General features: G+C 50.3%; 52 protein-coding genes and 1 riboswitch (1 of these 53 running past the window's edge). Of the genes, 38 read left to right on the forward strand and 14 right to left on the reverse strand.

Going from position 1 to position 57,671, the window contains the following annotated elements; all coding sequences use genetic code 11:
* Positions 1-127: 127 nt before the first annotated feature.
* The 11 genes from J0X21_RS03265 to J0X21_RS03315 all read left to right on the forward strand — a co-directional run bounded on the left by J0X21_RS03265 (position 128) and on the right by J0X21_RS03315 (position 13,175).
* A complete protein-coding gene (locus tag J0X21_RS03265) occupies positions 128-1,279 on the forward strand; it encodes an iron-containing alcohol dehydrogenase (protein ID WP_206810694.1) in 1,152 nt (383 codons plus the stop codon).
* A 129-nt stretch (positions 1,280-1,408) separates the two neighbouring features.
* Entirely contained in the window at positions 1,409-3,097 is a 1,689-nt protein-coding gene (locus tag J0X21_RS03270; protein WP_206810695.1) for an aldehyde ferredoxin oxidoreductase C-terminal domain-containing protein, read from the forward strand.
* 471 nt (positions 3,098-3,568) lie between these two features.
* A complete protein-coding gene (locus tag J0X21_RS03275; protein WP_206810699.1) occupies positions 3,569-4,246 on the forward strand; it encodes a PspA/IM30 family protein in 678 nt (225 codons plus the stop codon).
* A gap of 31 nt (positions 4,247-4,277) precedes the next feature.
* On the forward strand, positions 4,278-5,369 hold the full coding sequence (locus tag J0X21_RS03280) for a hypothetical protein (protein WP_206810701.1): 1,092 nt from the start codon (positions 4,278-4,280) through the stop codon (positions 5,367-5,369).
* Positions 5,370-5,619: 250 nt separating this feature from the next.
* Positions 5,620-6,336 carry an SGNH/GDSL hydrolase family protein gene (locus J0X21_RS03285; RefSeq protein WP_206810702.1) on the forward strand — a complete coding sequence of 239 codons (717 nt, stop codon included), beginning with the start codon at positions 5,620-5,622 and terminating at the stop codon, positions 6,334-6,336.
* Positions 6,333-7,799: a class I adenylate-forming enzyme family protein gene (locus J0X21_RS03290; protein WP_206810704.1), complete on the forward strand. Its 1,467-nt coding sequence runs from the start codon at positions 6,333-6,335 to the stop codon at positions 7,797-7,799. Before J0X21_RS03285 ends, J0X21_RS03290 begins: the two co-directional genes overlap by 4 nt.
* Positions 7,796-8,866, forward strand: a complete 1,071-nt coding sequence (locus J0X21_RS03295) for a glycosyltransferase family 4 protein (protein ID WP_206810705.1) — start codon at positions 7,796-7,798, stop codon at positions 8,864-8,866. The genes J0X21_RS03290 and J0X21_RS03295 overlap by 4 nt, the downstream gene beginning before the upstream one ends.
* Positions 8,867-8,873: 7 nt before the next feature.
* A complete protein-coding gene (locus J0X21_RS03300; protein ID WP_206810706.1) occupies positions 8,874-9,866 on the forward strand; it encodes a sugar transferase in 993 nt (330 codons plus the stop codon).
* 1 nt (position 9,867) lies between these two features.
* The gene (locus tag J0X21_RS03305) at positions 9,868-11,058 is read left to right on the forward strand and encodes a glycosyltransferase (RefSeq protein WP_206810707.1); all 1,191 of its coding nucleotides are present in this window, start codon (positions 9,868-9,870) and stop codon (positions 11,056-11,058) included.
* A gap of 2 nt (positions 11,059-11,060) precedes the next feature.
* Complete coding sequence (locus J0X21_RS03310) at positions 11,061-12,002, forward strand: NAD-dependent epimerase/dehydratase family protein (protein ID WP_206810708.1); 942 nt, start codon at positions 11,061-11,063, stop codon at positions 12,000-12,002.
* A 27-nt stretch (positions 12,003-12,029) separates the two neighbouring features.
* Complete coding sequence (locus tag J0X21_RS03315; protein WP_206810709.1) at positions 12,030-13,175, forward strand: aminotransferase class V-fold PLP-dependent enzyme; 1,146 nt, start codon at positions 12,030-12,032, stop codon at positions 13,173-13,175.
* A gap of 101 nt (positions 13,176-13,276) precedes the next feature.
* Here J0X21_RS03315 and J0X21_RS03320 read toward each other — a convergent pair whose 3' ends face one another.
* On the reverse strand, positions 13,277-13,798 hold the full coding sequence (locus J0X21_RS03320; RefSeq protein ID WP_206810710.1) for a DUF2680 domain-containing protein: 522 nt from the start codon (positions 13,796-13,798) through the stop codon (positions 13,277-13,279).
* A gap of 342 nt (positions 13,799-14,140) precedes the next feature.
* Here J0X21_RS03320 and J0X21_RS03325 point away from each other — a divergent pair, with 342 nt between their 5' ends.
* Complete coding sequence (locus J0X21_RS03325; protein ID WP_328812166.1) at positions 14,141-15,670, forward strand: sensor domain-containing diguanylate cyclase; 1,530 nt, start codon at positions 14,141-14,143, stop codon at positions 15,668-15,670.
* A 101-nt stretch (positions 15,671-15,771) separates the two neighbouring features.
* Here the strand turns inward: J0X21_RS03325 and cobS are convergent, their stop codons facing one another.
* The 4 genes from cobS to J0X21_RS03345 form a co-directional block, all read right to left on the reverse strand.
* Positions 15,772-16,503: an adenosylcobinamide-GDP ribazoletransferase gene (gene cobS, locus J0X21_RS03330; RefSeq protein ID WP_206810711.1), complete on the reverse strand. Its 732-nt coding sequence runs from the start codon at positions 16,501-16,503 to the stop codon at positions 15,772-15,774.
* 1 nt (position 16,504) lies between these two features.
* Complete coding sequence (gene cobU / locus J0X21_RS03335) at positions 16,505-17,149, reverse strand: bifunctional adenosylcobinamide kinase/adenosylcobinamide-phosphate guanylyltransferase (protein ID WP_206810713.1); 645 nt, start codon at positions 17,147-17,149, stop codon at positions 16,505-16,507.
* A gap of 21 nt (positions 17,150-17,170) precedes the next feature.
* Positions 17,171-18,244 (reverse strand): nicotinate-nucleotide--dimethylbenzimidazole phosphoribosyltransferase, encoded by a 1,074-nt coding sequence (cobT, locus tag J0X21_RS03340; RefSeq protein ID WP_206810715.1) that lies wholly within the window; start codon positions 18,242-18,244, stop codon positions 17,171-17,173.
* Positions 18,245-18,362: 118 nt separating this feature from the next.
* Positions 18,363-18,549: riboswitch (cobalamin riboswitch) on the reverse strand.
* A 52-nt stretch (positions 18,550-18,601) separates the two neighbouring features.
* Positions 18,602-19,882, reverse strand: a complete 1,281-nt coding sequence (locus J0X21_RS03345; protein WP_206810721.1) for an Nramp family divalent metal transporter — start codon at positions 19,880-19,882, stop codon at positions 18,602-18,604.
* Between the two features lie 294 nt (positions 19,883-20,176).
* On the opposite strand from J0X21_RS03345, the gene J0X21_RS03350 reads away from it, so the two are divergent.
* The 3 genes from J0X21_RS03350 to J0X21_RS03360 all read left to right on the forward strand — a co-directional run bounded on the left by J0X21_RS03350 (position 20,177) and on the right by J0X21_RS03360 (position 22,876).
* Positions 20,177-21,250: an HD-GYP domain-containing protein gene (locus J0X21_RS03350; RefSeq protein WP_209011277.1), complete on the forward strand. Its 1,074-nt coding sequence runs from the start codon at positions 20,177-20,179 to the stop codon at positions 21,248-21,250.
* 100 nt (positions 21,251-21,350) lie between these two features.
* Positions 21,351-22,460, forward strand: a complete 1,110-nt coding sequence (locus J0X21_RS03355) for a ParM/StbA family protein (protein ID WP_206810722.1) — start codon at positions 21,351-21,353, stop codon at positions 22,458-22,460.
* Entirely contained in the window at positions 22,457-22,876 is a 420-nt protein-coding gene (locus J0X21_RS03360) for a hypothetical protein (RefSeq protein WP_206810724.1), read from the forward strand. The genes J0X21_RS03355 and J0X21_RS03360 overlap by 4 nt, the downstream gene beginning before the upstream one ends.
* A gap of 87 nt (positions 22,877-22,963) precedes the next feature.
* Here J0X21_RS03360 and J0X21_RS03365 read toward each other — a convergent pair whose 3' ends face one another.
* Positions 22,964-23,347: a hypothetical protein gene (locus J0X21_RS03365; protein ID WP_206810725.1), complete on the reverse strand. Its 384-nt coding sequence runs from the start codon at positions 23,345-23,347 to the stop codon at positions 22,964-22,966.
* Positions 23,348-23,564: 217 nt separating this feature from the next.
* Between J0X21_RS03365 and J0X21_RS03370 the strand changes: the two genes are divergently transcribed.
* The 3 genes from J0X21_RS03370 (at position 23,565) to J0X21_RS03375 (ending at position 25,929) form a co-directional block, all read left to right on the forward strand.
* Positions 23,565-24,050 carry a rhodanese-like domain-containing protein gene (locus J0X21_RS03370; protein WP_206810726.1) on the forward strand — a complete coding sequence of 162 codons (486 nt, stop codon included), beginning with the start codon at positions 23,565-23,567 and terminating at the stop codon, positions 24,048-24,050.
* A gap of 228 nt (positions 24,051-24,278) precedes the next feature.
* Entirely contained in the window at positions 24,279-24,473 is a 195-nt protein-coding gene (locus J0X21_RS16035) for an ATP-binding cassette domain-containing protein (protein ID WP_328812171.1), read from the forward strand.
* A gap of 175 nt (positions 24,474-24,648) precedes the next feature.
* Positions 24,649-25,929 (forward strand): MFS transporter, encoded by a 1,281-nt coding sequence (locus J0X21_RS03375; protein ID WP_206810727.1) that lies wholly within the window; start codon positions 24,649-24,651, stop codon positions 25,927-25,929.
* 98 nt (positions 25,930-26,027) lie between these two features.
* Here the strand turns inward: J0X21_RS03375 and J0X21_RS03380 are convergent, their stop codons facing one another.
* From J0X21_RS03380 to J0X21_RS03395, 4 genes are all read right to left on the reverse strand, one after another.
* Positions 26,028-26,234 (reverse strand): alpha/beta-type small acid-soluble spore protein, encoded by a 207-nt coding sequence (locus J0X21_RS03380; RefSeq protein ID WP_206810728.1) that lies wholly within the window; start codon positions 26,232-26,234, stop codon positions 26,028-26,030.
* A gap of 143 nt (positions 26,235-26,377) precedes the next feature.
* Positions 26,378-26,842 (reverse strand): YbjN domain-containing protein, encoded by a 465-nt coding sequence (locus J0X21_RS03385; RefSeq protein WP_206810729.1) that lies wholly within the window; start codon positions 26,840-26,842, stop codon positions 26,378-26,380.
* Positions 26,843-27,202: 360 nt separating this feature from the next.
* The gene (locus J0X21_RS03390; protein WP_206810730.1) at positions 27,203-28,858 is read right to left on the reverse strand and encodes an HD domain-containing phosphohydrolase; all 1,656 of its coding nucleotides are present in this window, start codon (positions 28,856-28,858) and stop codon (positions 27,203-27,205) included.
* Between the two features lie 156 nt (positions 28,859-29,014).
* On the reverse strand, positions 29,015-30,868 hold the full coding sequence (locus J0X21_RS03395; protein WP_206810731.1) for a divergent polysaccharide deacetylase family protein: 1,854 nt from the start codon (positions 30,866-30,868) through the stop codon (positions 29,015-29,017).
* Positions 30,869-31,054: 186 nt separating this feature from the next.
* Between J0X21_RS03395 and J0X21_RS03400 the strand changes: the two genes are divergently transcribed.
* The gene (locus tag J0X21_RS03400; RefSeq protein ID WP_206810733.1) at positions 31,055-31,555 is read left to right on the forward strand and encodes a spore coat protein; all 501 of its coding nucleotides are present in this window, start codon (positions 31,055-31,057) and stop codon (positions 31,553-31,555) included.
* Between the two features lie 496 nt (positions 31,556-32,051).
* On the opposite strand, the gene J0X21_RS03405 is transcribed toward J0X21_RS03400, so the two are convergent.
* Positions 32,052-32,621 (reverse strand): hypothetical protein, encoded by a 570-nt coding sequence (locus tag J0X21_RS03405; RefSeq protein WP_206810735.1) that lies wholly within the window; start codon positions 32,619-32,621, stop codon positions 32,052-32,054.
* A gap of 202 nt (positions 32,622-32,823) precedes the next feature.
* Between J0X21_RS03405 and J0X21_RS03410 the strand changes: the two genes are divergently transcribed.
* Complete coding sequence (locus J0X21_RS03410; protein WP_206810737.1) at positions 32,824-33,399, forward strand: flavin reductase family protein; 576 nt, start codon at positions 32,824-32,826, stop codon at positions 33,397-33,399.
* 173 nt (positions 33,400-33,572) lie between these two features.
* Here the strand turns inward: J0X21_RS03410 and J0X21_RS03415 are convergent, their stop codons facing one another.
* Together J0X21_RS03415 and J0X21_RS03420 are read right to left on the reverse strand one after the other, a co-directional pair.
* On the reverse strand, positions 33,573-35,552 hold the full coding sequence (locus J0X21_RS03415) for a TRAP transporter permease (protein ID WP_206810739.1): 1,980 nt from the start codon (positions 35,550-35,552) through the stop codon (positions 33,573-33,575).
* A 12-nt stretch (positions 35,553-35,564) separates the two neighbouring features.
* A complete protein-coding gene (locus J0X21_RS03420) occupies positions 35,565-36,563 on the reverse strand; it encodes a TAXI family TRAP transporter solute-binding subunit (RefSeq protein ID WP_206810740.1) in 999 nt (332 codons plus the stop codon).
* Positions 36,564-36,943: 380 nt separating this feature from the next.
* Here J0X21_RS03420 and J0X21_RS03425 point away from each other — a divergent pair, with 380 nt between their 5' ends.
* The 5 genes from J0X21_RS03425 to J0X21_RS03445 are packed head-to-tail and all read left to right on the forward strand — an operon-like array spanning position 36,944 to position 39,910.
* Entirely contained in the window at positions 36,944-37,258 is a 315-nt protein-coding gene (locus tag J0X21_RS03425; protein ID WP_206810742.1) for a heavy metal-binding domain-containing protein, read from the forward strand.
* Between the two features lie 20 nt (positions 37,259-37,278).
* Positions 37,279-37,896: a LysE/ArgO family amino acid transporter gene (locus J0X21_RS03430; RefSeq protein ID WP_407947623.1), complete on the forward strand. Its 618-nt coding sequence runs from the start codon at positions 37,279-37,281 to the stop codon at positions 37,894-37,896.
* Positions 37,897-37,945: 49 nt separating this feature from the next.
* Entirely contained in the window at positions 37,946-38,839 is an 894-nt protein-coding gene (locus tag J0X21_RS03435) for an EamA family transporter (protein WP_206810748.1), read from the forward strand.
* Positions 38,836-39,681: a flavodoxin family protein gene (locus tag J0X21_RS03440; protein ID WP_206810750.1), complete on the forward strand. Its 846-nt coding sequence runs from the start codon at positions 38,836-38,838 to the stop codon at positions 39,679-39,681. Before J0X21_RS03435 ends, J0X21_RS03440 begins: the two co-directional genes overlap by 4 nt.
* A 55-nt stretch (positions 39,682-39,736) precedes the next feature.
* The gene (locus J0X21_RS03445; protein WP_206810752.1) at positions 39,737-39,910 is read left to right on the forward strand and encodes a DUF1540 domain-containing protein; all 174 of its coding nucleotides are present in this window, start codon (positions 39,737-39,739) and stop codon (positions 39,908-39,910) included.
* A 69-nt stretch (positions 39,911-39,979) separates the two neighbouring features.
* Here the strand turns inward: J0X21_RS03445 and J0X21_RS16040 are convergent, their stop codons facing one another.
* A complete protein-coding gene (locus J0X21_RS16040) occupies positions 39,980-40,345 on the reverse strand; it encodes a TM2 domain-containing protein (protein WP_206810753.1) in 366 nt (121 codons plus the stop codon).
* 170 nt (positions 40,346-40,515) lie between these two features.
* Between J0X21_RS16040 and cls the strand changes: the two genes are divergently transcribed.
* From cls to J0X21_RS03515, 13 genes are all read left to right on the forward strand, one after another.
* A complete protein-coding gene (gene cls / locus J0X21_RS03455) occupies positions 40,516-41,949 on the forward strand; it encodes a cardiolipin synthase (RefSeq protein ID WP_268939338.1) in 1,434 nt (477 codons plus the stop codon).
* Positions 41,950-42,016: 67 nt separating this feature from the next.
* Entirely contained in the window at positions 42,017-42,868 is an 852-nt protein-coding gene (locus J0X21_RS03460) for a YitT family protein (RefSeq protein ID WP_236006053.1), read from the forward strand.
* Positions 42,869-42,885: 17 nt separating this feature from the next.
* Positions 42,886-46,362, forward strand: coding sequence for a helicase-exonuclease AddAB subunit AddB (gene addB, locus J0X21_RS03465; protein WP_206810759.1), 3,477 nt, complete (start codon positions 42,886-42,888; stop codon positions 46,360-46,362).
* The gene (locus J0X21_RS03470; RefSeq protein ID WP_206810763.1) at positions 46,355-50,269 is read left to right on the forward strand and encodes a UvrD-helicase domain-containing protein; all 3,915 of its coding nucleotides are present in this window, start codon (positions 46,355-46,357) and stop codon (positions 50,267-50,269) included. Before addB ends, J0X21_RS03470 begins: the two co-directional genes overlap by 8 nt.
* The gene (gene rfbD / locus J0X21_RS03475) at positions 50,266-51,102 is read left to right on the forward strand and encodes a dTDP-4-dehydrorhamnose reductase (RefSeq protein WP_206810765.1); all 837 of its coding nucleotides are present in this window, start codon (positions 50,266-50,268) and stop codon (positions 51,100-51,102) included. The genes J0X21_RS03470 and rfbD overlap by 4 nt, the downstream gene beginning before the upstream one ends.
* A gap of 20 nt (positions 51,103-51,122) precedes the next feature.
* The gene (locus J0X21_RS03480) at positions 51,123-52,286 is read left to right on the forward strand and encodes a THUMP domain-containing class I SAM-dependent RNA methyltransferase (RefSeq protein WP_206810767.1); all 1,164 of its coding nucleotides are present in this window, start codon (positions 51,123-51,125) and stop codon (positions 52,284-52,286) included.
* A gap of 552 nt (positions 52,287-52,838) precedes the next feature.
* On the forward strand, positions 52,839-53,486 hold the full coding sequence (locus J0X21_RS03485; protein ID WP_206810770.1) for a TetR/AcrR family transcriptional regulator: 648 nt from the start codon (positions 52,839-52,841) through the stop codon (positions 53,484-53,486).
* A gap of 190 nt (positions 53,487-53,676) precedes the next feature.
* Positions 53,677-53,856, forward strand: coding sequence for a Flp family type IVb pilin (locus tag J0X21_RS03490; protein ID WP_206810771.1), 180 nt, complete (start codon positions 53,677-53,679; stop codon positions 53,854-53,856).
* 83 nt (positions 53,857-53,939) lie between these two features.
* Entirely contained in the window at positions 53,940-54,443 is a 504-nt protein-coding gene (locus J0X21_RS03495) for an A24 family peptidase (RefSeq protein ID WP_206810773.1), read from the forward strand.
* A 12-nt stretch (positions 54,444-54,455) separates the two neighbouring features.
* The gene (locus J0X21_RS03500; RefSeq protein WP_206810778.1) at positions 54,456-54,851 is read left to right on the forward strand and encodes a TadE/TadG family type IV pilus assembly protein; all 396 of its coding nucleotides are present in this window, start codon (positions 54,456-54,458) and stop codon (positions 54,849-54,851) included.
* Positions 54,852-54,882: 31 nt separating this feature from the next.
* Positions 54,883-55,869, forward strand: coding sequence for a Tad domain-containing protein (locus J0X21_RS03505; protein WP_206810780.1), 987 nt, complete (start codon positions 54,883-54,885; stop codon positions 55,867-55,869).
* Positions 55,870-55,912: 43 nt separating this feature from the next.
* On the forward strand, positions 55,913-56,659 hold the full coding sequence (cpaB, locus tag J0X21_RS03510) for a Flp pilus assembly protein CpaB (RefSeq protein WP_206810782.1): 747 nt from the start codon (positions 55,913-55,915) through the stop codon (positions 56,657-56,659).
* 11 nt (positions 56,660-56,670) lie between these two features.
* Positions 56,671-57,671, forward strand: partial view of a response regulator gene (locus J0X21_RS03515; RefSeq protein WP_206810784.1) — the 5' portion only. 244 nt of this gene lie beyond the right edge of the window; only the first 1,001 of its 1,245 coding nucleotides appear in the window; it begins with the start codon at positions 56,671-56,673; its stop codon lies beyond the right edge, outside the window.

Genomic DNA, 57,671 nt, shown 5'->3' on the forward strand with positions numbered 1-57,671 from the left:
TTATTCAGGAATTCCATGAATCCCGCAATATCTTATTTAGTTTTCAAAGAGCCAAAAACCTAAATGTACCAAGGGCTCACGCCCTGTTTTTAATCTAAAATCATTATAGTACGAGGAGGAATTTATCATGTCTTTTCAACCGTTTTCTTTTAAGATTCCAGGAGAAGTAATCTTCGGCGCCGGAAGTCTGGCAAAGCTGCCGGGTATTGTTCAAGAGAAAGGACTCGGAAAAGTCCTGCTGGTTTCAGACCGTGGTCTCGAAGCAGCAGGGTTTGTCGGCAAGGTTACGGCCATCTTAGAAGAGAATGGGATTGGCTGCGTGACTTACCTGGACGTTGAAGCCAATCCTTCCACGGAAACGGTGGACAAAGGCGTAAAGATGTATAAACAACATAACCTGGATGGAATTGTTTGCCTCGGAGGGGGCAGTCCCATGGATACGGCCAAAGCGATTGCCGTCTTGGTAGTAAACGGTGGTAAGATTCAGGAGTACGAAGGTGCGTATAAAGTCAAAGAAAATCCGGCCACTGTCATTGCCATTCCGACGACAGCGGGTACAGGGAGCGAAGTGACTCCCTTTGCGGTGATCACCGACCGCAGTAAAAATTATAAGCTCACGGTCTTTACGGATAAAGTCATTCCCGCCGTGGCTCTGCTTGACCCGGAGTTAATCACCACCCTTCCTCCGCTGGTTGCCGCTTCCACCGGCATGGATGCTTTAACCCATGCCATCGAAGCCTATATTTCACGCGCGGCCTCTCCCTTCTCCGATGATATGGCGGAGAAAGCGATGGAGCTTATCGGAAAAAATATCCGGTTATTTGTAGCCAACCGTGCAGACATTGACGCTGCCTCGGGTATGCTGCTTGGAAGTATGTTTGCCGGAATTGCTTTTGCCTGGGCACGCCTGGGTGATGTTCACGCCATGGCTCATCCTCTGGGTGGATTCTTCGGGATTGCCCACGGAATTGCCAACGCGGTGCTCTTGCCTACGGTCTTAGAGTTTAATGCTCTGGCTGATAAAGGGAAATACCGCAAGATCTTTAACTATATTAAAGATGGAAAAGTCATCGAAGGGTTTACACCGGCCACCTTGGTTGAGGAAATCCGGCAGCTTTCCAATGAGATCGGCATTCCCAAAAATCTGACCGCTGTGGGTGTAAAAGAAGAGCTGATCCACCATATGGCCGTCGATGCCATGAAGAGCGGGAATGTGCTCGTCAATCCGCGCCAGACCACCTTGAAAGACATCGAGGAGCTCTACCGGATCGCTATGTAGGGAATCTCTCAAACTTTCCTTAATATTGTTAACAATGAGAAGGAAGTTCGGACTTGCCGCAGAAATAATAACAAAGGACTAGGACCGCAATTCAACTCTGCTGGGTAAAGAAGGGAAGGGGAGAGACACATGCATTTTGTCCGAATCAATATGACGAGCCAGGAAGCGAAGATAGAACCGGTGCCATCAAATTATGCCGGCCTGGGAGGCCGGGGGCTTACTTCCATGTTTTTGGCTGCGGAAGTAAACCCGGGATGCTATGCTCTCGGTGAGGAAAATAAAGTAATTATTGCGCCCGGGCTGCTTACAGGAACCAGTGCCCCGTCCACCGGAAGAACGTCGATTGGAGCGAAGAGCCCGCTTACGGGCACTATTAAGGAAAGCAATGTCGGGGGCTTAGCCGGGCAATACCTGGCTGGCCATGGTATTAAGGCACTCGTAATTGAAGGATTGCCCCAGGAAAAACATGCCTGGGTATTGCACATTAATGGTACAGGCGTAAAATTCGAAACGAAAGACAATTTGGCGGGTCTAGGAAATTATGAGGCCGTAGAAAAGCTGAGAGCAGAATATGGAGACAAGATCGCTGTCATTTCAGTGGGCCCGGCGGGGGAAGCAGGAGCTGCCATTGCGACCGTAGCTGTGAGCGATATGGAAGGCCGGCCCGCCCGCCATGCCGGCAGGGGAGGCATGGGAGCAGTCCTGGCGAGTAAGGGAATTAAAGCCATCGTGCTTGAGCGGCCGGACAAGCTTATTGTGGAGGCGGTCCATAACGGTGAGTTCAAGGAAAAGGCCAAGGATTTCGCCAAAGCTTTAAGCGAGTCTAAGAAAGGGCTTACCACTTATGGCACCGCCATGCTGGTCAATGCTATCAATGCTGTCGGCGGCTTGCCCACCCGTAATTTTTCCAGTGGGCATAATGACCGGGCGGATGACATCGGAGGGGAGAAACTGCATCAGCTCTGTACGGAGCGGGGCGGTTCCACCGGCCATGCCTGTTCCAGGGGGTGTGCCATCCGCTGTTCCAATATCTTTCATGATGCCGAAGGGAACTATGTTACTTCCGGACTTGAATATGAAACCATCGCCCTTTTGGGTTCCAACTGCGGCTTAAATGACCTGGACGGGATCGCCCGCCTGGATCGGCTGTGTGATGATTTGGGGATCGATACCATGGAAATGGGAGTGGCCTTAGGAGTGGCGATGGAAGGTGGCGCTCTGCCCTTCGGCGATTTTGAACGCATGACCGCTGCGGTGACAGAGGTAGCGCATCATGGAAGCTTAGGCCGGATTCTTGGTCAGGGAGCGACTGTTACCGGCCGGGTTTTGGGCGTAGAACGGGTGCCGGCGGTGAAAGGGCAGTCGATGTCCGCATACGACCCGCGTGCTCTCAAAGGAACCGGCGTTACCTATGCCACCTCGACTATGGGGGCGGACCACACTGCCGGGAATGCACTTCCCGGCCGGGGCGGGCTAAAACCGGATCAGGTGGACGGACAGGTTGACTTGTCGCGCAATCTGCAAATTTGGACCATGGTCTGTGATATGCTGGGGGTATGTATCTTTGTGGGTCCGCTCCCGGACAATATGCCGGTATTTGCCTCATTGGCGAGTGCCTTTAGCGGGGAGAAGATCACGGAGGAGATGTTAATTGCCCAGGCCCGTGATATTTTGAAGGCAGAGCAGGCTTTCAATGCTGAAGCGGGAATAGGTGCAGCTTTTAATGATGTTCCCGGATATTTCCGGACAGAGGCACTGCCGAATAACGGCTTGGTGTTTGATATTCCGGCAGAGGAACTTAAAGATTTCCGGTATTAAGGGAACTTAAAGATTTCCGGTAATAAGGGAACTTAAAGATTTCCGGTATTAAGGAAAAATTTTTTTACCGAAAAAGTTTTTCTAATTCAGTTTTTCTAATTCGGACTTGACAAGCGACAACTTATTACCTAAAATAAAAGATGTTAGATAGTTCATTTCGGAATAAGGGGAGTAGCAAGCGGTAGCGATACCGTGGATAGTGTCGTCAAAACGGTTCCTTTAGGAATCCGGCCTATCCCAAGCGAAGCGGTTGCAAGACCTTGCCCATTGGAGGTGAGGTCTTTTTATATTTTTAAGCTGAAGGTGAAAGGAATTTTCAGGGAGGGGGGAGAATATGTAAAATGGGGTTTTAATTTTAAGCTGGATTTGGTTTTAAAAAGCAGGCATAACGATGATTGCATTAAGTGATAATTAACAGGGGTCTAAATTGACGGTTAATTCAATGAATGAAAATTAAGGGGGAAAGGTACCATGGGTTTATTTAGCAGAGTAAAAGATTTATTGCAGGCAAACATTATGGATATCGTGAATAAGAATGAGGATCCGGAGAAAATGCTTAACTTATACGTAGCGCGGGCTACGGAAGAAGTGCGCAACTTTCAGATCCAGGTAAACCGAGCGGTTGCAGATAAAATCCAACTGGAAGAACGGATCGAAATCTTGCGCAAAGACATCACCCAACGCACGGAACAAGCCAAGCTGGCTGTGGCCCAAGGAAAAGATGACTTGGCACGCACCGCGTTAACCCTAAAAAAAGACGCCGAGCAAAGCTTACAGGACTACGAACAGCAACTGGCGGATCAGGCACAGGCTGTGGCCGACCTGCAGGAGAACCTGCGCATTCTGACTGAGAAGCTGGAAAAAGCAAAGCTGGAGCGCAACAACCTGGTCATGCGCCAGCGCCGGGCCCAGACCATGAAGCGGGCTAATGAGGCGATTTCGGGCGTATCTACCCGTGACCCGCTGGCTGATATCGACCGCATGAAAGAACGGGTGGAGCGGGCGGAAGCGGAAGCCAAAGCTTCCAAAACCATGCTTTCCACCGGAAATTCGCTTGAAGATCAATTCGAGGAATTGGAAAAGAATAAAGCCAATGCCGAAGTGGAAGACGAGCTGGCTAAACTCAAAGCCGAACTAGGGAAAGAATAAGACAGAAATTGGCCGCAAGTAGGTGAAAGCAGTGGATAAGTGGAGAAAGGGATTCGGAATAACCTTAACAACATTAATTTTGCTTATTAGCCAAGCGACTTTAGTCTTGGCCCGAGCGGGCGGCGGCAAAGGGGGCAGCCTCGGCGGGAGCGCGGGCCGTTCATTCAGCGGCGGCTCTTTTTCCGGCGGCACCTTTTCAGGAGGAGGCTTCTCCGGAGGATTTTCCGGGCGCAGCTATACGGGGGGGTTCTTTCCGTTTCCGTTCCCATTTTTCATCGGCGGGACAGGGTATTCCGGGGGTTCGATTTTCGCCGGTTTATTCGGATTCCTGTTTATCATGGTCATCCTGTATTTAGTCTTTAAAGCCATGCGCGCCTCGCGCAAGTGGCGCGGGGGGGGCTACAGGGGCGAAGGCGGTTTCGGGAGAGGCGGCAGCCATTATGGGGGTTTCGGCGAGAACATGGTCTTTCCTCCGTTTGGCCGCAAACAGGATACATGGCAGAGCCCGAAATCTAGGGAGAATCCGAAATCTTGGGAGAATCCGAATACCTGGGAGAATCGGAATACCTTCTCAGACCCCGTGGATATAAACGGCCGTCCGATTTCCAATGCGGATAACATGCGGCGCTTTGCCCAGGCCATATCCTTCACCCGGGACAACATGCAGTATTTTGCCCAGACGTTTCCCCGCTGGGACCGCGCCTATCTAAACGGCCGCATCCGCCAGGTTTTCTTCTGGTTTCAGGATGCCTGGAGCAGACAGGATCTCAGTGAAGGGGCGGAGTACCTGGCCATTCCTTTGAGTGAGAAATACCGCGCCGATCTCGAACACATGCGTACGCGCGGGGAACGCAACCTGATTAAGGAACCGGTGCTGAACCCGGATGACATTGAGTTTATTGACAGCACGCTCAGTGAAAGCGGGGAAAAATTTGTGGCCATGCTCTCCGCCAGTTTAATTGACTATACTATTGATGCTTCCGGGCGCACAATAGCCGGAGACGAAGAGAAACGGCTCTACTTTACGGAGTTCTGGGAATTTATCTGGGAAGGAAATAAGTGGCTTCTAAACCGGATTTATCAGGAAGACGCGCTTGAGCTGGCTCAAATAACCCGGAGGTAAAGATATTAAGGGTAATAACCAAGGGTAATCGGGAATGGTCATCAGGAAGGGTAATAAGAATCTCTTACTAAAAAATAACGTTTTAGAATAGCCTAATCCTGCCTTTTGGCAGGATTTATTTTTGGTTTGTCGAAGTTAAAGATAGAGGAAGTCTATGTATTCACATATATTTTTGGACTGAACTAAGCTTTATTCTGAGTACTGAATTCTGACTACTGAGTACTTTAATTATGCAGTGATGGAGATGAGCATGAAAGTAGTATTTATCGGCGGCTGCCATCTTGTGGGCAAGCCCCATGGGGTGCAATACGGTTTTGTCCGCAGGCTTTGGAAACGCTGGCGCAAAGAATCGCGTGACGTGCATTTTGATTTAGTGCCGTATGCGGCGCGCTGGGATTCTTTGCTTGAAGCCTGCCGGGATGTTTTGGCTCGTTTTCCGGATGTGATTATTGTCAACATCCAGGCTGCTTTAGTCTTGCCTACCTGGGACCGGACCTTAAGACGTCTGGGCTTCAGCGGGGAAAACAAAGCAGAGGATCCGGCCTTAAACTGGTTCGCCCCCACGGCTTGGAAACCGGCGAATCAGGGCAGAGCTTACTGGATCGCCAAAAGGGCAGGAATCCTGCTGCTCGGGGGGCACCGGGAAAACTGGTCCCGCATTGAGGAAGTCTGGCAGGAAATCAGCCGGCTTTTAAAACAAAGCCCGGCCCGGGTGATTGTGCTTACCCCTACTCCGGCCAATGGGGAATTTTTTGTACGGGGGCAGGCTAATTTAGAGCGCGTGCGCGAGCTGGTCTTGCGATTTTCCGATTGTTATGAGGTGTGCGATATTTACCCTGACCTGCAGAAGATGGGCAATGAGGCGTTATGGCTAGATGGGCAGCATATCAGTGTCGCCGGCCATACGCTCATTGAAGAGAAGCTGTGGTCAACCCTTAAAAATGACAGGAAGGATGAAATCGTGTGAGTGCGGGGGCAGACACTGTCGGAGCTTTTATTGAGCGTATTTGTGATGAATTTCCCGAACATTTCTTGTTTCACGATTACAGCCGCCGCATGCGCTGTACCTATGGTGAGTGGGGGCAAGACGGAAAGGCATTAGCCCGTGAACTCAAGCATCAAGGGTTGGCTCCCGGGGATTTTGTCTTGCTGAGATTCGGCAATCATTACGGCTATTTGGCTGCTTATGGGGGGGTAGCCAGGGCGGACGGAGTTGCGGCTCCGGTGGCCCTCCGGCTTACCGGGCGTGAGCTGGTCAGAATTCTGGAGCTGGTAAAACCAAAATGGTTTCTGACGGATGTAGCGGCTTGGGAAGAAGCACGCATGGCGGTCGAGGGATCTTCAGTCGTTCATATCGGGCTCTGGACCGGCCATGCTTGGACGTGGCAAAGCAATACTCCGTCTGTACCCGCGCGGCGGCCCGAACCGGGTCTGGCCCACCTGCGCTTTACATCCGGGTCTCAAGGTGAACCAAAAGCGGTAACCTTAACCCATGCCAATATGTTGTGCCGGGTGGGGTGTCCGGGGCATTATGCCCAGGCGGGGGACGTTTTTTACCTGGGAATCCCGTTTGTGTTTCGGCCGGACCGGCTGATTCTGGCTTTAAGCGTGGGTGCAGAGATCGTGGTCGAAGAAAGTGTGCATCCGCGCCAGATGGTGCGCTGTTTTGAAGACACCGGGGTGACGTTTGCCTGGCTTGTGCCTACTCTGATCGGACTTTTAACTGAGCTGGAAGAACATGAGATTCCGGCTAAGCTGGCTTTAAGGGGAGTCAATACCGGAGGTGCTTACCTCTACCGTCACTGGGAAGAAAAATTTGAGCAGCTGTTTCAAGTGCCGGTGTATCAGCAATATGGTTTATCGGAAGGGTGTGTAGCCTTTGAAAATCCCCTGAACAAGAAAACGGGGTCGGTCGGGCAGCCCGCTCCTATGGTAGAAGCCAAGATTTGCGACCCTCAGGGCCGGGAACTGCCCCAGGGTCAAATCGGGGAGTTGTGGTACCGCGGAGCCAATGTGATGCGCGGGTACCTGGACCGGCCGGATCTAACGGCGGCCGCGCTCCGGGACGGATGGCTCAGAACCGGGGATTTAGCCCGCTTTGACCAGGATGGGTACCTCTTTATCGAAGGGCGGATCAAAGACCTGATTCACAGCGGGGGACTTAAATATTCCCCGCGGGAAGTGGAAGATGTCTTATTGTCCTATCCCGGGATAAAAGAGGCAGCCGTCGTGAGTGTGCCCCATCCGACCAAGGGAGAAATCGGGAAAGCGTATTTTGTGGCAGTGGGCGCCTTGCACCTGCCGGAACTGCGTGAGTTTTGCCGCCGGTACCTGGCAGATTATAAGATTCCGCGCGAGTGGGAGCAGGTCGAGAGTCTGCCCAAACTTTCCAGCGGGAAGATTGCCCGCCGTTCGGTGGGCCAGGGATGAACATTGCCCTGATCACGAGCCAGCTAAGTATTGGCGGGGCGGAAAAAATGGTTTGCCATTTGGCTCAGGGGCTGCAGCGGCGGGGACACCGGGTGACAGTGATCGCCGGCGGCGGAATCTTTGGCCCCAAACTCAGGGAAGCCGGTCTGGAAGTGATTGACCTTCCGCTCTCAGCCAAGTGGAAATGGCTGTTTCCGGTGGTCTGGCGCCAACTCTATTATCTTTTACGAAGCCAAAACTATGATATCGTGCACGTGCACACCGCTCCTTTGGCCTTTTTCTTAAGAGTCATCCAACGCCTGGGCGGGATTGAGGCCGGGACGGTGCTTACCCTTCACGGGAGCCCGGCCTGGAAGCTAAAGCTCACCCGGTTTTTGCTTAAATCCTTAAGACTCAAGCGCTGCGCGGTTTCGCCGGCACTGGCACAACTGACTAGTGCCTATTATATCCCGAATGCGGTGGAAATAGAGCCAACCCCTGCGAATATTCAGCATCCAGCCTTTAAGCGTGGCACCCAAACTGATTCGCAGTATCTTACGGTAGGGATTATTGCCCGCCTGGCGCCGGAAAAAGGGCTTGATCTCTGGCTTAAGGCTTTGGGGATGCTGGCTCAGGAAGGAGTAAGGGTTAAGACTTTAATCGCCGGAGACGGGCCCGAGCGTACTAAACTGGAACAAGAAGGCATAACCTGCGGGCAGGAGGTTGTTTTTTACGGCTTTCTCACTAATCCTTGGCAGGTGATGCACGAAATCGATTTGCTGGTGCTCCCTTCCCGGCGCGAAGGAGAACCGCTGACACTCTTGGAGGGAATGGCCCGGGGCAAACCGGTGCTGGCAGCAGAAGTCGGCGGAATCCCCCCCCTGCTTGCGGGTGGGGCCGGAATCCTAGCCGAGCCTTCAGCCGCCGGGTTGGCACGCGCGCTTAAAGAATTCCTGGCCTTAACTTCCCGGCAAAAAGAGGCGATGATAGCTTTAGGCCGGTCGAGAGTGGCCGCACGCACCTGGGATCATTGTCTGGACAGCTACGAACAGGTTTATTCAGAAGCCGGCAGCGGGCAGGGGGATTAACGGGGGCATGGAGAGCATGGTACAGGATGGCAAATTCAAACATGGAACGGTCAAAGACAAGGTAATCCTGCTCTATTCGCATATTCCCGATGAGGGGTTAAGGCACGGTCTGAGTGCCGCCTATGCTCCTGCTTCAGTGCTTGCGGTTTCTTCGGAAAAGGAATTGGAGCAGCTCCTTAAAGACCCAAGAATACTTGATGACCATGGAATATTGGGAGACCAAGCTGTCGAATGTAAGGGCTGGCACCTGAGCCTGCTGGTTTTGGGCGCGGATTTATCGCTGGAACAACGGGAAAAAGCCTTGCTTCTGGCCTTGAAACGCCAGATCCGGACCGCGGTTGTTCCCGGAGTGTATGAATCCCTGCTGGCTGCCCCGGTTCCGCTGGGGGACATTCCCTTAATCTTTTTTCCCATTCCCGGAACGGAGCGCCGGAACCGCTGGTTCTGGCTGCAAAGAGCGGCAGCTTTCCTCTTATTAATCCTGGCTTCTCCGCTGCTGCTGCTGGTGACCTTGGCTATTCGCCTTGATTCGCAAGGTCCGGTAATCTATAAACAGGAACGGGTCGGGTATAGAGGAAAACCATTTGTCCTCTGGAAATTCCGCACGATGGTGGTTGATGCGGAGGCAGAGAGCGGTCCGGTTTTTTGCCGCGAGCAGGACAGCCGGATCACGAGAGTAGGCCGCTTCCTCCGGCACACGCATTTGGATGAATTGCCCCAGCTGGTAAACATTGTACGCGGGGAAATGAATTGGGTCGGTCCGCGGCCCGAACGCCCTGATTTTGTTATAAAATTTATCAAGAAATTTCCGGGGTATGAATTACGTCATCTTATCCCACCCGGACTGACAGGGGAAGCGCAAATACAGGCCGGGTATGATGCCAGTCCTGAAGCCAAGCTCTCTTTTGACCTCCAGCATTTGCGCCGTCAGGGGCTGTGGGAGGAAACAAGGGTTCTTCTGGCCACGATTCCCTCGATTATATTGAGAAAGGGTCGTTAGCTTGAATATTCTCCATGTCATTACGCGTTCAGAATGGGGCGGGGCCCAGAAGGTCGTTTACCAACTGGCTCTGGCTCAGCGCAAGCTTGGGCGGACGGTGACGGTAATGTGCGGGGAAGACGGCAGGTTGGTCAGAGAGCTGGAACAGTCCGGGATCAAGGTAGTGAAGAACCGGTTCTTGCAGAGAGGTCTTGGACTAGATGATGTGCGGGCGGGCTTAGCGCTCCGGCACGAACTCATGCGGGGCTATGATCTCGTCCATGCTCATTCGAGCAAGGCCGGAGCGCTCGCCCGCCTGCTGGCCCCGCGGTATCAGGTGCCGGTATGTTTTAGCGTACATGGTTTTGGGGTCAGCCCGGACCACCCGCGCTGGAAAAGAATCTTATATCACGCGATCGAGAGCTATTTGGCCCGGCGAACCAGCGCCCTCGTTTTTGTCAATCCCGCAGATTATGATGCGGGCAAGGCTCAGGGATGGCTTAAGCACGGCTCGGGGGGAGTGAACCGGCGTCCCTGCTTGGTTAAAGTCATTCCAAACGGCGTCATGATGCGGGATGCACCGGAAAAAACCGCGGTTCAGAGAGAGAAGATGAGACAGTCCCTGGGTATACCGCCTCAGGCTTACGTCATTGGTAATCTGGCACGGGTGGCTTGGATTAAAAACCCTGAGTTTTGGCTGGAGACCGCCAAGGATTATCTGGGCAAGCATGCTCTAGGGACAGATACCTTTTTTGTGTGGTTTGGCGGGGGAGAACCGACCCGAATAAAAGAGCTGAATGCGGCTTGCCCGGGGCGGATTCTGTTCCAGGGAGAAACCGAAGATATTGAGTCAGCCCTCGCCGGTATCGATGTGTTATTTCTAAGCTCGCGTTCGGAAGGGATGCCTTTGGCTGTACTCGAAAGCCTGAGTCTGGGAGTCCCGGTCGTGGCTCCGGCCTTGCCGGGGCTGGTAAAAATGTTTAAGTCCACAGGGGGAGAAGAAGCATCTGTCTTATTCTATCAAACCGGGGAGCACAGGCAAGCGCAAGCCGCCCTGGAGAGCTTACGCAGCCCGGATGTGCGCAGGCGCCTGGGAGAACAGGGCGCTGCCATGTGCCGGAGGGAATACTCGCTGGAGAAGATGGTTCTGGCTTATGAAGAAGTTTATGCTTTGATTTCAGGACAAGATACGGAGTCGGAAAGGAAGGAATAAGTGTGCGCATCGCAGTGACAGGAGGGGCCGGGTTCATCGGCAGTCATACGGTCAATCACCTGGTGAATGCCGGGGATGAGGTTTTGGTAATTGATGATTTAAGCGCCGGTCACGTCCGGCCGCCTGCACCGGTACGCTGGTTGAAGGCGGATATTTTTTCGGAACAAGCGGCAGAGGTTTTGCACCGGTTCAAACCCCAGGCCGTCATCCACCTGGCGGCCCGCGTTGATGTTGAGGCTTCCTGGGAATGCCCGCAGGATGACCTGCGGGTGAATGTCGAAGGAACACTGCGGCTCTTAGAGTTATGCCGTTCCTTAGGACAGGTGCGCTTTGTGTTCGCGTCTTCGGCGTCCGTATATGGGGCCAATCCCGGGGTCGTGCGCGAGCACGAACCTCCGGCACCCTGTTCTCCGTATGGGCTGGGCAAGCTGACGGCTGAACGGTATTTGGAACTCTGGGGCAGCCGTTGGGAAATACCGTGGCTGGCCTTGCGCTACGCCAATGTCTATGGACCTTATCGCAAAGACAGCTATCCCAAAGGGGTATGCCGGGTTTTTGCCCGGCGTATTCAAAACCGCTTACCCCTGGTTATAAACGGCGATGGCAGCCAAAGCCGGGATTTTGTATCGGTATATGATGTGGCCAGGGCCAATTATTTGGCATGTCACAGTAAGCTCTCGGGAGAAATTATGAATATTTCCAGCGGCTGCGGGCATACGATTCTTGAAGTGGCTGAGCATCTGAAGCTAGCGAGTGCAAGACAGCCGGAAATCGTCTTTATCCCGGAGGGGGAAGTGGGAGTAGCCAAAAGCGCGCTTTCTCCGGACAAGGCCAAAGCGCTTCTGGGGTGGGAACCGGAGTGGAGCTTGCAGGAAGGGTTATTTGACCTGTGGACAAAGGTTGATCACGAGCCGCTGGCTGTGAGCGGGGTCTGCGCGGGGTAACTCAGCAAGCAGGAGGAGACCAGAATAATGATATATCTCGATAATGCGGCCACGACCTGGCCGAAACCGACTGGGGTCCAACAAGCCATGTTGGAGGCTTTGAATCTCGGTGGTAATGCCGGCCGGGGAGGGCACGCAGCCTCCCTGAAGGCGCAGCGTCTGGTGCATCAAGTCAGAGAAGATTTGTGCCGGTTTTTTGGGACGGATGATCCAACCCAGGTGATTTTCACTCATAATGCCACCCATGCCCTGAATCAGGCCCTTTTTGGCCTGCTCCAGCCGGGAGATCATGTGATCACTTCTTCCCTGGAACACAATGCGGTGACCCGGCCCCTGAAAGTGCTGGCTGATCAGGGGGTGGAAGTGACGGAGATAATGGTTCATCCTGATCAGGAATTCCCGTGGGCTGAATTAGACCAGGCGTTTCAAGGTAATACCAAGCTGGTGGTGACCGTACATGCGTCCAATGTCACCGGTACTCTGCTGCCGGTTGAACAGATTGGAAGAATTGCACACAGGCATGGAGCGTTGTACCTTTTGGATGCGTCCCAAACGGCAGGGGTCTTTCCCCTCGACCTGGGGCAGCTTCCGGTTGATCTCTTGGCTTTCCCCGGACACAAAGGCTTGCTTGGACCTCAGGGAACCGGCGGGCTGATCGTGAAATCCAAAGTAAAGCCGCTAAAACCGCTCCTTTATGGGGGAACCGGGAGCGTCTCCGAATCAGACGAGCAGCCGGATTTTTTGCCGGATGCACTTGAAAGCGGAACTTTAAACGTAGTTGGGATTGCAGGCCTGGGCGCGGCTATGTCTTACTTGAAAGCGCAGGGGCTAAAGCAAATTCAAGAGCGTGAACAGGCCCTGTGCCAGCGCCTCATTGACGGGTTAAAAGAAATCCCGCATTTAATTCTCTACGGTGGGTTCAGAGCTTCTTCCAAGGCATCGATCGTTTCTTTTAATATTGGTGATCTTGACTCAACCTTTGTCGCTTATACCCTTGAGCAAACGGCGGGAATTGTGGCCCGTGCCGGGCTGCACTGCGCTCCCCATGCCCATAAAACCCTGGGGACCCTGGAACAAGGAACTGTGCGCTTCAGTCCGTCCCATTTTACCACAGAAGCGGAAATCGACCGGACTCTGGAAGCGGTGAAAACGGTGGCTCGGGATTTGGTGTAAGAGCAAACGGGTTATAAATCAGGTTTTGAATATGGAGAAAGCCCCCTAGCATGTTGGTACAAGGGGGCTTTACTAGTGAATTAGGATTGACTTTAAATTCGTTAATTGCTGGAAGTGGAGCCGGCAACCGGCGGAACAGCAAACTGTCCTTGTCCGCCTAAGCGGCTGCCACGCATGCCACCCATTCCGTAACCGGGAGTAAATTGACCGGGGGTAATCGTCCCGTTTTTCACGGCTTCATTGTATTGCTCGAGGCGCTGTTGATGCAAGGCATTCATGGCATCAATCTGCTCCTGGGTCAACGGCTGGCCGCCGTTCATGCCCATCCCGATGCCCCCGCGCCCGCCGCGCAGTCCCATATTGGGCACAATTCCATTGTCAAGAGCCTGGCTATTGTACTGGGATTTCAGATCGATATTGTTCTTAATGTTGGTAGCTTGGTCAGCCGTAATCATCCCGGCTGCCGCTTCTTTGTCCGCGATTTCCTTCTGCAGATTGAACATTTGCTGATATAGTCCTTTGATTTCACTGAGTTTGTCAGGGTCTGTGGCTCCGAGGGCGGCCGTGGCTCCCCCGACCAGCAGGGCTGCTGTAAGTATGCCTGCAGCTAATCTTTTTTTCATATTGGTGAGACCTCCTTAAAATTTCTTCTCCGGATTGTTAATTTTCGTATCCGGGACAATTATAGAATACCCTGCAGTTATGACAAGAGTATGGCGAAAATTTGAAGAATTTATGAACTCTTCTGCCTTACTTTATCTTGGAAAGAACAGGGAAAAGCTATAAATAAAAAAATCTCTTACTTTGATCAAAAATATGCTAAAATAGTAGGGAGTAACTAGGCGCAAATCTTAGGATGGCGCATAGCCTGGTTTCAAAGAGAGTTGCTTGAGTTATATTTCACATCAGGGCTGCCAAATATCTTCTGGGCTCAATCAGTTCGAGGGCGAAAGGTGAGAAAGCCTGTGTCTATCCCTTCAAGCATAAGTGATAATAATAGACTGAATCCGGAAGAAATCTTGGGATTGCTCCAGGAAATGAATCATCAGAAAAACCTGGAAGAAGGCTTGAAAGTACTCACCCGCTACAGCCTGGATATTTTTCACTCAGCTATGGCCGGGATTTGGCTCTGGCGGGATGAGGAGTTTCAGTCTCTGGCCATTAGCGCCCGGCATCCTGAACAAGAACGCTTTTTAAAGGACACGGTGTTCCCAGCGGATTTTAAAATGTTTGACCAGGATGGTCCCGGAGCCCAGGAATGTTTGCGCCGGAAGATGATTTTACAGGATATCCAAGCCGGGGATGAATTCCCAGGACCTTTTTCCAGTTGGACCGGGCAACTGCTTGCCTTTGACCTAAAAAAGCTCCTTTGTGTTCCCCTTCTGCATTTTGGACAACTGTTAGGAGTGTTGACCCTTTTCAGTGCAGAAGAGGGGGCTTTTGACGAATTAAGCATCCACTGGCTGAACCAGCTCATGCCTCTCATTTCGTCCTTTGTATATGAACAACAGCTGCTCCTGGCGGCCTGGGATAAGGAGCAGGCTTTAACTTTGCTCCTACGGGGGACGGAGATCTTAGTCCAGGCGGACTCTGAAGAGCAGCTGCTGACAGAGGCCGGGGAAATGGCCATGGAGATTCTCTATCTTGAAGCCGGCTTTTTCCTGATTCAAGAGGGGGATGCATGGCTAGTGCGTGCTCCTTTTGGGCGCCTCAGGCATAATGAAACAAACTGGACGGCTGAAGTCTTAAGACTGGTCAACGCGTCCAGCAGTTATATTCCCCATCAAAATTCTACCTTGCGTTCATTTGGAGAAGACAGTGCCGGTGAAAGGCTTCCTTTTAAGTGGAAGAAGATCCTGATTGAACCTTTGCGCACGCATTCAGGAGTGGTGGGTGAGCTGTGGCTGATGGATTCGCGGGCCAAGGCCTTGGAGCAGCGCCAGGAAATCCTGGGAGCCTTTGTGCGCGTTTTAGGGGTTGCCTTGGAAACCATCCGGCAGCGTTGGGAGTTAGAGCGGCTGGCCTCAACGGACCGCTTGACCGGAATCCTTAACCGTCAGGGATTTGAGCAGCGCATTCACGAAGAAATGGCGGGAACAACCCGCCGCAACTCCAGTTTTATCTTTCTTATTCTTGACTTAGATGGGTTTAAGCAATTAAATGATACCAAAGGGCATCCGGTCGGGGATGCCGCCTTGCGTAAGCTGGCCCAGAACCTGCGCGCTTCCGTGAGGGAAGAAGATATTGTGGCCCGAACCGGTGGAGACGAATTCACCCTTGTTCTTACAGATCTGAAGAAAGGTCCGGAAACCATCGATATTATTGAAAGACTGAGGGAGAACATGAGCCTGGAAGAATACGGTTTAGGGGTAAGCATAGGGGTGGCTGAGTATCCAAGAGAGACCAATACTTATGAAGGATTGTACCGCTTAGCGGATCAACGGCTGTACGAAGGGAAAAACAGCGGCAAAGGGAAGATTATCATGGGGGAGTAACCATATAAGTAGTCAGTAGTCAGGAGACAGGAGCCAGAATAAGGGATACTTAGTACACGTATTCTCTATTCTGACTTCTGAGTACTGAATTCTGACTCCTACTAAAGATAAGCGACAATTACCAATAACACCACTACTTCCGTTATCTCGATGATGGCTCCGTAGATATCCCCGGTTAAACCACCCAAGAGGCGGGCGACCCGCCAGGAAAAGAGCGTGACCAAGGCAAGGGCGCTCAGAATGGCGCTGATTCCTGCCAGGCCATAGATCCAATAGACCAAAAGCGCAAGGATCATTCCTTCTGCCACAAAAAAAACCCAGCGCCCAGATTCATGGAAACCTTTGCCCAACCCTTCCTTGCGCGCATAAGGAAAGTGGATGACGGCGATCAGGAAAGCCCAGCGGGCAAGCATGGGCGGAAGCACCAAAAAATAGTAAGAGCGTGGATCAAAACTGGCGATTAGGGAAAATTTAAGGATTAAAAGGACAGCCAGGGTGATGGAGGCATGAGCCCCCACCCGGCTGTCTTTCATTATTGCCAACATGCGCTCGGGCGTGCGCGCGGACAAAAGGCCGTCCATGCTGTCCATAAAGCCATCCAGATGAAGTCCTCCGGTCAGAATGATTTCCAGAGCCAGTACGATGGCGGCAACCGCCAGCGGAGGGTAGAAGATTCCGGCAAGGGCCGCTGTGCTCCAAAGGATACCCCCCAGAAAGAGCCCGATCAGCGGGTAATAGCGCTGGGAGCGGGTAAACTCTTCTGTAGTGACATTTTGAGGCTGGGGAAAGGGGATGCGGGTTAAGAAGGTAAAGGCAATCAAAAGTGCTCGCATGTTAACGCTCCTGCAATCTATCCAGAATTAGTTGGCCCGGCCCTTTGACTTCCAGGGGGTAGCCCGCCACCACTAAATATACCTCGGCGGCGGCCTGGGCCAGAATTTGATTGCTGCGTCCGGCCAAGTCGCGATAAGCGCGGGCCAAGGGGTTGTCCGGTACAATGCCGGAGCCTACTTCATTGGTGACTAAAATAACCGTAGGATTGATTTCCAAGGCGGCAGCGGCAGCTTCCCGCACGAGAGCCAGGATTTTCTGCTCAATTTGCTGTTCGTAAAAAGGCTGGGTTTGCTCTGTAGAATAATGTTCTATTTGGTTTGTGCTTTTGGCGTAAGGGTCAGGCTCTATAGAATGGTATTTTAGGATTAAGTTTGAAAGCCAAAGAGTTACACAGTCCAGGAGAACTACACCAACATTTTCTTTCAGGCTGAACAGGACTTCCCTGATATTCAGCGGTTCTTCGATCAGATCCCATTCCGCCGGGCGTGATTGTCTGTGCTTTTGCACCCGGTACGCCATTTCTTCGTCCCAAATCTGGGCGGTGGCAATGTAGGTTACCTTCCGGCCGCTCGAAAGGGCCAACGCCTCAGCAAATGTACTCTTGCCGCTGCGGGCACCGCCGGTAACCAGAATCAGCTTGGACAATGTGCATCAACTCCCTTATATTTAAGCTTGTTCACTGACTCCGGCGGAGGCAAAGGTGGCCATCTCCTCCAGGATATGAATAGCCGCTTCCACCAGATAAATACTTAAAGCTGCGCCGGTTCCTTCTCCCAGGCGCATATTCAAAATGAGCACCGGGTCGAGGCCTAGAATTTTTAAGGCTTGGCGGTGGCCCGGTTCGACCGAAGAATGGGAGGGGAGCATGTAGCGGACCGCATTGGGACTGAGCTTCGCAGCAATCAGGGCACCAGCGGTGGAGATAAAGCCATCCACGATGATAGCCGCCCGGCTGGCAGCCGCTTGCAGGATGGAACCGGCAATGGCCGCAATTTCAAGTCCTCCGACCTTAGCCAGGACATCCAGCGGATCATCCGTGTCCGGCTTATTAAGAGAGATGGCCTTATGGATCACTTCAATCTTGCGGGCAAGGCCGCGGTCATCCACACCGGTACCCCGGCCGACTACTTGCTCAACCGGCAATCCGGTATAGAGAGCGGCAATGGCTGAACTGGGGGTCGTATTTCCGATGCCCATGTCCCCGGTTGCCAGAAGGTTGGCTCCTAAGTCTATTTGTTCCTTGGCCACAGCTGCTCCCACCAGGATGGCCTGAATCGCTTCGGCTCGGGTCATGGCCGGACCTTGGGCCATATTTGCGGTTCCGTTCTTAACCCGGCGCTTCATTAACTCTGCCGGTTCCAAAGGAAAAGCGACCCCGACATCGGTGCAGACGACATCTGCCCCTGCTTGCCTGGACAAGACATTAATGGCCGCCCCCCCATTAAGGAAATTATACAGCATTTGCGGGGTAACTTCCTGGGGAAAAGCGCTTACTCCTTCGGCCACGACTCCGTGATCTCCGGCCATCAGAAGCACGGCCTTTTTTCGGATGTGCGGGCTGGAAGTCCGTTGAATCCCGGCCAGTTGTTTGGCGATCTCTTCCAGCTGGCCCAGGCTTCCCTGGGGCTTGGTGAGTGAGTCCAGCCGCGCCTGGGTCTCAGCGATTGCTTCTTCATCCAGAGAAGTAATCCCTGCAAGTAGATTTTTTAATTCTTGTTCGAGTTCAGTTAATGTTTTCATCATTTCTCCTCCTTAAATTTAATTTTTGGCAAATTTAATTTATGGAAAAAATAAAAAGTCCTAACCACTTGTGTGGTCGGGACTTTGCCTTCATCACCGCTGCTCCCCCCTGCAGGGGAAGACTTATTCGCTTCAGGCAGGTCTTCTGGCTTTCGCTTCCTCGCTTCACCGCGCCTTCCCAGCATAGAGCCAGTGGCATCATGCGGCAGCTCAGCGTTTACAGTGGTGGGTCCGCGCCGGCTCATACTAACGTATTCCGGACTTCCCTATTCTCCCCGCAGGGCACCTGTAACAAAGTGCGTTATTTGATTTGTCCATAGCATAGCACAGACTGAATGACCTGGCAAGAGGTTTTTCTTATGTGGTAAAGGTCAAATACAGCAAGAGCGCATTCAAACTAAGGATCAAAGACACGATGACCGCACCGACGACATTGGTGAGCGGGCGGTTTGCCATCGCTCCCATAATATCTTTGCGGCCGGTAATGAGTAAAAGTGGAATAATGGCCGCCGGAAGCGCAAAGCTTAACGTCACTTGGCTAATGATTAAGATTTTCATGGGGTTAAACCCTAAGGCCAGCAAGACAAGGGCAGGAATTAAGGTTATAATCCGCCTTAGATTCACCGGGAGGTCAAGGCCGATAAAGCCTTTCATCATGCACTCCCCGGCCATGGCGCCCACCGTGGAAGAAGAGAGCCCGGATGCGAGCAGGGCCAGGCCGAAGGCGCCGCTTGAAAGATTTCCCAATAATGGGGTCAGGGAACGGTGTGCATCCTCAATGGAATCTACTGGGAGCCCTTGGGAGTAGAAGACAGAGGCAGCCACGACGACCATGGCAGCATTGACGAGGAAGGCAATATTCATCGCCAGGATGATATCGACTCTTTCCATGCGAAAATGCCTTTGTGCCTCCTCAAGATCATCGCTTTGACGGCGGACTTTTACTAATTCGGAATGAAGGAAAATCACGTGGGGCATCACGGTGGCTCCCAGCATGCCGGAAGCAACCAGGACACTGTTCGGCCCCAGGCTGGGTATGAGTGTGTGATAGGCGACTTGTGTCCAGTCCGGTTTGGCTAAAAACACTTCGATCAAATACGAGATTCCGATCACCGCAACCAAAGTAACAACGATCCGTTCCACCACGTGCTGGCCAAAGCGCTGCATGTACACAATAATAAATGTTACCCCTATGGTCAGAAGTCCTGAAAGGAGCAGGGGAATGTGAAATAAGAGGTAGAACCCTAAAGTAGCTCCCAAGAATTCGGCCATATAGGTCGCAATGGCTGCCAAGAGCATGACCGTCCACAGGAGGGTGTTTACCGGCTTGCTAAAGATACGCCCGCACTGAGTCGCCAGGTCTACTCCGGTCACAATTCCTAACTTGGCCGAAAGTGTCTGTAAAAAGATAGCCATCAAGTTGCTCCATAAAACAACCCAGATGAGGGTATAGTTGAAGTTTGAACCTCCGCTTATGTTCGTCGCGAAATTGCCGGGGTCAATGTACGCAACACTGACAATAAATGCGGGACCTAAGTAACGGGCCAAAGCTTTTAACTTAGTGATGGATTTTTCCCGTTTTAACTGAAGTGGCACTGCCACATTTTGTACTAAGAGGGGATTCATGCCGTCACTCATGCAGTTCCCTCCTTGTGGTCCAAGTTATCATGTAGAACCACCGCCTCTCTGTGCTCTTTACTAAATCTCTTATCTAACCTATGGAATTAGAGTCAAGGAGGTGTAGTCTTGGAGTATGGAAAGTTATGACAAGGCTTTTTTCATTTTCCTGCCGAAGTGCAGGATTTTGTGCTTAAAGAGAGAATAAGACAATAAAGTGTTAATAACAGTATGGGGCATTTTTACACTACTTTGAGTAAAATTGCACAAAATCAGGACTCAAACTATAGGACTAAGGAGTAGAGGGGGATTGGGATGAAGCTTATATTGAAGCCGATACCGGCAGGAAGCTTTAGAATTGGCGATCCTGCACCCCTTGATTTATTTGATGCTCAGGGCAAACTTCTCCTTGCCAGAGGCCAGATTGTAAAAGCATCGACCTTTGAACTCCTGTGCGCGCGTCAGATCTATGTTTTAGAATATGAATGCACCACCGCTACCAAGGTTCAAAGGTTTCCTACTGAAATTTACCGCAATATTCTCGGGTTCATGCAGCGTATTTTCTATGATGCCAGCCTGGTTAGTCCGGAACGCCTGGAGCAGACCATGCTGACGGTCGAGAACATCCTGAGGGAACTGGGACGCCAGGAACGGACGTATATCAGCTTTAACGAATTCCGTACCTATGACAACAATACCTATGTGCACTCGGTCAATGTATCTCTCTTGGCGACCTTAATCGGCCAGGAGATGAATTTTCGCGGGCATGAGCTTAAACTGATTGCCTGTTCCGGCTTGCTCCATGATCTGGGGAAATTAAGCGTTCCCCTGGAGATATTAAACAAGCCTTCAGAATTAACAAGCACTGAGTTTGCTTTAGTGCGTGAGCATACCCTAAAAGGGGTGGACTTATTAAGGCAGGCAAATGCTCCGCTTGAACTGGTGGGAGCCATCCGCAGCCATCATGAACGATGGGAAGGTCATGGATACCCGCAAGGGCTGCGCCAACGGGCGATTCCGGAAATTGCCCGCATCATTGCGGTGGCTGATGTCTTTGATGCCCTGACGGCAGACCGTCCCTACCGGGCCGGACTTCCGCCTTATCATGTGCTGGAAATGATCATGGCCGGAGCCGGGGTGGATTTTGATCCGGAAGTGGTAATGGCTCTTTGGCGTTGTCTGATTCTCTATCCGGAAAATTCCGTCGTTAAATTGAATACGGGAGAAATCGGAATGGTAATCGCCATCCCGAAAAACTTTCCGACTCGTCCCCTCATTCGCATCCTCTTTGACCGCTATGGCAATTACGTGTCCCGCGAGGAAACGGTAGATTTGCTGAAGGACCTGACCCGTTTTGTTATTTCCGTGGATTTTCAATGTGTTTCATAAATTCCCCCCTGTCAGTTTGTTGTATTTTAGTGTAAAATATGGTTTGATTAAAGATAAAATAAACGGATTGTCAATAATGCTGGATTGAGGGGGAAAAATTGTGTTCGAAAATGATATCCTGATCGCTGGGGGAGACCCTGGATTCGGAGCGATTAAACTGGATGCCGGGGATTCCAAGGTTTTATTTCCGGCAGTCATCTGCAAAGGGAATGAACGTATTTTCTCTACCTTAGGGAATGCTTCCGTGCATAAGGGATCTGATCTGGAAACACAAATCTCCTCGCTGGATGTAATCGTCAAAAATAATTCAACCGGAATTGAACGTCATTATTTCATGGGCAGTTTAGCGGAAAGTTTAAACCCGAATGAGGCCCATTATTGCTGGGATGAGGATAAATCCACGGATGAAGAGGCCACAGCCTTACTGGTCGTGGCGATTGCTTTGGCCCAGCAGGGCCCTAAATCCAATGTTTATCTGGGTACCGGAGTGCCGGTTAAATACTATGCCAGTCTGAAAGACCGTTATGAATCTGAGTTGAAAGGTTCTTTCTCGGTGACTTTCCGATCCGGGCCGCGGGCCGGGGAGACCCGTCACCTGAATATTCTTCGTTCCCGCGTCCTCCCTCAAAGCTACGGGGTGTTTATTAAGGAAACCTTAAATGAATATGGGATTCCTACCAGCCCCAAATTATTCGGAGGGTATGTCGTTGTGATTGACCCGGGTTTCCGTACCACTGATGTAGCGACTTTCTATGACGGAGTAATGCTCGATCCCCCGAATTCTTTCAGTCTTGAGAAAGGGTTAAGATGGGCTTATACCGGAGTGGCGGAAAAGCTGAAAGAAATGACGGCCAGCCATCTCAATCCCTTGGAGACGAATGACCAGGAGTTGGACAAGATCTTCCGCGTCAATGGAGGCCAATTTCCCTGGAACAACGGGGCCATTAATTTAAACCCTATCATGAAAATGATGCTCAAACAGTTAGGGACAGATATTGGACGGGAAGTGAAAAAGACTTTGAAACCCATGATGGGGAAAATCCATACCGTGCTTGTGGCCGGCAAAGTGGGAGAAATGATCTTTGAGCACCTGGAATTTGAAAACAAGGTTTTAATCAATGATCCCCAGTTTGGCAATGCCACCGGGTTTCGGATCATGGCCGCCAACATGGTCAATAACTTAACGAAGAAGGCGAACCCAGGCGCATGATGTCGGGAGAACCGTTTTTACCTTTATATTTTGAAGAAGAGGATCAAGACCTATGGCAGGTCTTGGCGTCAATCCCGCCGGAAAACCGGGCCGGGGTGGTTAAAACTGCCTTGCGTCAGGCCTTTAGTTTAAACCATGAGAATTTGAACCGCGATCATGTAAGTGACGAAAGAATAGGCCATAATCATGTTAGTGTAGATAGAGTAGAGCATGATGTGGAATTTACCTTGGAAGACTTGTTTGTACCTGCCGCTTCCGCTTCTGCTGAAAATCAGCAAGAAGCAGTTCGCTCCGATGCCGGGCCGGCCGCTGGACATATAGACAGTTTATCTCCGTGGGATAACCTGCTGTATAATATCATCGGCACCGAAGATGATGAAGCAGTTATTGCAGCCATACAAAAATCCGCCTTATAGCAAGCAAGGCGGATTTTGATTTTAGTCTTAAATTCGAATTAAGTGTTCCCATAAACAAGCACAAGAATTAAGGAATATTTTGGAGAATTAAAGCTCTGCCTGAACACGACTATACAATCTGAACAGCTCTTGTAATCCCCACTCTTGATATTTGGAACCGAGAATCATTACTTTTTGAGCGGCAGGCCATCCATTCACAAGTCCGAAATTCTGTTCCACATATTCAATTCCCAGCCTGGTCAATTTACAGAGACTTAGGATAACCCCCATGGGGACGGATTCATTCTCATCTCCCCAGATCAGGTGCACATCTCCGATCAGCTCCTCATCCTGAAGCTTTTTGAGGGCAAAATTAAAAGTTTCTACCTCCATTCCTAATGAAGCCGCGCTAATATGATTAAAGTTAGGTAAATCTCTCTGGTATTCAGTATAAAGCGCAAGCAGGACTTGCTGCTTGGTATCTGGTTTCAAGCGCAACACCCTCCGGGTTTCAGTATTATCTTAATATTTCGCCAACCAACTTTGAATTCCTTCTCTCTGATTCGACAAAATCCGTAGCAATACGCAAAATGAGTAGTATCAGGGAATATTCGCGAAGGTGGTTGCTCCATGGCAGAAGTTAGGATATACTAACCTGGAAAGAGTTCAATAGAATCTCTTTTTAGAACAATTATAAGAGGGGAAAGATATGGCGCGGAGACCCAAACGGGGGTACATATTAGCAGCCACGGTATTGCTTATCCTGGTGTCGGTAACGGGATGTGCCGGTTCTCCGCCTGTTTCTGCGCTTCAAAATCAGCCGGATCTCGCCAAAGAAACAACCTTAAAGGAAGCAGCCAAGGATTACTTTGCCAATATTCCCTCGAGTTACAATTTGATTGACGGCCCCGGACTTAAGGCCAAGATGGAGCACCCTGAAAGAATTTATCTTGTTGATATCCGTAAGCCTGAAGATTTTGCTGTTGGCCATATCCTGGGGGCGGTTAACATTCCGTTTAACGAGATGGGCCAACGGTTTGATTCTCTTCCTAAAGATAAAGAAATTATTGTTTACTGCTATTCCGGGCAAACATCCGGCCAGGCAATTGCCGTTCTGCAGATGAACGGGTTTAACGCGCTGTCCCTCCTGGGCGGTTTTCCGGAATGGTCAAAAAGTTTTCCGGTCACGAAATAAAAACGACTAAACAATCAACCGAACAAAGAAGATAATGGTATATTCAAAGCGCCTGAAATGAGGGCGCTTTTTAAGTGTGAGCATAGACGGGATTAGAGAAGTTCTTTCCTGACATACTCACTACGATACTAACAGTCCGAACTATCAAGAACATCAACGGTTCGCTGCGGTCAAAGTTTATCAAGATGCGGGGCATACATTGACAAAAGAGCCGGAAAAGTACCCAAGGTGCAAAAGTTAATCCTAGACATGGGGTTGGAGGAAGTACAGGACCACTTCCCTGGGCAGTTAAGCGGAGGCCAGCGCCAGCGGGTTGCCTTGGCCCGGGCTCTGAGCCTGGTGCAACTTTTAGGCTTTTCGGAGAGGGGCTGGCCGGCCACCTCTGGATCAGTACCTACCGGGTGGTGCAGAAGTATATTTTAACTCTGTTTATGTGTTCTTTTCTGCCCGCAAGCCGGGAATTTTGACCGTTAAGGGGAATATGCTGGCTTGGTAAGCACCAAGTTTATATAATAAAGGCAGGAATGGAGAGATTCACTGCGAATAATATATAGAAAATATTCTAAAGATAGAAAATATTAAGAATGGGGGGCTGATTATGGCGGAGGGGGCAAACCGCAGGGTTGACCATAATAGACGTTTAGAGAATACCCAGGTTTTATTAATACTGTTTACAGGGGTTCTGGTTGTTTTGGGGTCTCTGGGGTTTGGCCGTTTCAGTATGGCTTTGATTCTGCCCAGCATGCAGTCCGGTTTGGGCTTAAGCCACTCTGAGATGGGTATCGTGGTGACGGCAGCCTTTCTCGGCTATCTATCTTTCAGCTTAGGCTCCGGAATCGCCGCGTCGTCCTGGGGACCGCGCAAGGTTATTGCTATCTCTTTGCTGGTGGAGGGAGTATCCTTGCTGGCAACTGCTTGGGGAAATGGATTTTGGTGGCCGCTGTTATGGCTGGCATTAGCCGGGGTAGGAATGGCAGGGGCCAATGTGCCGGTAATGGGGATGGTGAGTGCCTGGGTACCCCCGCAGCGAAGGGGATTGGCTTCCGGACTATTAGTAAGCGGATCAGGGTTTGGGCTCTTAATCAATGGGTACATGATTCCCCGCTGGTTAAATCAAGCGGGGGGTGAAGGGTGGCGTTCTGCTTGGCTGGGGCTGGGTGTGATGGTTGTGATCATCGGGGTCTGGTCCGGCTTGATGTTGCGCGACCGCCCTGGAAATACCAATAATACTAATTCAGCGGAGGGTAAGGATAAAAAAGAAAGTATCTGGGTCCAAATCTATCGAATCTGGCAGTCAAAGCCTGTGTTGCGCAGGTTGGGGTTAATCTATTTTGCCTTTGGTTTTTCTTATGTGATTTTTACTACTTTCTTTGGCGCCTATCTAACGGAAACCCGGGGTTGGAGCACTGTTGCTGCCGGGCGCCTTTGGTCCTGGGTGGGAATATTTAGCCTGGGCAGCGGGTTTTTATGGGGCTGGGTTTCCGACCGCCTGGGCCGGCGCTGGGGTTTGTTTTTAGTTTATTTGTTGCACGGAACATGTTTGGTGAGTTTTGCCGTTCTGCCCTGGGATGCCGGGATTGCCATCGCAGCCCTAATTTACGGGCTAAGTATTTTTAGTATTCCGGCAATTATGAATGCAGCTTGTGGGGACGAAGTGGGACCAAAACTGGCTCCGAGTGCTTTCGGGGCAGTAACCGTAGCTTTCGGTCTGGGACAAATGGCTGCCCCCGCGGTGGCCGGAGTGATGTTGGATTGGGGCTGGGGCATGGTTGAAAATCTGTGGTTATCAGCGGCAGTGGCCTTTCTGGGAGCGTTGGGGGCACTCTTCCTCCATGTTCCATTTTTCAGCCGGGTCAAACAGCGGGCAGAGGCAAAATAATAAGGGTAAGGAAGCTAGACGCACTAATACGTACTGCGGTAAAGTGAGAGGGATATCCAAAATGGATATCCCTCTGCTTTTCAACGATAGGAAATGTGTTAGATGCGGGTACCCCTCTTCAGGTTCTCTTCAGCAAATTGGATCATGCGTTTGGTCATCATACCACCGACAGAACCATTTTCACGGCTTGTGCGGTCACCACCGAGTTGGACTCCAAGTTCGTTGGCAATTTCATATTTGAATTGATCCAACGACTGCTCAGCGCCTTGTGATGCCGGTTGGTTAGTGCTTCTTTCTCCTGCCATGATTGGGTCCCTCCTTTAGAGTTTTGGATGTATTGGAGACGTTCTTATTATTTGTTATTACGTTAAACTTACTCAGGTAATTGTTGTGACATAAGTATGGGATAACCAAATTTGGTTTTATTATCATGTTGATAAAGCGTTTTTTAACCGTTTGCTGCCTGAGTATCACAAAAGCGGATGGATTCTTCCGGAGTTAGATCGTGATAAATGATTTCGATGAGGCCGGGATAATAATTATCAAAGCTTTGAACTGCGTTCCAAATAAGGTTTTGAATCTGTTCTTTAGAGGGATCGGCTCCGGATAAGTCCAGATAGGTTCGAAAACGGATTTCCCCGTCTTCCATGTCCATTTCAAAATTACCGTTGGCTAGCTCATAATTTACCCGGTTCATAAATTCACACACTTCGAGATGCTTAAGGGGTGGAACCCTTAACTTGATATGGGTATTGCACAGGAGAGACTCTTGCTCATCATCAACAATTAAAAAAGAATAAAAAGATGCATTCACGCCGCGAATTTCAAGCCGGACAATCTGATTCTTTACATCGGTTTCATAGTTCCAGCCGTCTTCCGTCAGAACGGAACATAAGATTTCGAAGAGGGACATCCTTACTCACTCCCTATTGTATTTTTTCTCAAAACAGATTCTGTAATGGAAAAGTTCCACATTTTCCTAATAATTCCTGCTGCCAATGGTATCTGAATGAAATTTTTTCAACCATACTAACAAAGATATCGAATTTAGGCTTGAAAAGAGGGAATGAAGAAATGACCACCATTAATAACTGTGAAATGTGTATCAATAATTACGGTAAAGAATTACATGAGTCCGGTTTTAGTGATCCGCAAATTGTAGAAATCTTGGCAGTGATAGATTTGGTTGGGTCGATGAACCATTTTAATAACGGAATGTTGATTAAACCTCCGAGATAGGATTAAAGAAGCGCCCTTAGGCGCTTCTTTAATCCTAAACCGCTGTCAGCGGGACCCGGTTCATCTGAGTTTCACTGGAGGCGGAGATGCAGGTGACCAGTAGGGGACGAGGAATGGAGAGGAAGACTTCAACCATTTCCGGATCAAACTGCTTGCCGGCTCCACGCTGGAGTTCTCTAAGCGCATCATCAAGTGAAAGCGCTTTGCGGTAGGCCCGATCAGAGGTCATGGCATCAAATGCATCCGCGATGGCCATCACTCTTGCCCCGGGAAGAATATCTGTTCCCTTCAGACCCAGAGGATAACCTTTGCCATCCCAGCGTTCGTGATGTTCCAGTACCATTTCCGCGATTCCAAGTTTTACATAGAACGGGATTCGCAGCAAAATATCGAAACTGCCCTGACTGTGGGTTTTCATAATTTCATATTCCTCAGGGGTTAAAGGTCCGGGCTTGTTCAAGATTTGCTCCGGTACCCCGATTTTCCCTACATCATGCATCAAACTGGCGCGCAAAACATTCTCGGCTTCGAGTGAAGGCCAATTCAGATGCTGAGCCAGCAGGTGGGCATAAATGGACACGCGCTCGGAATGGTGACGGGTATAAGGGTCGCGCGCATCTAAAGTGGTAGTTAAAGTGGTGATCACATCGCGTAAAAGTTCCTGTAATTCTTCCGTCACTTTATCAAAAGCCTGTGCGACTTCTCCGATTTCGTCAAACCGAACGCGCATGGGAGGAAAATCACGCCAGCAGGCCCCCTGCTCAATGGCTCGAATTCTCTGCAGCAGCACGTCTATTGGCTTAGTAAGGCGATAAACATAATACAGTACCCCTAAAATGGCTAAACCAAGAAAGAGAAAAGTTACCCAAGCGATTTCTAAAGACAGCCGGTGCACTTCACCCAAGGCCGTTTCAGAATCTTGGGAAACAACGGCGAGCCAGCCAACTTCCGGAATCTTGGTTTGACTGACGATTTGATCTTTTTGTAATTCATTAATAAATTGGGAGGAATAAGCGCTTACCGGAGGGACGTTGGGATTTTCCGGTTTAAGCAGAAAGTGTCCCAAGGGATCGACCAACCATAAATTCACATTAGTTGAAATGGCGATTTTCTCCTGCAGGCTTTTGCGCAATGAATCACGGGTCAGGTCTGCGGCCAGAACCCCAACCAGATTGCCGTCCTCATCCCGAACCACTGTCGAGAACGTAATCATATCTTCCCCGGTGACAGTGTCCGGGTAAATTTCACTGACGGATACTCCGGGATTAACTAAAGCCCGGTGGTACCAGTCGCGCAAGCGTGCGTCATAAATGGCCGGAAGCTTACTGATATCTTCCCCGGGACTGCTGTTAAGAATTTTCCCGGTGTTAGTGTCGGCTATATAAACTCTTTTCCAATGAGCCATCAAACCATATAACTGTTCAAGATGCTGTTGCCGGAGGGACGGCTCCCAGAGATCTGCCGAGGCTGCAGCGACAGCTAGGGCTTGTTCCTCCGTCTCTACAAAACGTTTGACTTCCGTCTGCACTAAGCTGCCGACATGAGCATTATGGGACAAGGCTTGTTCGGTCATGGCCGCACTGACGCGTTGATCCACGAGATATCCCACGAGGAGCAATGGCACCAGAACCAAAAGGCCGGTAAACAATAGAAGTTGTCCGCGCAGCTTTATCCGAAAACGTGGGGGCACGTGCTAACCTCCCAAATGACACCAATCTTGGTCCAAAGTTTATTCATTCGACGTAATAACTTGAAAATCCTACGTCCACCTGAATTAAACTCGAATTTCATTATCATATGGGAGTGATATCAACAGATTTATATAACATAGCAGAAGTAGTCGAAATTAGTGAGTAAGCAATTCCGAAAGCGGAACAATTTGAATCCTTTCTTTAGCAAATTCCGGGAGCAGCTCTTGAATGGCTTGCGCCGTGTATGGGCCTTGAGGGCCCACATGCCCAATCCCGATTGCTTTTCCATATTTTTTGGCAGTTGCGATTAAGAGACGGAGTTGTTTTTTAATAGAACTAAGATTCGAGGAGTTATCCAGAAAGATGTCGCGCCGTCCCCAGGGGAGGCCGGCTTTTTCAGCCGCCTTTGCTAAGAGAGAGGATTCACTCGTCCGGCTGTCCAACACAAAAAGGTTGCGCTCCTGGGCGATCTTTACGATTTCCCCGGCAATCGCCGTATTTTCACTCCCTTTGGAGCCCATGTGATTACTGATTCCGACGGCATAGGGAACACTGTCTAAGCCTTGAGCGAGCCGCCGCTGCAATTCCTCACTGCTTAATCCGGTGTATAGCGCTCCCGGTCCCAACCACTCCGGACGGCCGCCTTTGGCTTCAAGGGGCATGTGTAAGATGATTTCATGACCTTTGGCATGCAAGAGCTCGGCTTCTTCGCGGGAAAAAAGCATATTCGGCATCACGGCAGCAGTAAATGGGACATTGGTATTTAACATTTCTTTCGTTCCCGGGTTGTTGATTCCAAAATCATCAATGACCAGGGCGACTTTGCCTATCACCGGAGCGGAGGTAAAGGTATGGTCCAAGATGACGTGGCCGCCAATAGAATCGGCAAATTGACCGTCAATCAGAATGCGAACCCCTTGGATTCCGGGCAGCTGGGTTGTTGACCAAACCAGAGAGTTGACGGTCATGTCTTCCGCCAGGGCCCCCCCGGGGAATTGATCCCGAATTTCGCGGCTTAAGTTAATCGTGGCTACCTGATTATTAATTTCGACCGAAAGGACTTGGGTTTGCGGCGGAATGACCTGAGCATGTGCAGCTAAGGCAGGGCCTTTAATCAGCTCGTTCAGGATAAACGCTGCCTTAGCCGCCAGGGGCTGGTCACTCCATTGCGTCCCTTGGGCTTGGCGTTCTTCAGCGGCCAGATCATCCCAGGCGTTTGTCGGGTAATAAAGTCTAAATGTTTCCGCAGTTGCAGGTATTGGGCCGGAGTTCTTGGATAAGGCCGGAGTGCTTTCCGGAACCCCATGGGGAAAATCGCTAAAGTAACGGTCAATGCCAACTGCGATGGCTTGGGCAACAGAGTCTTTATAGGTGTCATTCAATAAAAGTTTGCGCTCCTTGGAGTTGGATAGGAACCCGATTTCCACTATAACCGCCGGCATGGTGGTCTGGTTGATTAGATAGTAATCCCCGGGCTTGGCTTTGCGCTTATTTTCGGGTTGAGCCGTGCGGAGCGCATCTTGAATCCGTTCGGCCAAGGCCTGACCCGAGGAGGATTTTAAGTGATAGTATGTCTCCATACCATACGAGTTGCGCTGGGGGAAACTATTGGTATGGATGCTGATGAAAAGATCGGCATTATGGCTTGAAGCCAGTTTTACCCTCTGGTTGAGTTCGATTCTTTTAGCCATTTGGCCGCTCACTTTCCCGGGTGCAAAAAAATCCGTATCTGAGTCACGGGTCAGGATGACTTGGCATCCTTGCTGCTCTAAGACTGTACGCAGGCGCAGGGCAACGTCGAGGTTAATATCCTTTTCCCGAATGCCGCCGTACTGGGCACCGGGATCCTTGCCGCCGTGCCCCGGGTCAATCACAATAACCTTATCTTTTATTCCGGTTCCCCAAACCGCCAGCCGCCCAAAAGAAGCTATCAAGAGCATGAGCCCGATAGAGCCAGCCAGGATAAGCAGGTGACGGGGAATAATGAAAATAATTGGCCGTTTCCGCATGAATCATTCTCCTCTCAGCACACTAACCCAAAACTATGTATATTTAAGAAAGCAGCCAGACTGAACTGAATCAATTGATTTTTATCCGGTTGTTTCACCGGAGATTTACTTTCAGATTGGTATAAAAAATTGGCCCAGGAAAGAAACTAGAGCAGAGTATAAAAATCGCGACTGGAGGTGCTTTAATTGACCATCAAACTTAGTCAAAAAGAAAGAATGCTGCTTCAAGATCAGAAGACCCATGAGGAAACCTGTATTCAGAAATATACCCGTTATACCAATGAGGCCCAGGACCAGGCACTTAAACAAATGTTTACCCAACATGCCAATCATGAAAGACAACATTATGATACCTTAAACCAGATTCTCAGCGGACAGGTTCCCAATATCCAGCAAAATCAGCAACAAGGACAGCAAGGGCAAGCCCAACAAGGACAACAGGCGCAGCAGGGAATGGCTAAATCTACCCAAGGGGCCCAGGGCGGCTATAATCAAAATGATGCTCAAATGGTCAATGATATGTTAATGACCGAAAAATATGTGTCCGGTACTTATGACACCGTAATTTTCGAAAGTACCAACAGTGCCGTACGCCAAGCACTAAACCACATACAAAAAGAAGAACAGCAGCATGGGGAAGATCTGTTTAATTACATGCAGGCTCATGGGATGTACAACGTGCAATGAGTAATATGAGTACTGATAATTAAGCAGTTTTATAAGGCAATAACGCTGAGCCGCAACCGGGTCGTATGTTATTGCGAGCAATAGCAAAAGGTAATTGGAGACTTGCATGTTTCCAATTACCCTAATTTTTACTTGAGCTTCTTCAGGAGATCTGACTCGACCTCGCTATATTTCTTGTCGATTTCATTTTGAATTTGTTTTTCCAAATCGGCAATAATTTGAAGTTTCTGGGAGTCAAGCTCTTGTTTATATTGGTTCTTATAGCTTTCAAGCTCTTGAATCTTTTGCCTCGTGTAGTCCTGGCTGTATTGGGAGAGATTGCTGCTGATATCCTGAAGGTACAGTTAATTATAGGCGTTAATATCATTTTCTAAATTAGCGGCGGCCCTGTCTAAATCGCTGTTGGTCTGAGTGACATTAGGGGTAACCAGAGCCGTTATTTTTTCTTTTAGAGAATTCACAAGGTGGTTACAAAAGGAGAATCAAGGGGATTTTATTAGGAATCTTTTGGGAGAATTTTTTCCACTAAGCCCCAACTATTGCGGGTCACTGCTGTTTTGATGCGATACCCATTCTTGTCCCGGTAGAAATGGTACAGGTGTTTGCGCCGTTCGTAATCTCGGGGAGCAATTCCTGCAATAATGCGGTTAACTTTGGTACTATGATGCAATACTTTTTCCAGGTTTTTCAGGCAGACGGAGCCAATTCCCCGGTCACTGATGTCTTGCATCTGAATGTCTTCAATCTCGCACAGATTGCGCTCATCATCCAGTCTGATCAGGAAATTGTCATATATTTTATTTTGAAAGAAAATAAGTATTTTAATTAAACGGGGATAACCCTCTTTCTCCAGACAGAACAGCTGAAAGCAGTCTTCCGTTACTTTGGCGATTCGGCTCCGCGGTTGAGGGACAGCGGACACTTCATCTATAAAAATATAATAATGTTTTTGGCCTTGAACCGCATTTATTAAGGATGTCAGGTATTCCAGCGCGTGCCCGGCATTTTCCCGCCCCCGGGTTAGTGCTTCGATCTTAAGTTCCAAAAAAAGTGTAATCGGATTCAATCCTCAAGCCACCTTCATAAAGGTTTTTCCTTTGCCTCTATCTGCATAATTTCCTAATTATTAATCCTGGCTCCTGGTTCCCGGCTCCTGCTGACCCATGATCTAATAGTAACATAAATATCCTGATTAGTGGAAGACTATTCATGTAATGGTAAATTCATAGTATAATAAGTATTAATATGTGTAGTCGCGAAAGGGGATGATGATTATTAAGAAAGTTGCGACAAGACCTGCCCCGGTTTTATTTCCGGTGCCAACGGTTCTCGTTACCTCCCAAATAGAGGGCGGGGAGCCCAATATGGTTACAATTGCCTGGACAGGAATTATGTGCTCAGAACCGCCGGTTGTGTATATTGGAGTGAACCCAATCCGGTATTCTCATAGCCTTATCAAAGAGTCCGGGGAATATGTGATCAACATCCCGACTGTGACCCAGGTGAAGGAAGTTGACTTTTGCGGGGTAGTTTCAGGGAAAAAGGTGAATAAGTTTAAGGAGACCGGACTAACTCCGGTGCCGGCGAGCCAAGTCAAGGCACCGCTGATCGCGGAATGCCCAGTGAATATAGAGTGCCGGGTAAGACAAACCCTGTCTTTGGGGAGTCACGATGTCTTTATTGCGGATGTGGTGGCCATCCATTATAATGAGGACGTTCTGGATGAAAAAGGCCGACCGGATATTGAACGGATTCAGCCGTATGGTTTTAGTCTAAGCGAATATCGTTTGTTGACGGATAAAATCGGATTTCACGGCTATTCTAAAAAAAATAAAAATCGCTAAGCTCTACGAATGTCGCAATCTAACCACTGTCATATGTTAAACATTTCCATCAAATATTCCAGTCAAAACTAAAGTAAAGAGCCGTCCTAAAGGTGAACGGCTCTTTATCGTACTGAACCGAAAGCATATTTTCTTCTGGTGCACTTATCCTCATACAAGTGCAAGCAGCTTAGCTAACCAGAATGTCCGAAAGCATGAGAAGCATTGCTTTTTTGTTTCTTTTGCCATAAAAACACAATCAGAAGTACGGAAAACCCGAATATGTCGGTAATTAAGCCTGGTTTGATCAAACCTAAGGCAGCTGCAGCCAACAACACTCTTTGAACAGTGCTGGTCTTTGTTATTAGATACCCCTGACTCGCTCCTGCCAAGGCGATGACCCCGACGCTGGCGGTAATCGCTGCCAGGAGAATTTCTGTCGGATGGCCTTGAGCGATTAAAGCCGGAGAATAGATCCAAATGAACGGGATGAGGAAACCGGCGATTGCCAAGCGGGCGGCTGTCCATCCCACTTTACTCGGGTTTGCTCCCGCGATTCCGGCGCCGGTGAAAGCAGCCAGAGCGACGGGTGGGGTGACGTTGGAAATGTTACCGAAGTAGAAGACGAACAAGTGAGCAGACAGAGGATCGATTCCGAGTTTAACCAAAGCCGGAGCCACGATGGTTGCCCCCACGATGTAGACAGCGGTTGTTGGCATGCCCATACCAAGAATGATAGCCGTGATCATAGAGAGGATCAAGGTTAGGAGCAGGCTGCCGTGGGCCAAGTCAACCATATTATCTCCGAGGGTGATGCCCAGACTGGTGAGAGAAGATACTCCGACAATGAATCCTACGACCGCAGTGGCGATAGCTACCCCGACACTTCCCTTGGCCCCCATTTCCATGGCCATCAAAATGCCTTTCAAACTCATGCGGGTGCTTTTACGGAGATAGCTGGCCAGAACGGCGATGATGATGCCGTAGAAGGCTGCATAAGTAGGTGTTACTCCTTTAACAAGCAAATAGATTATAGCAATTAACGGTAGGACTAAATGTCCGCGTTCCTTAAGCACTTCTTTCATGGAAGGGAGCTGATCCCGGGGAATTCCGGAGAGTCCGGTTTTCACCGCTTCCAGGTGTACCATGACAAAGACAGCCAGGTAATAGAGGAACGCGGGCAAAAGAGCGGCAATCATGATGTTTTTATACGGGATGTTTAGAAATTCTGCCATAATAAAGGCGGCTGCGCCCATAACCGGTGGCATGATTTGGCCCCCCGTAGAGGAGACCGCCTCCACGGCGCCGGCAAAATGGGGTTTATACCCGACGCTTTTCATTAAGGGAATGGTAAACGCACCGGTCGTAGCCACATTGGCCACGGCACTTCCGTTGATGGTACCCATTAGCCCGCTGGCAAAAACCGCAACTTTAGCGGGTCCGCCCGGAGAAGTGCCGGCCAGAGCCATGGAGGAGTCGTTAATAAATTTGGCCATCCCGGTTTCGCCTAAAAAGGCACCAAAGAGAACAAATAAGAAAATATAGGAGGCAGATACCCCTAAGGCTGTACCGAAGATTCCCTCGGTTCCGAGATACATGTGCTCGATAATCCGTTTGATCGAGAAGCCGCTGTGGCCGAAAGAACCCGGGATATACTCACCTAAATAGGCGTATACCAGAAACAAAAGCCCGAGAATAGGCAGCTCCTTGCCGAGAGCCCTGCGCCCGCCCTCAAATACGACTAAGATTGCCAGAGCGCCGAAGACGTAATCTCTGGTGATAGCCAACCCGCCGCGTGCGGCCAACTGGTCATTGGCAATAAAGATATACGCTCCGACGGCGATACTCAGGATGATGAAACCCCAATCGAAAATGGAGGGAAGGGATTTCATATTCTTTTTGCGAGCAGGGTAGAGCAGGAAGATTAAAACCAGGACAAAGGTTAAATGCGCTGCCCGCATTTTAATGGCTTCCAGGGTGCCGAACCCTGCGGTCCACAGCTGAAATGCGGACCACAGGATAGCAACCGTCGAAACAAGGATAGCCATTTTAGTTTTAGGTGCAAATTTGCGAAATTGCGATTCAGTGTCGTATTTTTCAAGCAGTTCTTGCACCACTTCATCTGAAGCGATTTGATCGGCAGTAATTGGTTTCTTTTTTTCTTGCTCGCTCATAAGGCACCTTCCTTACTTAAGTACCCCTATTTCTTTGAAATATTTTGCAGCACCGGGATGCAACGGGATTGTTCCCATGCCTTTTGGGCCGTTTTCTTTAGTGATCGATTTGGCAGTGGAATGGGCTGCGACTAAGTCAGGAAGGTTTTCATACATCCCCTTGGTCAGTTTGTACACCAAGTCTTCACTGAGGTCGGCTCTGGTCACAAGCAGATTAGCCAGGGCTACTGTTTTGACGTCTTCTGTCTGACCTTTATAGGTGCCGGCCGGAATCGTGTATTCATAATAGAACGGATATTGTTTGATGATTTCCTGGATCATATCCGGCTCGAGTGAGAGTACTTTGACGTCGATTGAGTTGGCCACGTCCATGATAGCGGCTAAAGGACTGGCGCCTGAGAAGTTAGCAGCATCGGCCTGTTTATTTTTAATTAACTCGGCTGCTTCCGTAAAGCCGACATAGTCCGGATTCACGTTTTTGCTATCTTTGTCCCAGAAATTCAGGCCATAAACTCCAAGCACTTCCTTTGAGTTAAACAGGGTCCCGCTGCCGGTAGCGCCTGGCACAAAGCGTTTTCCTTTTAAATCCTTGATGGAGTTGATTCCGGAATCCTTACGCACGACAATCTGGGTCACATTGGGATAAAGCTGGCTGAGCCCGCGCAAATCTTTATACGCCCGGCCTTCAAACGTATCTTTGCCCTCGTAAGCGGAAAATGCGACGTTGGCCATGGTAAAGCCGACTTCCGATTCCTTTTGCTGCAGTAAAGTTATGTTTTTGGCACTGGCTTCCGTAGCCTGCGCAGATGCCCTTACCCCTGTTACTTTATCAGTCCAGACCTTGGCCAAAGCGTTGCCAATGGGATAATAGGCCCCTGAGGTGGTACCGGTTCCGATATTGATTTTTTCCACCTTTCCGGAATCCCCACCGGTCGAAGTGCTGCCACCGCCGCAGCCGGCAAGAGTAAAGGTTAGGAAAGCGGATAGAATTACGGCTACAATCTTTTTCATAAATTTTCTCCTCCCTTTTTAAAACGTCGCTCATAAACCTCTTGAAAAAATAGTAAATTTTCAGTGAACTTGTTTTGCGATTATTCCTCCTTTCTTTTCTGTTTGTCGGATTAGTTTCGTTCCGGAAACAGGAACTACATTCCTTCTATAGACACAGCTATTATAGCGGAACGCAAAGAAAGGTGTCATAATTCACGGGATAAGCGGTCAGATTTCATTGGTGAACGGAAGAATAATACCACTGAACGGTAGTTCATTGTCTGAACTTTTAGAAATGACAGCATGTTATGGATAAATGGAAAGTTTATAAAAATGCAGGGATTCTTGCGCTCTGCAAGTTTATGGTATAGGATAATAAAAAACGAATGGAGGAATAAAGAATGATTTTAACGACTACTCCGAGTATTGAAGGGCGCGAGATTATTACATATCACGGAATCGTAACCGGAGAGGCGATCATGGGCGCGAATGTTGTGCGCGATTTGTTCGCCAGTATTACCGACATTATCGGCGGACGCTCGGGGGCGTATGAAGAGAAACTGCAGGATGCGCGCAACATCGCTTTACAGGAGTTAGAACAGAGGGCTCTGAGACTGGGCGGGAATGCGGTGGTCGGCATTGATCTCGATTATGAAGTGGTCGGGCAAAGCATGTTAATGGTGAGTGCCTCCGGAACTGCAGTCACTGTTAAGTAGCTATAGGGTGCACCATGGTTTTGACTGCGGGGCTTCATGGCATAATCTTAGCCATCGGGCTGATCCTGCCGATCGGCATGCAAAACGGGTTTATCTTATTTCAAGGCGCAGTCCATAAAAGGTGGGTAAATTTATTACCCACCTTAATCACTGCCGGAATGGCCGATACCTTGCTTATCAGCTTAGGGGCAATGGGAGTATCGGCAGCAGCCTTTCATATTACATGGTTCCGTTATCTGATCGGTGTCGTTGGAATCCTGTTTTTACTTTATATGGGCGTGGCCAGTTGGCGCGATCAGGGCGCAGAAGCTGCCGGCCTGACGGATACAGCCTGGCCTCCGCGGCGCCAGATCACTTTCAGTCTCTCTGTATCCCTGCTCAATCCTCATGCCTTAATTGATACTTTGGCCGTGATTGGGGGAAGCGCCTCGGTTTACACTACATTCAGCGAGAGATTTGCTTTTGCAGCAGCCGCAGCCTCTGTGTCCTGGATCTGGTTTTTTCTGCTTTCTTTGATCGGGCATTGGGTTGGGCGCATGGCCTTTCAAAACAGCTTGAAGCTTTTTAACCGGGTATCAGCGGTAATTATGTGGTTATCTGCAGGATATCTGGGTTATCTTATTATCAATTTTCCTTGAATTGCTCTTTATGTTAGATAGTATTCAGGAGTCAGGAGACAGAATTCAGATGTTAAAGACGAATCGGGGCTGGGCCGGGGTAATTCAGGTTGCATCAGCAGCAGTGTTATGGGGAACGTCTGGTACCTTTGCTAAATATCTATTTAATAATGAAATGTCTCCCTATGATTTGGCCCAGGCTAGGGCACTGTTGTCATTTGTGCTGATTAGCCTCTTATTGGCTGTTTTTAAGCGCCAACATCTGGTGCTAAAAAAGAAAGATCTTGCCTATTTTGCAGTCTTTGGCATTCTGGGGTTGGGTGCGGTCCAGCTGACCTATCTCTTAGCGATCAGCCTGACCAACGTAGCGACCGCTATTTTCCTGGAGTACCTGGCGCCGGCCTTGGTGCTTGTCTATGGACTTATGACCAAAACCGAACGTTTCTCCTGGTCTAAAGTCCTAGCCCTGCTGGCAGCAGTGGGGGGAGGGTATCTCATTGTGCGCGGGCAAGGCCGGGGACTGGGAATCACTTTGCCGGGTCTGGGGATGGGTTTGGCTGCCGCGTTTTCCTGGGCTTTCTATACGGTATATGCTCAGTATGGATTGAAGAATTATTCTCCGTGGGCTGTTTTGAACTGGGGGATGGGGTTTGCCTCCCTTGCCTGGGTGCTGTACCAGGCACCCTGGGTCTTATTCATGCGCTATGATCAAACAGCTTGGCTGCAATTTCTTTATATTGCAGTTTTCGCGACCGTGCTTCCGTTTGGATTATATTTTAACGGAATTAAAAAACTTGGGCCTTTTCAGGCGAACTTAATCAGTTCTTTAGAGCCGGTCGTAGGGGCTGTGAGTGCTTTTGTGATCCTGGGGGAAATTCTTAATTCCGTGCAGGTATTTGGAAGCGCTTTAGTGCTCACGGCAGTAATTCTGATTCAAGCCGCAAAAAGAGGAGGAGAAGCATGAAAAAAATCATGGGGATTATCGCATCCCAGCGCAAGCTGGCTAACGGTGAGATCCTGGTTAAAGAAGCGGCAGCTGCCAGCGGAGCCGAGCATGAGCTTGAACTGGTCCGCCTGACGGATTTGAACCTTCAGACCTGCCGCGGATGCTATACTTGTCTGACTCCGGGCAAACCGTGCCCGCTGCCGGACGATCTTTACTTTTTAGCGGCCAAAATCAAGGAAGCGGATGGACTGATCCTCTCTGCTCCTTGTTATGCCTTGGGGCCGTCTGCGGTCGTGAAGCTGTGGGCTGACCGGATTTTGGCCTTGGCTCAAATGGCCGATGATTTTTGGGGTAAACCGTGTGTGGTGATTGGGACAGCGGGGATTAATGGCTGGGAAGGGTATACGTTATCCGGTCTGGTCCAGCTGAGCCGGCTGCTGGGTCTGGATGTCAAGGATGCCCATATGTTTATTGGGGCTTTGCCCGGGGAAGTTTTGGAGAATCAGGACCATATTGAACGCATTAGGCAAATGGGCCGTGCCTTATTCGGGCAAGGACGGGCTGAAAGGCAGGGAGAGTGCCCAACCTGTTGGTCAGACATATGGAAATTTCCTCAACCTGACCGTAAGGTTTGTCCGTTCTGCGGACAGGAGGCCCATCTGGTTTCCGGGCCGGAAGGAGTTCGGTGGGAATTGGACCAACCCGGCCGGCGCTTTGAATATGAAAACCATCAATATCATTTCCGGGAATGGCTTCCCGGGAAAGTGTCCGAGTATCTAAAGCGAAGAAAAGAACTTTCTTTGATTCGAAACCGTTATAAGGGCGAGTACACTTGGGTTTTGCCGGAGCAAAAATCCTGAATAAAAATTATGAAAGTGCACAGTCTAATTTCAGATTGCGAAAGGAGGCTACAAAATGTCTGGAAGAGTGGATCGTTCAAACGAACCCATCAGCCGGGTAAAATGTGTCGTTGATTCTTGCAGTTACTGGCATGCCAATCATTGCCATGCTTCATCCATCGAGGTTCAGCCCCCAAACGCTAGCAACAGTGAGATGACTGACTGTGCAACCTTCGCCCCCAAGATGTAACCGGTCAAAGCCCTCCTTAGCGGGGGCTTTTATTACTACTAATATGATAGTTTAGAGATTATCCCAAGTTCATTTGCTCAATAAGCCATATTTCGATTCGAAAGCTTCATTGCTTAAGCTTAGATAATAGAAGCTTTCTAAGATCCCGATGAGTGCAGGTACAAAGGTCCAACAAAAAATCAGATAGAGCATTCCTTGCCGCGGGCGTTTGAGATAAAATTTATGGACACCGAAAGAGCTAAAAAAGAAAGCGAGCAAGATAACGCGCAAGCGCCGGTCACTGAGGCCGGGAGCAGCTGAACGTACCGGGTTGGTCTGGAAACCGCATTCCGGGCATAAATGGGCTGAAGCGTGGGTTTCCGCCGCCAGGGCTGGAATATCATGTCCGCACAGGGGACATTTTTTCAGGTTGAGAGCCCGTGTCTGTTTGAACACGTTTTGCCTCCTTAGTAGGTAAAGGATCTTTACTACTATTATCTATTCAAACCATTATCTTCCTAGAACTAGAAACAGTTCTGCAGCCAGTCGGCATACTAGTGATGGATAGAACGACTCAGTCCAAAGGAATGGCTTAAAAGGGAGCAGAGAAATAGACTATGCGGGGAATGGCTCTTTATATTGGACTAATCTTTATATTAATTCAACTTATATTAGCGGAAAGTATGATTGTGCTTGAAAACCGGTACCCCGAGAAAACGCGCCGGTGGCTGACAGTGCTGGGAGCACTGCCGGTAGCCGGTTTTCTTCTTTACCTGATCATGGGTTTCTCTGCGCGCCGGGGCAGGCTTTTTCCGGATAAGCATCTTCAAGGGGCCAGGCTAAGACAGGCTGCAGACCGGCAAAAGCGCAAGCTTTCTATGAATAAGACGATGCCGGAGGAAGAGCAATATGCCCCCAAAAGGCTCACAAGGCTTATTCTGACCAATGCCTCCGCTCCGCTAACTGCCAATAATCAAATCACTGTTCTTACCAATGGGCAGAACAAGTTCCGGGTACTCAAACAGGAATTAGAGCAAGCTGTTCAGCACATCCACCTGGAATATTACATTTATCGGGATGATGTGATTGGCAGGGAAATTCAGGATATATTGATTCGAAAACGCCGGCAAGGGGTAGAGGTACGCTTCTTAGTGGATGGGGCGGGCAGCAAGGGTTTGCCGCAATCGTTTTATCAGGACATGGAGCAAGCCGGGATTGAAACCGATGTCTTTTTCCCTGTCCGCTTTCCTTATTTAGGCAGCAGGCTCAATTACCGTAATCACCGCAAAATTGTGATTATCGACGGAAAAACCGCTTTTACAGGCGGGATGAACGTCGGGGATGAATATGTGAACCGTGACCGCAGCCTCGGACTATGGCGGGATACTCATTTAATGATAAAAGGTGAAGCCGTGGCTATGCTTCAGACGGCCTTTCTTAATGACTGGAGTTTTTGCACCAATCGAAAGGTTCAGGGAGCACAATACTATCCCCAACCCGAGCCGGTTGGGCATCAACTCACCCAGATTATTGCGGGGGGTCCGGATGCCTATTGGGATTCAGTCAAACAAGCGTTGTTCAAGGGGATGACCGGTGCACATCAGAGAATCCACATTACGACTCCATATTTAATCCCGGATGAAAGCATGGTGACCCTGCTGCAAACCATGGCTTTAAGCGGGGTGGAAGTGAAATTATTGGTTCAGGGCATCCCTGATCACCGTTTCGTACAGCTGGCATCCCAGTCTTATTTTCAGGAGCTTTTGGAAGCGGGAGTGCAGATTTATACCTATCAAAAGGGGATCCTGCATGCCAAAATTGTGACGGTGGATGAAGACATTGCCTTTGTTGGTACAGCCAACTTCGACATCCGCAGCTTTAAGCTGGATCTGGAAGTGACTGCGGCCATTTATAACCGCGGGATTGTCCAGCGGCTGGAACAGGACTTTACTCATGATTTGCATGAGTCAGAACGGGTGAAATTGGCTCAATTTAAGGAAAGGGGCTTGGCACAAAGAATGATGGAAGCACATGCCAGGCTGATGGCTCCTTTACTTTAAGTTGGTTTGCATTTTATAATGTTACTGGGAACCTTAAGGGATGTATTTTGGCAAAGGGGAGAAAAAATTGAAGTCTTGGACAGAAGGACTGCGCTTTCTGGGACGTCTTGCGGGAATTGTCTTTGGAGCGGTAATTTCGGCCTACAGCATCCAAGCTTTTATCGTCCATGCCGGGCTGGCGGGCGGGGGGATCGGCGGGATCGCACTCCTGCTTTATTACACCCTGCGCTGGCCAATTGGGATCATGACCTTAATTTTGAACATTCCTCTTTTTGTCCTGGGCTGGCGTGAAGTCAGCAAACGCTTCATTCTCAAGACTTTGGTCGGTTTAGCAACCTTTACCGTGTTTCTCGATCTTTTTAAAGGAATTAAACCTCTTCCCATAGATGATCTTTTGCTGGCTGCTCTTTACGGCGGAGTGGTCGGCGGAATCGGGGGCGGGATCGTTTTTCGCTTTGGCGGCAGCCTGGGCGGAACGGATATAGTGGCCAAGGTGATTCAAAGAAAATTCGGGTGGGGTATGGGCACCACATCCCTCTTTTTTAATGTCTTTATCATCTTAGCGGCCTGGGCGATTCTGGGTCCGAAGACGGTGCTCTATACTCTGGTGTACATGTTTACATACAGCCGGACCATCGATGCGGTGATCAGCGGCATTCCGGCCAAGTCCGTTATGATTGTGTCCGGGAGAGCGGAAGAAGTAGCTGAGCGCATTTTGCAGGACGTGAAACGCGGAGCCACCTTTCTGCATGGACAGGGGGCGTACTCCGACAGGGAGAAAGAAATTATTATGTGTGTGGTCAGCCTGCCTGAAGTGGGACGTCTCAAGCAAGTGGTGCGGGAGGTCGACCCGGAGGCATTTATGATTGTGCAAAACGCCAGCGAGGTCTTGGGCCGGGGCTTCGTGCCGAATGAATAGATAAGGGGGAAGGATTGGTGGGCTTGCGTTTAGTTTTGGGCCGGGCCGGCAGCGGCAAAAGCACATTCTGTCTGGAAGAGATTCGGACCGAGCTCCGGGCACACCCTCTGGGAGATCCCCTGATTCTGTTAGTCCCGGAACAAGCCACCTATCAAATGGAAGTGGCCTTAGCCAAGACTCCGGATCTGGGCGGTATGATGCGGGCTCAGGTTATAAGTTTTAAACGCTTAAGCTGGAAAGTGCTGTCTGAAACCGGGGGGGTAAATCAAGTGCGCTTGGGGGAAACGGCCAAACGCATGCTTTTAAGCCGTATTCTTCTAGGGCAGAGAGAGAAACTTCAAACCTTTGCCCGCTCCGCCACCCGCCCGGGCATGGCTGCAAGCCTGGCGGGTGCAATTTCCGAATTTAAGACTTACCGGATCATGATCCAGGATCTTACAGGTATAGAGGTAACGGATCCTATCCTGGCTGCCAAATTGAATGACTTGGCTCTGCTTTATGAGGAGTTTGAAAAGGCACTGGCAGGCAAGCGCGACCCGGATGATGATTTGACCTTGGCAGCGGATCAGCTTAGGTCTGCACTGTTTTTACAGGGGGCAAGAATCTGGATTGACGGGTTCAAGGGCTTTACTCCCCAGGAATTGAAAATAATTGAGCGGCTTTTAAACCTGGGCACTGAAGTCACCGTAACCTTAACGCTTGATCCTGTACTATTGGAGCAGGAAGTGGAGCAAGGGGTATTTTATGGTCCCTGGCTGACTTATCAGGCGCTCCGGTCCTTAGCTCAGGGAGATCGTTGGCTGCCGCCAGTGCTCTTAAGGGAAGGGCACCGGTTTAAGCAGGATCGAATCCTCAATTACTTAGAACAATATTTCTTTCTCTACCCAAGCCAGCCTTACCGGAAAGCTGCGGATGAGCCTGGCTCGCTCCGGATTGCGGCGGCTCCGAACCGCCGGGCGGAGGTGGAGGGAATCGCCCGGGAGCTGAGGCGGTTGGCCCGGGTTGAAGGATTGCGCTGGCAGGAGATAGCCGTACTCAGCCGCGATTTGGCGGATTATGCCGAAATAGTGGAAAATGTTTTCCGACTTTATGAAATTCCGCACTTTCTCGATTATAAACGCCCGGTCATTCAGCATCCGTTAATTGAACTTTTGCTTTCCGCGCTAGAAACGGCGGCAGCGGATTGGGCCTATGATCCGCTTTTTCGCTGTTTAAAGACGGATTTCTTTCCACTGAAGCGCGATCAGGTTGACCGCCTGGAGAATTATTGCTTACAGGCCGGAATTAACGGCGCGGCTTGGCGCTCACACCAGCTTTGGCAGATTCGCCCGCGGCGTGCGGGTACAGAAGAAGCAGAGGGCTTAGCCCGGGAAGAGCAGGAGTTAAATGCAGGCCGTAAGTTGGTCTATACCTTGCTCGCTCCGTTCGTATCTGTTCTTTCACCGGATGCGGATGGCAGGCAGCCTACGGTCAGGGAGGTAACGACCACACTCTACCGGCTGCTTGAAAGCTTAAAGGTGCCGGAGCAGCTCCGGCGTTGGGCCGAGCACATGAAAGACGAAGGAGATTTGGACGGAGCAGGGCTTCAGGAACAACTTTGGCAGGCCGTCGTGGGCTTATTGGATGAGCTGGTGGCCGGTCTGGGAGATGAGACCCTGAGCTTGGAAGAGTACGGTTATGTCCTGGCATCCGGGCTTGAGAGCCTGCACTTAGGTCTAATTCCGCCGCGCTTGGATCAGGTGCTGGTCGGTTCTTTGGACCGTTCCCGCAACCCTGAAGTCAGAGTTCTCTTTGTTCTGGGTGCAAATGAAGGGGTATTGCCGGCGCGCGGGCAGGAAAACGGACTTCTGAATGCTGAGGATCGGGACAAGCTGGAAGAGAATGGCCTGACTTTGGCGTCCGGATCTCAGATCCATGACGAACAGTTTTATATTTACACCGCGTTGACCCGGGCGCAGGAGCGCCTGTATTTTAGTTACCCGCTCACAGATGAGGATGGAAAAGCGCTTGTACCTTCCCCGGTAATCAACCGCCTTAAATCCCTGGTGCCCGGATTGAAGGAGCAGCTGTGGGGTCAGGAGGATGGGCTGGAGGTGGTAAGCCATCCACTGCCTCTTCTTTCCTTATTGGCGCTGCAGCTTAGAAAGCTGCGTGAAGGAGAAAGCCTCTCTCCTTTATGGCAGGCAGTTCAGCAGGCGTTGGCTATGAACCCCGCAACCGCCAAACAGGCCGGGTTATTGCTTCAAGGAGCGGCTGCCGCCAACCGGGAACAGAAGCTGGCGCGTCCCCTGGCTCGTCGCCTGTACGGGCACCGGCTTTTAACCAGCGTTTCCCGCTTGGAGCGTTTCGCCCAATGTCCTTTTTCTCACTATGCCAATTATGGTTTGCGTTTGCGTGAACGGGAAGTGTTTGAACTTTCCCGCCCGGATATGGGTCAGTTTTTCCATGGCCTCTTGTATCAGTTCGCACAGAAGGTACGGCTTGAGCATTTGGATTGGGGAACAATTACGAAGGACCAGGCGATGGCTATGCTGGAGGAGCTGACACCGGTGGTGGCCTCAGAGCTTCCGTATAAAATCCTCTCAAGCAGTGCCCGCTACCGTTATCTGACGCACAAGCTGCGGCGGACAGTGCTGCACGCAGTCAGAGTATTGTCTGAGCATGCCCGGGCCGGGATATTTGTCCCGCTGGAGCTTGAGGTGCAGTTTGGCCCGGACTCTCCTTTGCCGCCGGTCAATCTGCCTTTGTCTGACGGCGGCAGCCTGGTACTGCGGGGGCAGATCGACCGCATCGATGCGGCGGTGGTTGAGGGAAAGGTATATGTGCGCATTATCGATTATAAGTCCCGGGAGTCTGCCTTGTCTTTAAGTGATGTGTTTTATGGTTTGGATTTGCAGTTGTTGGCTTATTTGGATGTTGCTCTTCAGGGAAGCGAGCTTTTCCTGGGGAGGATGCCGGAAGCCGAAAGCGAGGAAGCGGTTCCGGCCGGATTTATTTATTTCCCGGTGCTGGAGCCCCGTTTACATGAGAAAATTCCGTTATCCGAGGCCGAGTTGGACGTGAAACGGTTAACTTCGGTCAAGGTTGCCGGGTATTTCCTGGCTAATCCCACGGTCTTGCAGGCGATGGATCAAACCTTGGCCCAGGGGAAATCGGACTTGCTCGGGCTAAAGCTAAATCAGGACGGGAGTTTTCGCAAGCACAGCCAAGTGTTGTCATTGGAGGAATTCCAAGCTTTAAGGGCCCACCTATACCGCTTATTAAAGCAATATGGGGAACGGATTTTGGATGGAGACATTGCACTGGCTCCCTACCGTCAAGGAAAAAGGAACGGGTGCCAATATTGTTCCTATAAACCGGTGTGCCATTTTGACCCGTTCCTGCCGGAGAACCGCTACCGGGTCTTGCCCCAGCTGAATGCGGAGGACGTGATCCAGTCTCTGATGGAGCTTGAGCGGATTGAGGCTGAAGGAGGAGAGACCAAGAATGGGTAAGACGGAGTGGACGGACGAACAGCTCGCGGCTATTGAGCTGCAAGGGAATTTGCTGGTCGCAGCGGCTGCGGGCTCCGGTAAAACCGCGGTTCTGGTTGAACGCATTCTCCGGCACGTTATGGACGAAGCTCACCCTCTTGAACTTGACCGTCTTCTAGTTGTCACTTTTACCAAGGCGGCCGCGGCAGAGATGCGGGAGCGAGTTGGAAAGGCCTTGGAAGAGGCTTTGTGGCAGGAATCAGATAAGGAGCGGGCTGAACGTCTCTTACGCCAGCTGCATCTTTTGCCGCAGGCAAATATTACGACTTTGCATTCTTTCTGTCTTGAACTGGCGCGCCGGCATTTCTACCGGCTGGAGCTGGACCCGGCATTTCGAATTGCCGATGAAGCCGAGGCGGAACTCTTGCGCCAAGATGTGATTGAAGATTTATTCGAGGTCTGGTATGAGCGGGAAGATTCCGGATTTCTCCGCTTAGTGGAGGCATTCGGATCGGACCGGGATGACCGGCCGCTGATGGAGCAAGTGCTTAAACTTTACACCTTTGCTTCCAGTCATGCCCGTCCCCAAGATTGGCTTAAGGCTCTGGCTAAGGCATATCAATGGAATGAGGTGGAAGAGCTGGCCCAAAGTCCGTGGGGTCAGGCGGTGCGCCAGGGGCTTAAGGACCGGGTCAGCTCGGCCTCTGAGCTGCTGTCCCGGGCAGCTGCGCTGGCCCGCAGGCCGGGCGGGCCTCTGCCTTACCTGGCGCTGCTCGAAGATGAGCTTGGGATGCTCAAAGGGCTTGAGCGCGTTCTGTTTTCGGGGAGCTGGAGTGCGGTTGAAGAGGCAGTGCAAAGGGTAGAGTTCGGCCGTTTGCCGGCGGTTCGGACCCAGGCCGGAGCCCAAGATAAAGATGATCCGGTGCTTATGCGGGAGCAAGCCCGGAAGCTGAGAGATGAGGCAAAGGGAATTATTAAAAAATTAACCGAAGAATTCTTTGCCTGGCCGCTGAGAGAGCAAATTCCCGCCTTGCGCCATACCGGTGAATTGGTGGAAGCTATGGCCAAGCTGGTTTTAAGGTTTAGTGAGGAATATGCAAACCTGAAGCAAAAGCGCAACCTGGTTGATTTCAATGACCTGGAACATATGGCTTTAACACTCTTGGAGCAGGACAATGAGGCCAGCCCGCTGGCTTTAGGGCTGCAGGAACGGTTTGGCGAGGTTTTGGTGGATGAATACCAGGATATCAATGCGGCGCAGGAGCGCATCTTGCAGCTGATTTCCGGCTTTCCCGGCGGGAGCCTGTTTATGGTGGGAGATGTCAAGCAAAGCATCTACCGCTTCCGCATGGCCGATCCTAGCCTTTTCTTGGATAAATATAAGCATTGGCCTCACTGGGAGCGGGAACGGAAAAAGAGTGAGGAAGCCGGGCCGGGAAATCTGGTGCTGGATTTAGCACGCAATTTCCGCAGCCGCCGGGAAGTGGTGGAAGGCGTGAATTTCCTCTTCCGCCAGCTGATGACCGCAGGTGCAGCCGAGATTGCTTATGATGACAAGGCAGCATTGCAATACGGGGCTTCCTATGTCAGCAACCGGGAGGGGTTAGTTACAGCGGAGGGCCCGGTGGAAGTGCACCTGATTGACCCTGAAGAATTTGCACCCGGCACCCGGGAAGATGAGGCCGGGGAGAGTGCAGAATCAGCAACTTTAGGAGAAAGCGGGCAGGGAACCGAGGGAACCGGGCAGATCTACGCCGGGGAAGGGATTCAGGAAGAGCTTGAGGCGGCCCGGGTAGAGGCGCGGTTTGTGGGTGAGCGCATCCGCCGGATGGTGGAATATCAGGAGTTTCAAGTGTTTGATAAGAAAGTTGGTAATTTCCGCCCGGTCCGCTATGCAGATATCGTTATCCTAATGCGGTCCTATTCTGCAGTCGCTCCGCTTTATGTCGAGGAACTGCAGCAGCTTCAGGTTCCGATCTTTGCCGATACCAAGACCGGGTATTTTGGGTTCAGTGAAGTGGAAACTGTTCTTTCCTTGCTTAAGGTAATCGATAATCCGCGCCAAGACATTCCGTTGGCTGCGGTTCTGCGTTCCCCGCTGGTTGGCCTTAATGGGGCTGAGCTAGGCAAGCTGCGCCTGGTTCAACCTCAGGGGGATTTTTACGATGCCCTGGAAGCGGCTGTGGGAGACCAAAAGGATTTGTCTGAGTACGATAAGGATTTGCCTGAAGAACTTAAAGCTAAGCTTCTGTCTTTTTGGCAGAACTTGCACCGGTGGCGCACATTTGCCCGCCGCCATTCTTTAGCGGACCTCCTGACTCTTATTTATGAGGAGACAGGATACTTGGCCTATGTGGGCACGCTTCCGGGCGGTCCCCAGCGCCAGGCGAACTTGCGCGCGCTCTATGAGCGGGCCTGCCGCTTTGAGAGGACGAATTACCGCGGGCTCTTCCGCTTTCTTAGGTTTCTGGACAAATTCCGGGAGCAGGGAAAAGATATGGGCAGCGCCCGCGTTCTCGGTGAAAATGAAGATGTGGTGCGCCTGCTGACTGTTCACGCCAGCAAGGGACTGGAGTTTCCGGTGGTTTTTGTGGTCGGGCTGGGAAGTGCGTTTAACAGGCGTACTTTAAGCGGCAGGCTGCTCATGCATTCATCCTTGGGAGTGGGTGCCCCCGTAATCGATGTTAATCAGAATGTGGAGTATCCATCATTTATCCAGCAGGGGATTAAACAGGTCTTAACCCAGGAAAGTGTGGCCGAGGAGATGCGCATTCTGTACGTGGCTTTAACCAGAGCCAAAGAAAGACTCTTGCTCTACGGAAGTGCTAAGAAACTTACAGATAAAAGCGAGAAATGGGATGAACTGGCGACCCTGAGTGAAGACGGTTTTTCCGATGCCTACTTGCGTCAGGCCCGCTCTTTTCTTGACTGGATTGTTCCGGCGCTCATGCGCAGTGAGCGCGTCCCTTTTGCCCACCAGGCGCGTCTCGAAATTATGGTAAACGAACAAAGCACAAATTTTGAACAAGGGCTAAATCAAGATGCAGGTATTAACCAAGATGAAGACCCGAAAGCAAAAGAAGAGCCGGAGTATTGGCTGTCTGAGGTTGAGCGCAGACTAAACTGGGAATACCCCTTTATGGCTGAAGTAAGCCAGATTGGCAAGACTAGTGTCAGTGAACTAAAACGGCAGCTTCTATGGTATGAGGATGTGAACACTGGGGTATCACCGTGGATTGGGCAGCCGAGAACGGCTGATCTTTTGAATACCGTGCGCCCGCAATTCCTCCAAGCAAGTACCCGGGAGTTAAGCCCGGCAGAAAAAGGCACTGCCCTCCATCTTGTGATGCAGCACCTTCCTTTGTCTGAGCTTGGGCGTTCCTGGCAGGAGCGCCCGCTCGCACAGCGGGAACAATGGCTGGCACATTTTTTAAGAACATTGGAAGAGCGTCACATCATTACCGCTGAGCAGAGAGCGGCCATACCCGGAGCCAGTATACTCGAATTGCTCCAATCCCCGCTGGGGATGCGCCTTCTGGGTGCGGACAAGGTCTTACGGGAAGCAGCATTTACTTTAAGCCTGAAGCTGCCGGGGCTGCAGCAGCCTGTTTTGGTGCAAGGAGTGATTGATACTCTGATTTTCAGCGAACACGGGGTAGAAGTGCTGGATTATAAAACAGACCGCCTAAATATGGGTCAAAGTGCTGAGCGGAACCTGGAGAACGACTCTGCTGCAGCTCTGCGGCGGCGCTATTCCATACAGTTAGGAATCTATGCCTTGGCAGCCGAGGATTTGCTCAAACTAAAAGTTGCCCGCTGCACGATTTATGCTCTTGCATTAGGGCTGGAGCTTACGCTGGAGCCCGAAGAGTTAAAAGATCAGATTAAGGAGCTGGGGATTATATTAGGGAGGAAGCATGCCGGATGAAAGTAGTTATTACCGGAGGAAAAGGACAGTTAGGCCAGGATGTGGCTTTAGTCTTTGCAGCCAGAGGGGATGACGTTTTGGCCTGGGGCCGGGAGGACTTGGATATTACGGATGCCGCTTTGGCCCGAAATAAAATAAGGGAAGCTAGGCCTGATCTTATTATTCATGCAGCGGCGTATACCCAGGTGGATGCCTGTGAACAAAATGAAGATTTGGCATATACCCACAATGCCTTGGGCGCGCGCAATCTGGCCGCGGCCGCTCTCACTTGCGATGCGGCCCTGGTGTATATCAGCACAGATTATGTCTTTGACGGACGTCAGACTAGAATGTACCGTGAAGAGGATCCGCCGCACCCGCTCAATGTCTATGGCCGTACCAAACTTGCCGGAGAGCAAATGGTACGGGAAATCCTGCCCAAGCATTATATCTGCCGGACGTCCTGGCTCTATGGGGAGTACGGGCCAAACTTTGTACGGACGATTCTGCGCCTCGCCTCAGAGCGCAATCCGCTTAAAGTGGTGTCGGACCAGTTGGGGACTCCAACCTGGACGAAAGACCTGGCTAATCAGATTTATCAGCTAGTGCAAAGTGGGCTTTACGGAACGTATCATACCTCTGGGCAAGGTGAATGCTCTTGGTATGAATTTGCGAAGGAAATCATTAGACTGGCCGGGCTGCAAGCCTCAGTGCTCCCCCAGAGCACTGAGGAAGCCGGGCGGGCAGCTGCGCGCCCCGGGTATTCCGTTCTGGACAATTACCGTTTGCGTCTGAGCGGTCTCGACCAAATGCCCCCGTGGAAGGATAGCTTGCGCCATTTTATGGCGAAGTAAGGTAAAAAGGCGGTACGCTTGTGAAATTAGAATTGATTGCCACCAGTGCTTTTGGGTTAGAGGCCTTGGTGGCCCGTGAGTTAAAAGCTTTGGGATACGACCAGGTTACGGTGGAAAACGGAAAAGTTCATTTTGCAGGGAACGAAGCGGCCATTTGCCGCACTAACCTGTGGCTGCGCACGGCCGACCGGGTACTGCTTAAAATGGGCCGTTTTAAAGCTTTGAGCTTTGAGGAATTGTTCCAACAGACCAAAGCCCTGCCCTGGGAAGAGTGGCTCCCTCCGGATGCCCTGTTCCCGGTCAAAGGCAAGTCTGTAAAATCCAAGCTCTTCAGCGTCCCCGACTGCCAGGCAATTGTTAAAAAAGCGATTGTAGAACGGTTAAGAGATACGTATGGTTTAACCTGGTTTCCGGAAAGCGGAGCTCTTTATCAGATCGAAGTGGCTCTGCTGAAAGATGAAGTCACCTTAACCATCGACACCAGCGGCATGGGGTTGCATAAACGAGGGTACCGTGGTCTGGCCGGTCCGGCCCCGGTGAAAGAGACCTTGGCTGCAGCTATGGTAGCTTTGAGCGGCTGGAAACCGGAGTATGCTTTGCTCGACCCTTTCTGCGGTACCGGGACGATTTTAATCGAAGCAGCACTATGGGCCCAAAAGCGGGCTCCCGGGTTAGAACGCACCTTTAGTGCGGAAAAGTGGGTCAACATTAAACCAAAGTTCTGGGAGCAGGCACGGATCGAAGCCCGTGACTTATGGCAGGCCGCTGTTCCGTTACATATATATGGGTCGGATATTGACTCGAAATCCTTGGAATTGGCCCGTATCCATACCCTCGAAGCAGGACTTGAAGGAGTGGTTCACTACCAAAAGCTGCCTGTGTCTGAGGTGCGCTCGCGTTTCCACTTTGGACACATCATCACCAATCCGCCCTATGGTGAGCGTCTGAGCGAACAAGAAGAGGTAGACCGAGTCTGCCAAGAACTGGGTGAAACCTATGCGCGCCTCAATAACTGGTCCCTCCATATGCTAACGACCCATCCCCATCCGGAAAGGTTGATCGGCCGTCGCTGGGACAAAAGCCGGAAGCTCTATAACGGCAGGCTTGAATGCCATTATTACCAGTTTTTTGGATCACGACTGACTTCCCTAAAAATAGTAACCTCTGTGAAACCAGGTTCATAGATTATACCAGAAAATACACCCAATATATGGAAAACACGGAGGGATGACAAATGGCATTCGGTGGAGCAGTTGACGGCTGTGGGCCTAATTTCTTACCTGGGATTGCAGTAGTAGTCGTTATCATTCTCTTGCTCATCGCCATGGGAATCGTATTCTAAGAATTTAAGGGCTAGTGCTCTTGTGAATTTGAGAATCATGATTCGGAAGGAGGATTCTTATGTACGGATATTGTGGATACGGCTATTTCGGCGGATATGTCGGGGTAGGCATTATCGCGATTGCGATCTTAATCCTGATTGCTTTAGGTGTAATCTTCTAAACTAAGTTTGCCGCTTTTTGGCCGGAAGGCGCCTCCAGTAGGGGGCGTTTTCTGCACAAGCAGAGGCATCGCAAAGATGTAAACTTATCATAAGTTAAGGAATAAGGTTAGATTTATTGATTCGGGCTTGAATAATCATATTAAATTGAGGTAAGATTGAACCTGTGTTCAGTCTTTTTTCTTTGGGTCTTCAGAGTAGTTTGGCTAAGGCATTAAATTAAGGGGAAGGTCATATGGCGGAAGAAAATATTTTAGAAAAGAGGATATTGGAAGCGGCTAAATTCGAACTGCGTGAAAAAGGATTACGCGGGGCATCGATGCGTTCGGTCGCTGCCCGGGCAGGAATAGCGGTCGGAACAATTTATAATTATGTAAGTAATAAAGAAGAACTCTTCCAGCAGGTTTTGCTTTCCAGCTGGCGCCGTTTGGAATTGGGTCTTACCAAGTTAATGGAGGAAGAATTACCCTTACGTGAAAAATTACTTCAGGTGGGTTTGCTGCAAATTGATTTTATGAGTTATCACCGGGAAATTTGGTGGGATATTTTTACCACTGAAGGGACCCCTCGGAAGTATGGTAGCAAAAATATGCGCAACCAGACTTATGAACATTATCTTGAGCTCGTGACCCAAATTATCCAAAAAGCACAGGAGCAGGGAGAAATTAAACGGCAGTTAGAAATAATCACTAGCAAAAATTTAGCGCTTGCCTTCATTATGCTCATTAATTCCCTTAAACCGTACTTGCCTCACTTGAGTTCGCACCCGCGTCTGGGGCAGCAGGGGGTGCGCCGCACTGAAATTGAAAGGCAAGTCCTCGGCCAGCGGGAACAATCCGTTTCAGAAATACTCGATGTCTTTTTATACGGTTTGTGTATGTGATGATTCCACGATGATTATAAAAAAACTATTAGGCCTTAAGTCCCGGTTAAATGCTATTGCTTGGGACTTTTTGCTAGGACTTTTATATAGGCAAATCCCGACTTTGGCCTGATGTTCAGGGATGCTCCCTTTCCGTATAATAAACTCAAGAAAACAATTGAACGGGAAATTAATAAGGGGGCTGAACAAGATGATGTTAAAACTAAAAGAATTAGTGAAAGATGAAGCCGGTCAAGGAATGACGGAATACGGACTGATTATCGCTTTGATTGCGGTAGTGGTCATTGGAGCTCTTTCGGCAATCGGTACGAACTTAGTTGGCAGATTTACTGCCATCAGCAACGAACTCGATGGAACACCGACAAACTAGACGGGATCTAAAATAACTCAAGCGTTGGAACTAACCCTACTGCCCGCAGTAGGGTTGTTTCTTAAGGCAGAGGAGTGCTATTTATGGGTTTTAACGAACTGGCTCTCACCATAACTTTGGGTTTAGCCTCCTACAGCGATTGGCGCGAACGCAAAATCTATAACCGGCTGCTCCTGCCCGCATTTATCCTGGCCCTCTGCCTAAATACTTGGGAAAAGGGTTTCAGCGGTCTGGTAGCTTCACTGACAGGCGCGGGCGTCGGGTTGGCTTTGCTGATCATCCCTTTTTTTCTCGGCGGCATGGGGGCCGGGGATGTTAAATTTTTAGGTGTGGTTGGAGCATTCGGTGGCGCGAATTTTGTGTTCTATGCGTTCCTTTACGGGGCTGTCATCGGCGGAGTGTTTTCAGCGGTGCTCTTGGCTCGCCGTAAAGCATTTATCCCTACATTGGTTAAATTTTTTCTGACCATGCCTTTTTGGGGAAAGCCTAAGCACTTTCACGAAAGCATCAGCAGCGCCGGAGAGGAAAAATTTCCTTACGGAATTGCCTTGGTTTTAGGTACGCTGGTTGCTATGTTGCTGGCATAGGAGGAAACCGGAATGGTGCGCAGACGCTGGAGAACAGAAGAAGGGCAGGCAGCCTTGGAATTGGCCTTAGTTATCCCGCTCCTGCTGCTGCTCTTGTTTGCAGTGACGGAAATGGGGCGTGTCGGCTATGCCTATATCACGGTGAATAATGCCGCCCGGGCGGGGGCTAGAGTGGCCAGTGTCGGAGGGAATGACCAAGATATCCTGACGACCATACAGAATTCCGCTTCCTTTCTCAATCCAACCTCACTCATGGTGCAAATATCTCCCGGGGAAAGCGTGCGTCAATCCGGCGAGGATGTGACGATCGAAGTTGAGTATCCGGTGCAGTTGATTATTCCGGTGATTCAGGGGGTTATCCCCAATCCGGTAGTTGTTAGTTCCCGTTTGAGCATGCGTCTGGAATAACCCAACCGTAAAGACGTCTGGAGGGCAGGGTATGGAATACAAAAAAAAAGAGCAGGGGAATGTGGCGATTATTGTGACGTTGGGTTTAACCGCTTTGATTGGGATGGGCGCCCTGGTTGCGGATGTCGGCGTACTCTATGCCCGGCATGCCCATCTGCAGAATGCCCTAGATGCAGCGGCCCTGGCGGGTGTGCAGGAGCTTCCGCAAAATACAGACAGAGCGAAGGAAGTAGCTACGGCCTATGCTGCTGAAAATGGAGTCAACGGAATTTCAGTGGAGTTCCGTTCCGGGAATGCAGAAATTGTGGTACGGGCGGAAGAAAGCGTTCCGGCCTATCTGGCAACGATCTGGGGCATTAAAGAGAGTACGATCGGAGCTTCATCGAGAGCAATCATGGTCCCGCCCCAATCCCTTAGCGGCGCTGTTCCTCTAAGTGTTGAAGAACAGGATTTTGTTTACGGAGAGGAATATACCCTGAAATCAGGGGCAAACGGGGGCAAAAAAGATAAAGACGATTTTACGCGCGGAGGTTGGTTCGGGGCTCTGGAACTGAGCGGGAATGGGGCCCGGAATTATGAGACAGACCTGGCGAACGGGTATCAAGGGACGTTAAGTATCGGGCAAGTTTTGGAAGTGAAACACGGAAATATGAGTGGGCCAACCTCTAAAGGAATTTCGGAGCGTTTGGACCGGGATACCAGAGTCCCACGCAATACCTTTGCTGATTTTGACCGGGATGCACCGGAAATTATCTATCTTCCCATCGTTAAAGTGCTTTCCCACAATGGAAATTCCGTTCATGAAGTAGAAATTGTAGGCTTTGCCGCCTTTTTCCTTGAAGGGGTTGAAGGCAACGGAGTCGATTCGATCGTCAGGGGCCGCTTCCTGCGCACCGTTGTTACGCGCGGGCAGGCCGGCGGGAGCTTAGCCGATTTGTTGAAAAGCGAGCAGGAGATGGAAGACGGGAATACCCTGTCAGACTTCGGGTTATATGCGCCAAAGCTATTAGCGAATTAATCTGAAGAGCTCGGATAATTATTACTGCTGAGGTGAGGCTAAAATGGTGCGCAAAGGATTTGTGTTTCTGGCATTGATTTCCGCTTTGATTGCCGCTGGATCTGCTTTTTTATACTTGAATGGGCTAAATAAGAAAAAGGCTCTTGAATTTAAACCCCTGGTGGTTGCCAAAGCGGATGTTGCAGCCCGCACCGTGCTGGCTCCGGAGCAGTTAATTCTTAAAGAAGTTCCGGCAAACGGGTATCCGCAGGGGGGCTTTAGTTCCATTCAGGGTTTGATAGGTTCAGTAGTCTTGGTTAACTTGAAGCCGGGCGATCCCGTGCTTTCTTCCATGGTCGAGCGTAGCAGTAAAGGGACGGAATCCGTAAAAAGCAACGGAGTAGGTGGTTCCAGTGCGCTTACGGTCCCGGAGGGGAAACGGGCAGTTGCCATTCCCATCAGTTTGGTCAGCGGAGTCGGGTATTCTGTAAAACCCGGGGACCATGTGGATGTACTGATCACGATGGATATTAAAGACGCGAATGGTACGAAGACTATCACTTCTTTAGCCGCCCAGGATGTCCTGGTCTTAAGTGTAGGGGAGAGTATCAGCGGTGATAAGAATAAACCGGATGCCAAATCGTATACCCTGGCCTTATCCGTTCCCCAAGCAATGGCCGTAACTCTTGGCAGTGAAAAAGGAAGCCTGCGCTTGCTTCTACGCAATCCTGCAAATACCGAGCAGCGGTCTGATACTCCTATTGACCAGTCTGTTTTTCTGAATTCGGACTATCACAGTGTTTTTAGATAGGGGGATGTGATATGAAACAGATCAGCGTGCTCATTGTGGATGATATCAGTGAGACTCGGGACAGCATCCGGCGCTTGCTTCAATTTGAAGCGGACATTAAGGTGATCGGGGAAGCCGGATCCGGTTCGGAAGCGATTCGTCTGGCTGAAGAGCTGCATCCCGACATTGTGCTGATGGATATTAATATGCCGGAAATGAATGGAATCAGGGCCACCGAGCTTTTAACCTTAAGAGTTCCAAGCTGTGCTGTAGTGATAATGTCTGTGCAAGGGGAACAAGCTTACCTGAGACAGGCAATGATGGCAGGGGCCCGTGAATATATTGTCAAACCTTTTACCGGGGACGAATTGGCCGGAGCCATTGCCAAAGTGTATGAGATGGAAGAGCGCAAGCGCCAAGCCCTCGGGGCTCCGGTCCAAGCCGTGTCCGCTCTGGCTCAAACCCGTTCCGGACGTGTACTTTCTTTCTTTAGTACCAAAGGGGGTGTAGGCAAAACGACCCTGGCGGTGAATTTAGCGGTTTCTCTGGCTTCATCCGGAAAATGGCGGGTACTGTTACTGGACTTAAACCTTCAGTTTGGGGATGTGGCTGTTTTTCTTAACCTGACTCCCAAGCGAACCATCGCTGATTTAACTCAGGCGCCATCCCTTAATTTTGCCGAGATTCAGTCTTCCCTGCTGACTCACTCTTCCGGACTGCAAGTATTAACAGCCCCCACGCGTCCGGAGTACGCAGAGTTGGTCACTGCCGAGCACGTTGAAAAGATTCTTAGTGAAGTAAAACCCCATTTTGACTTTATTATCTGTGATAATATCAGCCGCTTTGAGGATATTAGCCTTGTGAGTTTCGACGCAGCTGAGCAAATATGGCTGGTGGTTTCAACCGATATCCCTACTCTAAAAAACACCAAGCTTAGCTTGGAGGTTCTGGATGGTCTGCATCACGGGGATAAAGTTCGCCTCATTCTAAACCGCTCCGGTAAGGAAATGGGTTTGGATGTGCCAGATGTAGA

It is taken from the genome of Paradesulfitobacterium ferrireducens (assembly GCF_017310645.1).
Taxonomy (GTDB): Bacteria; Bacillota; Desulfitobacteriia; order Desulfitobacteriales; family Desulfitobacteriaceae; genus Paradesulfitobacterium; species Paradesulfitobacterium ferrireducens.

What these genes read in the sequence shown, in the direction of transcription:
- J0X21_RS03265 (WP_206810694.1), top strand. Translation starts at nt 128, where the DNA reads ATGTCTTTTCAACCGTTTTCTTTTAAGATTCCAGGAGAAGTAATCTTC.
- J0X21_RS03270 (WP_206810695.1), top strand. Translation starts at nt 1,409, where the DNA reads ATGCATTTTGTCCGAATCAATATGACGAGCCAGGAAGCGAAGATAGAA.
- J0X21_RS03275 (WP_206810699.1), top strand. Translation starts at nt 3,569, where the DNA reads ATGGGTTTATTTAGCAGAGTAAAAGATTTATTGCAGGCAAACATTATG.
- J0X21_RS03285 (WP_206810702.1), top strand. Translation starts at nt 5,620, where the DNA reads ATGAAAGTAGTATTTATCGGCGGCTGCCATCTTGTGGGCAAGCCCCAT.
- J0X21_RS03295 (WP_206810705.1), top strand. Translation starts at nt 7,796, where the DNA reads ATGAACATTGCCCTGATCACGAGCCAGCTAAGTATTGGCGGGGCGGAA.
- J0X21_RS03300 (WP_206810706.1), top strand. Translation starts at nt 8,874, where the DNA reads ATGGAGAGCATGGTACAGGATGGCAAATTCAAACATGGAACGGTCAAA.
- J0X21_RS03315 (WP_206810709.1), top strand. Translation starts at nt 12,030, where the DNA reads ATGATATATCTCGATAATGCGGCCACGACCTGGCCGAAACCGACTGGG.
- J0X21_RS03320 (WP_206810710.1), bottom strand. Translation starts at nt 13,798, where the DNA reads ATGAAAAAAAGATTAGCTGCAGGCATACTTACAGCAGCCCTGCTGGTC.
- cobS (WP_206810711.1), bottom strand. Translation starts at nt 16,503, where the DNA reads ATGCGAGCACTTTTGATTGCCTTTACCTTCTTAACCCGCATCCCCTTT.
- cobT (WP_206810715.1), bottom strand. Translation starts at nt 18,244, where the DNA reads ATGAAAACATTAACTGAACTCGAACAAGAATTAAAAAATCTACTTGCA.
- J0X21_RS03345 (WP_206810721.1), bottom strand. Translation starts at nt 19,882, where the DNA reads ATGAGTGACGGCATGAATCCCCTCTTAGTACAAAATGTGGCAGTGCCA.
- J0X21_RS03350 (WP_209011277.1), top strand. Translation starts at nt 20,177, where the DNA reads ATGAAGCTTATATTGAAGCCGATACCGGCAGGAAGCTTTAGAATTGGC.
- J0X21_RS03360 (WP_206810724.1), top strand. Translation starts at nt 22,457, where the DNA reads ATGATGTCGGGAGAACCGTTTTTACCTTTATATTTTGAAGAAGAGGAT.
- J0X21_RS03370 (WP_206810726.1), top strand. Translation starts at nt 23,565, where the DNA reads ATGGCGCGGAGACCCAAACGGGGGTACATATTAGCAGCCACGGTATTG.
- J0X21_RS03375 (WP_206810727.1), top strand. Translation starts at nt 24,649, where the DNA reads ATGGCGGAGGGGGCAAACCGCAGGGTTGACCATAATAGACGTTTAGAG.
- J0X21_RS03380 (WP_206810728.1), bottom strand. Translation starts at nt 26,234, where the DNA reads ATGGCAGGAGAAAGAAGCACTAACCAACCGGCATCACAAGGCGCTGAG.
- J0X21_RS03385 (WP_206810729.1), bottom strand. Translation starts at nt 26,842, where the DNA reads ATGTCCCTCTTCGAAATCTTATGTTCCGTTCTGACGGAAGACGGCTGG.
- J0X21_RS03395 (WP_206810731.1), bottom strand. Translation starts at nt 30,868, where the DNA reads ATGCGGAAACGGCCAATTATTTTCATTATTCCCCGTCACCTGCTTATC.
- J0X21_RS03410 (WP_206810737.1), top strand. Translation starts at nt 32,824, where the DNA reads ATGATTATTAAGAAAGTTGCGACAAGACCTGCCCCGGTTTTATTTCCG.
- J0X21_RS03415 (WP_206810739.1), bottom strand. Translation starts at nt 35,552, where the DNA reads ATGAGCGAGCAAGAAAAAAAGAAACCAATTACTGCCGATCAAATCGCT.
- J0X21_RS03420 (WP_206810740.1), bottom strand. Translation starts at nt 36,563, where the DNA reads ATGAAAAAGATTGTAGCCGTAATTCTATCCGCTTTCCTAACCTTTACT.
- J0X21_RS03425 (WP_206810742.1), top strand. Translation starts at nt 36,944, where the DNA reads ATGATTTTAACGACTACTCCGAGTATTGAAGGGCGCGAGATTATTACA.
- J0X21_RS03435 (WP_206810748.1), top strand. Translation starts at nt 37,946, where the DNA reads ATGTTAAAGACGAATCGGGGCTGGGCCGGGGTAATTCAGGTTGCATCA.
- J0X21_RS03440 (WP_206810750.1), top strand. Translation starts at nt 38,836, where the DNA reads ATGAAAAAAATCATGGGGATTATCGCATCCCAGCGCAAGCTGGCTAAC.
- J0X21_RS03445 (WP_206810752.1), top strand. Translation starts at nt 39,737, where the DNA reads ATGTCTGGAAGAGTGGATCGTTCAAACGAACCCATCAGCCGGGTAAAA.
- cls (WP_268939338.1), top strand. Translation starts at nt 40,516, where the DNA reads ATGGCTCTTTATATTGGACTAATCTTTATATTAATTCAACTTATATTA.
- J0X21_RS03470 (WP_206810763.1), top strand. Translation starts at nt 46,355, where the DNA reads ATGGGTAAGACGGAGTGGACGGACGAACAGCTCGCGGCTATTGAGCTG.
- rfbD (WP_206810765.1), top strand. Translation starts at nt 50,266, where the DNA reads ATGAAAGTAGTTATTACCGGAGGAAAAGGACAGTTAGGCCAGGATGTG.
- J0X21_RS03485 (WP_206810770.1), top strand. Translation starts at nt 52,839, where the DNA reads ATGGCGGAAGAAAATATTTTAGAAAAGAGGATATTGGAAGCGGCTAAA.
- J0X21_RS03490 (WP_206810771.1), top strand. Translation starts at nt 53,677, where the DNA reads ATGATGTTAAAACTAAAAGAATTAGTGAAAGATGAAGCCGGTCAAGGA.
- J0X21_RS03495 (WP_206810773.1), top strand. Translation starts at nt 53,940, where the DNA reads ATGGGTTTTAACGAACTGGCTCTCACCATAACTTTGGGTTTAGCCTCC.
- J0X21_RS03500 (WP_206810778.1), top strand. Translation starts at nt 54,456, where the DNA reads ATGGTGCGCAGACGCTGGAGAACAGAAGAAGGGCAGGCAGCCTTGGAA.
- J0X21_RS03505 (WP_206810780.1), top strand. Translation starts at nt 54,883, where the DNA reads ATGGAATACAAAAAAAAAGAGCAGGGGAATGTGGCGATTATTGTGACG.
- cpaB (WP_206810782.1), top strand. Translation starts at nt 55,913, where the DNA reads ATGGTGCGCAAAGGATTTGTGTTTCTGGCATTGATTTCCGCTTTGATT.